The following is a 56,262-nucleotide window of genomic DNA, read 5'->3' as shown; positions in this document are numbered from 1 at the left end:
GCGAGCCCCGACAGGAAGGTGTGGAACAGCCGACGCACCGGCGTGCCGCCGTAATCCAGGGACTGGCCGTGCAGGCCCTCGATGGTCGCGATGTGGTCGGCCAGGAGCGCGCGGGGCAGCATGATGTTGGTGGCACAGACCGCTTCCGCCTCGGTCACCACCGGCTGCGCCATGTCGAAGACGACCAGCTGCCACGGCTTCACCGCGGCGGCCCGGCGCCCATTCTCCACCTTGCTCTGCCCGACCGTGTAGAATTGCAGCAGGATGTGGTCGACGCCCTGGCGCGCGATCATGCGGGCGTTGCGCTCCAGGCGCTGGGCCGGCGCCGAGACGCTGCCGAGCAGCACTGAGCCGAAATTGTAGGTCGTCAGCCCGATGCCCGCCGACAGGTCGGCGTCGCGGGCGACCGTCACCGCGTAGATCGACGCCAGATGCGCCTCCCAGGTGCCCGCCCGCCGGTCCGGATCGGCGGGCAGGCGGAACCGGTCGCACGGGATCGCGGAGGCCGAAGCCTCCGAAGCGGGATCTTCCGAAGCGGGATCTTGCGAAGCGGGATCTTGCGAATTCGGCGTCTCGGACATCGCATCTCGTTCGACGGTCGGCGGCGCGCCGGTGGACGACGGACCTGCGCGGGCCGGACCCGACCCACCGCGCGACGTCTCCGCCACGCGACTTGCCCGAGTCGGGTCCATGGCGGGGCCACGTCTCCAGAGCGGAGCATGATACAGGCAATCGACCCTAGAACCGCAGGCTCGTTCGTCTCCAGATCGACGGGATTCACATCTTCGTCAGGATCGGACCGGCAGCCCGGACAGGCTCGGCGAGGCCGAGGCCGGTGCCGGGCCGAGCGGCCCGGGAGACGCCGTCCACAAGCTTTTCTCGCACCCCGTCTTCGCCCACCAGGAGTCGTCGAGTCCGTTCTGCTGCCATTTACGATAATGCCGAAGTCCGGCCGCGTTTCGGGAGCAATTCACGCCCGTGAAACGCTTCACAGCCGAAGTGTCGTCATCGTCGGACCCACAGGCCATGGGGGAGGGAGACGCGTGCTGAACCTGTTTCTCGTCCTGGCGATCCCCGCCTGGTTCGCGATGCTCTACCCGGTGCTCCGGCGCCGGCTCGCGGTGGCGGTCCGCCCGCTCGATGCCCGGCTCGTGCTTCCGATGGTGCTGGTCTGCACCTTCGCCTTCATGCCCCTGGTCTTCACGGTGCCGCGCGAGGACGGCAACGCGGTGCTGGAGGAAGGCCTCAGCGCGTCGAACATCATCACGCTGGTGCTCACCGGCCTGACCGGCCTGTACCTGTTCATGAAGATCGCCCTGGACCGGCGCGTCGCGCTGCTGCCCTTCGCGATGCCCTACCTGCCGTTCACGCTGATGATCGGCGCGAACACCCTGAGCGCCGCCTGGTCGATCGTGCCGCCCTACACGCTCTACCGGAGCGCGGAGCTGTACGTCTTCTACCACGCCTCGATCGTGATCTTCGACCGGACCGACATCGAGCAGCGCTTCGCCGACCTCCTGGCGATCATCACCGTGGCCTGGCTCGTGGCCGTGCTGCCGATCATCCTGGAGAGCCTGGCCCAGGGCATCGTGTTCTCGGCCGCCAAGAACAACATGATGCCCTACGTCTGCGCGATGCTGGGCTTCCTGGTGATCTTCCGGCCGCCGGAGCGGCGCCGGCGGACCTACCTCGTGCTGGCCCTCGCGGGCTTCGTGATCGCCGGCTCGGCGGCCAGCACCGGCGCCCTGGTGGCGGTCGGCCCGGCCCTGCTGATGTCCTCGCGCAACGCCGTCCTGCGCCGCATCGGCATCGCCGGCGCCCTGGCGGCCACGGTGGGCTTCGTCCTGCTGATGCTCGACCTCGCGGCCTTCCCGGCCCTCCTCGACCTCCTCGCCACCATCCTGCAGAAGCCCGCCATCGAGCTCGCCAACGGCACCGGGCGCTCGACCTTCTGGCCGACCTTCATCGCGGCGACGCAGGACCGCCTCGCCGGATCGGGCTTCTCGGCCGGCGACCGCTTCATCCAGCTCCTGATCCCGACCACGACCCTGGCCGAGACCCTGGGACGCGAGGACGTGTTCATCACGAGCTCGCACAACATGTTCCTCAGCGCCTGGGCCGGCACCGGCCTGATCGGCCTCGGCTTCGCCCTGGTGGTCCTGCTCACGACCCTGTCCTGGGGCATGAGGCTCGATCTCGGCGGGCGCCGCTTCGTCGCCTCCTGCGTGCTGATGCTCGTGCTCAACGGCATGACGACGCCGGGCATCTTCCAGGATTGGAACGTCAACGTGCTGGCTCTGGCCGGCCTCCTGGCCTTCATCCGGGTCCAGCTCCCGCCGGACGGGCGCGTGCCGGCCTATCCCCGCGCGCCCGCGCCGGCGCCGGCGCCGAGCGCGCCCTTCCCGGATGCCGGCGTCCCGAGCGCGTGGCGCATTTCGTGAAACGGAACCGGCAACAGGCTGGATTCGGCGCGCGACGTGCCGGAATCGGCCGGAGTGACCGACCGGAGCGGGACTCGACGGGCCGCACCGTCCCGATCCGGGACGGCGGACACCGCGCCCGCCCCGCGTCGATTGCGTAACGGAAAGCGTCCATGGCTGTCATCGAACGCGCCCCACCAGCGATCCTGCAGCACCTCGGTGCCGGCACGGAGACCGCGCGCGAGCCCCTGCCCTGGTTCCTCGACATGGGCGAGGTCGGCCGCATCCTGCGCCGCCGCTGGCTGAGCGTGATCCTGCCGATCCTCGTCCTCCTGGGCCTGGCGGCGGGCTTCCTCGCCCTGCCGGCCCAGTACGCCGCGACGGTCCAGCTCCTCATCGACCCGCGCGGCCTCGCCGTGCTCAAGGACGAGGCCAACCCGCAGGGCCAGGCCAACGAATCCACGCTCCTCCTCGTCGACAGCCAGCTCCGGGTGCTCCAGTCGGACGACGTCCTGCGCAAGGTCGTGGCCTCGCAGCGCCTCGCCGCCGATCCGGACTTCGTCGAGCCCGGCGCCCTCGACCGCTTCCGCGCCTGGGTGGGGCACCTCCTCGGGCGCGCCGCCGAGCCCGAGGCCGACCCGGCCCTGACGGCCCTGCGGGCGCTGCGGGACCGGATGTCGGCCCGGCGCCTCGAGCGCAGCTTCGCCGTCGACGTCTCGGTCTCGTCGAACGACCGCGAGAAGTCGGCCCGCATCGCCCAGAGCGTCGCCGAGACCTACCTCGCCACCGAGATCGGCAACCGCTCCGAGGCGATCCGGCGGGCGCGCGAGGGGCTGAACAGCCGCCTCGGCGAATTGCGCGACGGCGTCCAGCAGGCCGAGACCGCGGCCCAGGCCTTCCGCACCAAGAACAACCTCGTGGGGACGCGCACCCAGCTCGTGAGCGAGCAGCAGCTCGGCCAGCTCAGCGACCAGCTCGGCGCCGCCCGCGCCAAGGCCGCCGAGCAGCAGGCCAAGCTGCGCCAGATCGAGGGCGCCACCAGCGGCGACCCGGCCAAGCTCGACTCGATCCAGGAGGTGCTGCAGTCGCAGACCATCGGGCAGCTGCGCGGCCAGCTCGCCCAGGCCGAGCGCCAGCGCGCCGATGCGGCCACCAGCCTCGGCGAGCGCCATCCCGCGATGAACGCCTCCGACGTGCAGGTGCGCAGCGCCCGCAACCAGCTCGAGGCCGAGGTGAAGCGCATCGGCGCGGCCATCCGCAACGAGTACCGCGCCAGCATGGCCAACGTGACCGAGCTCTCGCAGGCCCTCGAGAAGCGCAAGGCCGAGGCCCTGAAGGTCGGCGACAGCTTCGTGAAGCTGCGCGAGCTGGAGCGCCAGGTCGATGCCCGGCGCGGCGTCTACGAGGCCTTCCTGGTGCGCACCCGCGAATTGCAGGAGCAGCAGCAGCTCGACACCTCGACCTCGCGCATCATCTCGCCGGCCCTGCCGCCCACCCGGCGCCAGGGTCCGCCCGCCGCCATCGTGCTCGCGGCCGCCCTCGTCGCCGGCCTCGGGCTCGGCGTCGGCGGCAGCCTGATGGCCGAGCAGTTCAGCGGGCGCATCCGCTCCCGCACGCGCCTGGAGACGCGGACCCAGCGCCTCGTCCTCGGGCTCCTGCCGACCCTGCCGCGCGGCACCCGCAACGGGACCGACCGCCTGGGCAGCGGGCCCTACGAGGTCGCGATCACGCGGCTGCGCAACCGCCTGCGCCGCGACCTGCCGGCCAAGCGCCCGCACGTCATCGTGGTCACCTCCGCCGACGACGTCGCCGGCCGCTCGATGCTCGCCCTCGACTACGCCGCCTCGGCCGCCCAGGAGAACGAGCGCGTCCTCCTCGTCGACGCCTCCGCCGACGGCACCGTGACCCGGGAGGTCGGCCTGCCGCCCCGGCGCGGCGGCCAGGTGCCCGGCCGGGGCGACCTCTCGGACGTGCTGGTGCGCCACCGCTCGGGCCTCGCCCTGATCCCGCAGGACGGCCAGACCGCGCGCAGCGACCTGCGCGGCTACGTCGACAGCATCCTGGGCACGCAGGACGCCTACGACCTCGTGGTGATCCATGTCGGCCTGATCGGCGCCGACGCCATCGCCGAGCGCCTGGCGGCCGACCCTCGCGTCACCGCGGTGCTCGTCACCGTCCGGCACGGGCAGAGCCGCTACGCCACCCTCGACCGGGCGCTCGCGGCCATCGGCCCGCGCCCCTTCGTCGGCCTCGTGCTCACCGGGGCGGAGGCGCTCGACTGAGCCGCCCGGAGCGCCCCCGTCAGGCGGGGGTGTTCGCGCCGAGGTGGCGGTCGAAATAGCCGATCGTGCGCATCAGGCCCTCGCGGAGCGAGACCGTCGGCGCCCAGTCGAGGACCGCCCTGGCCTGGGTGATGTCGGGCCGGCGCTGGCGCGGATCGTCGGGCGGCAGCGGGCGGGCGACGATGCGCGAGCGCGAGCCCGTCAGCTCGATCACGAGGTCGGCGAGCTCGCGGATCGAGAACTCGCCCGGATTGCCGAGGTTGATCGGGCCCGTGACCTCGGGGCCGGTCTCCATCAGGCGCAGGACGCCGTCGATGAGGTCGTCGACGTAGCAGAAGGCCCGGCTCTGCGAGCCGTCGCCGTAGAGGGTGATGTCCTCGTTGCGCAGGGCCTGCACCACGAGGTTCGACACCACCCGCCCGTCGTTGGGGTGCATGCGCGGGCCGTAGGTGTTGAAGATGCGCGCCACCTTGATCGCGATGCCGTGCTGCCGGTGGTAGTCGAAGAACAGCGTCTCGGCGCAGCGCTTGCCCTCGTCGTAGCAGGAGCGATACCCGATCGGATTGACCCGGCCCCAGTATTCCTCCGGCTGCGGATGCACCTCCGGGTCGCCGTAGACCTCGCTGGTCGAGGCCTGGAAGATCTTGATCTTCAGCCGCTTGGCGAGGCCGAGCATGTTGATCGCCCCGATGACGCTGGTCTTGGCCGTCTGCACCGGATCGAACTGGTAGTGCACCGGCGAGGCCGGACAGGCGAGGTTGTAGATCTCGTCGACCTCGACGTAGAGCGGGAAGGTCACGTCGTGGCGCATGAACTCGAAGCGCGGATTGTCGAGCAGCGGGGCGATGTTGCGGCGGGATCCGGTGAAGAGATTGTCGACGCAGAGGACATCGTGCCCCTGCTCCAGCAAGCGCTCGCAGAGGTGCGAGCCCAGGAAGCCGGCTCCGCCGGTGACCAGGATCGTCTTCGTCGCGCCGTATCGCATGCCCTGGTCCGAACCTACTCGCGTCGCACGGCGTCGTCGTGGGGGTGGGCGTCGGGGAGCGTGCTCCGGACCGGGGCCTGGCCGACGCCGGTGTAGTGGAAGCCCCGTCGGCGCACGTCCTCGGCCTTGTAGACGTTGCGCAGGTCCACCAGCACGGGCGCGGCCATCGTCGCGCGCAGCCGGGCGAAGTCGAGGGCGCGGAAGGCGTTCCATTCCGTGACGATCACCACCGCGTCGGCCCCGGCGGCGCATTCGTAGGCGTCCCCCGCATAGGCCACGTTCGACAGGAGCGCGCGGGCGGCCTCCATGCCCTCCGGGTCGTAGGCGCGGATGACGGCCCCGCCGTCCTGGAGGCCGGTGATGACGGAGAGCGAGGGCGCGTCGCGCATGTCGTCGGTGTTGGGCTTGAAGGTCAGGCCGAGGATCGCGATGGTCTTGCCCCGCACCGAGCCGCCGCAGGCCTGGATCACCTTGCGCGCCATGGCGCGCTTGCGCTGGTCGTTGACCGAGACCACCGTCTCGACGAGGCGGATCGGGGTGCCGGCATCCTGCGCCGTCTTGACCAGGGCGACGGTGTCCTTCGGGAAGCACGAGCCGCCGTAGCCCGGGCCGGCATGCAGGAACTTCGACCCGATGCGGTTGTCGAGGCCGATGCCGCGGGCGACCTCCTGCACGTTCGCGCCGACCCGCTCGCAGAGGTCGGCGATCTCGTTGATGAAGGTGATCTTGGTGGCGAGGAAGGCGTTGGCGGCGTACTTCGTCAGTTCCGCGGTGCGCCGGTCCGTGAAGAGGATCGGCGCCTGGTTGAGGTAAAGCGGCCGGTAGACCTCGCCCATCACGGCGGCGCCGCGGGCGTTGTCGGCCCCGATGACGATGCGGTCGGGCCGCTTGAAGTCCTCGATGGCGGCGCCCTCGCGCAGGAATTCCGGGTTCGACACCACCGCCACGTCGGCCTCGGGCCGGGTTTCGCGGATGATGCGCTCGACCTCGTCGCCGGTTCCCACCGGGACGGTGGACTTCGTCACCACCACGGTGAAACCGGTGAGCGCGCCCGCGATCTCTCGGGCGGCGGCATGGACGTAGGACAGGTCGGCGAAGCCGTCCCCGCGCCGGGACGGCGTGCCGACGGCGATGAACACCGCGTCGGCATCGGCGACCGCGCCGGCGAGATCGGTGGAGAAGCTGAGGCGGCCGTGGCGGACGTTCTCGGCCACCAGGGCTTCCAGGCCCGGCTCGTAGATCGGCATGCGCCCGGCCTTCAGCAGGTCGATCTTGCCCGCATCGTTGTCGACGCAGATCACCTGGTGCCCGAAATCCGCCAGGCAGGTGCCCGAGACGAGGCCGACATAGCCGGAGCCAACCATCACGATATGCATGACATGCCCTTCCCTGCCGGGGCGCGTGCCCGGCAACCGACATCTGCGCGATCCGTGGCGCCTAGCAGCCCGGGATGCGTTGATCCATCAAAGAATCCGTCGGTCGGGGAGGGAAGCAGCGGACCGCTGCCGCGGGGCGGCGGCGGCCAGATCATCTTGGTAATACTTAGCCAAGCATCCAAAACCCGGTCACGCTCTTCCCCGGTCGCGGGCCCCTCGGATACCAGCCCTCCGCCGGCCCGCCTCAACATACGCTAACGGACCCGCCCACGGGACCGATTCACGAGGCGAAATGCCCGTCCCGGCGAAGCGGCCCAGCGGGCGGGCGAGCGGGTCAGGGCCGCTTGTCGGAGGGTGGCGGCAGGCGCGCGTCGCGGTCCAGGGGAGCGTAGTCCCGGGTGCGGATCGCGATGCCGGCGGCGTCCAGCACCGTGTCGAAGCGCGCCGGGCCGTTCGCGGGGGCGCCGGAGGGCAGGCGCAGGCCGTCCGGGCCACGGTTGCCGGTGAGGACCTGCTCGTCGGCGCGGGCGCCGTCGCCGAACCGGACGGGCTCGCTCCCGAGGAAGGCGTTCCCCGCGATGGTGTTGCGCGCGGCCGCCGGATCGTCCCGCAGGATCGTGGCGAGGCCGGGATAGCGGGCGCGCCAGGGCTTGGAGCCGACCGGCATCGCCGCGTAGGCGGCGCGCAGCTCCGATTGCGGATCGGTGATCGCGTCGCTGGCCCAGGTCCGGCCGCGGGCATCGACGTGGATCGCCGGGCTCGATTCCACGAACAGGTTGTCGGCGACGCGGTTGTCCCGGCCGCCGCCGAGGAAGACCGGCTGGTCGACCCGCACGAACAGGTTGTCGCGCACCGTGACGCCGCTCGCCATGTCGTCGAGGTAGACGCCCTTGATCTCGAAGCCCGGCGCGGCGCGGATGTCGTGCAGGTAATTGTGTTCGATCACCGTGCCCCGGGCGGTCCAGTCGCGGCCGGAATAGATGGCGCCGCTATCGGTCGAGCCGGACAGGACCCGGGCGATCTCGTTCCGGGCGACCCGATGGTCGTTGCCCCGCAGCAGGATGGCGTACTCGTCGGTGTCGTGGATGTAGTTGCCCTCCACGACCTGCCCGACGCCCTCGACCGTGATCGCCGGACTCTGGGTCCGGGCCAGTTGGGCGTAGTCGCGGATCCGGCAATCCCGGACGAAGAGCCCGGCGGGGCTCAAGGTCGCCCTGTCACCGCCCGACAAGAGGACGGCGCCGATGCCGGTCTCGGCGACGGTGCTGGCCGCCAGTCCGCTGGCGGTCGCGCGCGCGATCGACAGGGCCCGGCTGGGGGTCCGGCCCAGGCGTGCGCCGGTCATCACCACATCGGTCGCATCGGCGACCCGGACGAGGTCGCCCTGCGCCTGTTCGAGGGCCAGACCCTCGAAGCGCAGATGGGACGCGCCCTCGACCGCCAGCAGGGTGTCGGTGACCGCCACCTCGATCGCACCGGCGGGATCGCGCGGCCAGACCAGGAGGACGCCCCAGCCGGCGTCGCGCCACCACTCGCCGGGCGCATCGAGTTCGCCCAGCGCGTGGACGATCCGGTAGCGGGCGCCCTTGGCGATGCCCTCGTAGGGCTGTGCGCCCAGGGTCAGGCGCCTGGCCGCGGAATCCAGGCCGACGACCGGGAAAGCCTCGAACAGCCAGTCCCAGTGCCAGTACCCCTCCGCCCAGAGGTCGGGTTCGCCGCGCCAGCCCTCGATGCGCCCGTCGGCCGCGGTGAAGTCCGCACCGGCCCCGCTGGCGGCCGCCACCTTGGCCCAGCCGGCATTCGGCCAGCGCGCCGGCCAGAGCGCCCCGGCGCTATCGAACACGGCGAGGTTCACCCGGGCATCGCGATGCGCGAGGGTCCGGGGTTCCTGGATGCGGGGATCGATCCCGGCCGCGGCGGGCAGCCGATAGGCGCGAATCTGCGCGCGCGCGGCGGCCGGCAGGCGGGCGCGCAGGTCGGAGGGGATGCCGTCGGGCGCGGGCGAGAGGGGGACGGAGCCGACGAGGCGGGTGGTGCCGTCGGGACTTCCGCGCACCACCAGGGGGGCGGCGGCCGTGCCGCCATCCTCGGGTCCGAAGCGGACCGGCTCGGAGAGGCGGTGCAGTCCGGGGGCGAGGGCGATCGCGATCGCCAGGCGCGGGTCCGACCGGCGCCAGGTCCGGCGCAGGGCCAGGGCCGCCGGTAGGGTGGCGACGACGACATGGCTGACGGGGGGCTTCGAAGCGGGCTTCGAGGAAAGGGTGGTCGCCTTCGGATCGACGGTGATGACGATCGGCTCGGCGGCCGGAGCAGCGGCCCGTAGCGGCAGGCAGAGCGCCGCGAGGCCGGCCAGAAGACGCACGGGCCTCCCCGGCCGTCGGTTGCGTGCCCTCAAGCGCTGGACCTCGATCGGCGTTGCGGCGCCCGTCCCTGCGACGGCCGCCGAACGCGGATGATCTTAGGCGGTCGGGTAGGAGAACACACCCACCGACTTGTGGAACTGGCCGGTCTCGCGCACCCGGTGGCGGCGCGCCTTGTCGAGGAGGCGGCTGTCGAGGCGGTCGCCGCCGATATCGGCGAATTGCCGGTCGGTCAGGTTCGCGATCTCGCGGACCGAGGCGTGCTCCTTCCAAGAGGAGCGGATGTGGTTGATGATTGCGTGTACCATGGGAGTCGGGTCCGAAAACGGTTCGTGCCACGAGGCCAATCGCCCCGTCGCCATGGACCCGATGTAGGCTTTGCCGCAGCGCAGCACGAGAGGCGATGCGGCCGGTCTGCTATGCAGGATGGACATGAAACAGGCAGGGTTTGCTTAACGCCTGCGCATTTCGACCCTAAATCCCTCTTGACGCAGCGGTTTTTACGGCTCCGCCTCGCCTTCGGACGCGGCCTCTGCCCAATGCCCCGGCAGTCCGCGCGTCCCGCATGTGCGGTGCAGCACGGATGTCCCGGAACCGGACGCCGCGCGGGCGTCCGAAACCCCGCCGGACGAGCCCGGACCGCCTATTCGGCGGCGGCCTCGTAGGGCCGGGTGGCGAGGCCGTCAGCCAGGAATCCGCCCGACTGGCGCTCCCACAGGCGGGCATAGAGGCCCCCGCCGGCGATCAGTTCGGCATGGGTGCCCTCCTCGATGACCCGGCCGGAATCGAGGACGATCAGGCGGTCGAGGGCCGCGATGGTCGAGAGGCGGTGCGCGATGGCCAGCACCGTCTTGCCCTCCATCAGGGTATCGAGGCTCTCCTGGATCGCCGCCTCCACCTGCGAATCGAGGGCGGAGGTCGCCTCGTCCAGGATGAGGATCGGGGCGTCCTTCAGGATGACCCGCGCGATGGCGATGCGCTGGCGCTGGCCGCCGGAGAGCTTCACCCCGCGCTCGCCCACCTGAGCGTCGTAGCCGGTGCGGCCCTTGTGGTCGACGAGGTCGCGGATGAAGCCGTCGGCCTGGGCGAGGCGGGCGGCCCGCTCGACCTCGGCCAGGGTGGCGTCGGGGCGGCCATACGCGATGTTGTCGCGGATCGAGCGGTGCAGCAGCGAGGTGTCCTGGGTCACCATGGCGATGGCGCTGCGCAGCGACCCCTGCGTCACCCCGGCGATGTCCTGGCCGTCCACGAGGATGCGGCCGCTCTCCAGGTCGTGCAGGCGCAGGAGCAGCGCGGTGATCGTGGTCTTGCCGGCGCCGCTGACGCCGACGAGCCCGACCTTCTCGCCCGGCCGGATGTGCAGGTTCAGGCCCGCGATGATCGAGGCGTCGTCGCGGCCGTAATGGAAGCCGACGTTCTCGAAGCGGATGTCGCCGCCCGTGATCGTCAGGGTCCCGGCATCGGGCCGGTCGGTGATGGCGTGCGGACGGGCGATCGTCTGCATGCTCTCCTGGATGACGCCGACATTCTCGAAGATGCCCCGCACGGTCTGCATCACCCAGCCCGACATCGCCATCAGGCGCAGGACCAGGGCGAGGCCGGCCGAGGCCTCGCCGGTGGTCATGCCGCCGCGCTGCCACAGGATCACGCAGACGCTGGCGGTGGAGAGGATCAGCAGGCTGTTGAGGAGGCCGAGCAGGGTGGTGGTGCTGCTCACTAGCCGGAACTGGTGCAGATAGGCCTTGGTGTGCACGTCGACGGCGTCGCGCACCGCCGCGCGCTCCTCGCGGTCGCGGGCGAAGAGCTTCACCGTGAGGATGTTGGTGTAGCTGTCGACGATGCGTCCGATCAGGGCCGAGCGGGTGTCGGCGGTGAGGAGCGAGCGGGACCGGGCGCGCGGCACGAACCAGCGCGTCAGGGCGGCGTAGGCCGCGATCCAGACCACCACCGGCAGGGCGAGCCAGAGCGAGATCGATCCGAACAGGCCGACCGCCGTCACCGCGTAGATCGCGACGTAGAGCAGGGTGTCGATGAACACGACCGCGAGTTCGCGCACCGCCGGGCCGACCTGCACCACCCGGTTGGCGAGGCGCCCGGCGAAGTCCGCCTGGAAGTACGAGAGCGAGTGGCCGAGGGTGTAGAGGTGCGTGCGCCAGCGGATCTGGTTCGTCGCCTGCGGCACGATCAACTGGTTCGACAGGATCTCGTGCAGCCAGATCGTGATCGGGCGCACCACCAGCAGGAGGCCGGCCGCCAGCATCAGGCCGGTGCCGTGCTCCTGCCACAGGGTCGCGCGGTCGGCCTTGTTGAGGAGGTCGATGAACCAGCCCATGAGCAGGTAGAGCGAGGCCTCCACCGACCCGGCCAGCACCGCGACCACGAACAGGATCGCCAGGGCGCCGCGGATCGGCCGGAGGTAGAAGCTCGCGAAGCCGAGCACGGATTTGGGCGGCATGCGGCCGTCGTCGAACGGCGCGAAGGTGTCGATCCGGCGCTCGAGCCAATCGAGAAACATGAGACCATCCGGTTGCTGCAGCGCCCTCTTAGCTATGCCGCCTTGACCGCCTGCCAACCGGGGAGCGATGCCGCACGGACCCGCCAGCCCCGTTGGGACGCCGCCGATGCTCCGCCTCGCCCTCTACCAGCCCGACATTCCGCAGAACACCGGCACCCTCCTGCGCCTGGCCGCCTGCCTCGGGGCGGCCGTCGAGATCATCGAGCCCGCGGGCTTCGACGTCTCGGACCGGCACCTGCGCCGCGCGGGCCTCGACTACCTCGACCGGGTCGCCGTCACCCGCCACCGCTCGTGGGACGCCTTCGCGGCCTGGCGGCAGGCGGAGAACATCCGCCTCGTCCTCGCCACCACGCGGGGCGCCCTGCCCTACACCGACTTCGCCTATCGCGACGGCGACTGCCTGCTGATGGGCCGGGAATCCGCCGGCGTGCCCGACATCGTCCACGCCGCGGCGGAGGCCCGGGTGGTGGTGCCGATCCGCCCCGACCTGCGCTCGCTCAACGTCGCGGTCTGCGCCGCCATGATCCTGGGCGAGGCCCTGCGCCAGACGGAGGGTTTTCCGCGGGCGGATTGAACGCCGTGCAATATCGCACTTGAACACTGTTCAAACCGTGCGACAACCGGGGGGTGGACAGCAGCCACTCACCCGGAGCCCGACGATGCTCAGATTGTTTCGGACCCTCGCCCGCGGCGCCGCCGCCCGCGCCGAGGAGGACCTCTTCGACCGCAACGCCCTCCTGATCCTCGACCAGCAGATCCGTGAGACCCGCGCCGCCCTGGAGCGCAGCCGTCAGGCGCTGGCCGCTTCGGTGGCCGGCGACCGGGCCGAGGAACGCCGCCTCGCGGAGGTCGAGGCCCGCGCCGCCGACCTCGAGACCCGCGCCGTGGCGGCGCTCCAGTCCGGCCGCGACGACCTCGCGGCGGAGGCGGCCGAGGCGATCGCCGAACTGGAGGCCGAGCGCGACGCGATCCGCACCGCCCGGACCCGCTTCGCCGCCGAACTGGCCCGCATCCGCGCGAAGGTCGCCGACGCCACCCGCCGCCAGGCGGAGCTCGAACGGGGCCGCCGCCTCGCCGCCGCGGCCGAGACCGCCCGGCGCCTGCGGATCAGCCCGGACCCGCAGGACCGGGCCACGCTGAAGGAGGCCGAGGCGACGCTGGCCCGCCTGCGCAGCCGCCAGGCCGAGGCCGACGACACCGAGGAGGCCCTGCGCGAGGCCGAGCCCGGCGCCGACATCGCCGAGCGGATGGAGCGCGCCGGCTTCGGCCCGAGCGCCCGCCCCGCTCCCTCCGCCATCCTCGACCGCCTGCGCGCGCGGGCCGACGCGTCCCGTCAGCCGGCCGCCTGACCGCCGCGCAGCGGCTGCGCAAGCGGCCCCTCCCCCTCTGCGGGGGAGAGGGACTGCGCAGCGCGCTTCATCGCCGATCCCGCCTTCCGAAATCACCCCGCCCCGAGGAGAATCCCCATGACCAACGAGACCACGCAGCATTCCGGCGCCTGGGTCGCCTTCACCTACGCCTCGTTCCTCGGCTCCGCCGTGATGGTGGCCGCGGGGATCCTGTTCATGCCGATGGACATCTGGATCAAGGGCTACCTCGCCATGGGCACGATCATGCTGGTGCAGTCCTGCATCACCGCCACCAAGACCATCCGCGACGTCCACGAGGGCCGGCGCATGGTCAACCGGATCGAGGACGCCAAGACCGAGCGGCTGCTGATGTCCGTCAAGGATTGAGCGCCGCGACCCGACCGCGGCCCGGTGAATTGACGGCCGGGCGGCGGGATGGGACATCCCCGGCATGACCATGCCCGAATCCTCCGTCCCCCCGCTGCCCGAGGCCGAGCGCGACGCCGTCAAGGCCGAGGCGACGGCGTGGTTCACCACCCTGCGCGACCGGATCGTCGCCGCCCTCGAGACCCTGGAGGCGGAGGCGACCGGGCCGTTCCACCCGGACGCGCCGGCCGAGCCCGGCACCTTCGTGAAGACGCCCTGGCAGCGCACCGACCACAGCGGCGCGCCCGGCGGCGGCGGCACCATGGCGATGATCAAGGGCCGGGTCTTCGAGAAGGCCGGCGTCCACGTCTCGGCCGTGCACGGTGAGTTCGCCCCGGAATTCCGCGCCCAGATGCCGGGCGCCGCCGAGGATCCGCGCTTCTTCGCCACCGGGATCTCGCTGATCGCGCATCCCTGGAACCCCAACGTGCCGACCGTGCACATGAACACCCGCTTCGTGGTGACCACGAAGACCTGGTTCGGCGGCGGCGCCGACCTGACCCCCGTGCTCGACCGGCGCCGGACCCAGGACGACCCCGATTCTCTGGCCTTCCACGCGGCCATGCGGGAAGCCTGCGACGCCCATGCCCCGGCCGCCGACTACGCCCGCTACAAGGCCTGGTGCGAGGAGTACTTCCACCTCAAGCACCGCAACGAGCCGCGCGGCATCGGCGGGATCTTCTACGATTATCACTGGACCGGTGACCCGAAGGCGGACCTCGCCTTCACCCGCGACGTCGGCGGGGCCTTCCTGAAGGCCTACCCGGCCATCGTGCGCGCCAACCTGGCGACGCCCTGGACCGAAGAGGACCGGCTGGAGCAGCAGGTCCGGCGCGGGCGCTACGTCGAGTTCAACCTGCTCTACGACCGCGGCACAATCTTCGGCCTGAAGACCGGCGGCAACGTCGCCTCGATCCTGTCGTCGCTGCCCCCGACGGTGCGCTGGCCGTGAGCGCCCCGGCCGCCCCTCCGGCGGACATCACCGAGGCCAACCGCGCGGTGGCGCGGATGTTGGCGGGCGCCTTCGGCGGCGCGCCCTCCGTCGCCCGGCACGCCGACGAGACCGGCCGCAGCCACGTCGACATCCTGACCTGCCGCGACGCGCCGCGTCCCGGACTCACCGCCTGCGCGACGGTGACGCTGGCCAACCACCTGCTCTACCGGGACGGCGCGGAATTCCCCGGGCGCTGCGAGATCCTGGGCGTGGGCACCGATCCCGACGTGGCGCGGATGCTGGCGGCCTGCGCCTTCCAGGTCATCGACGGGCGCTGGTTCCTGGCTCCCGGCATCGTCTTCCCCGGCCTGCTCACCGGCCTCTCGGCGAGCCTGGCCCACGTCCTGTTCGTGCCGCCGACCCTGTTCGAGGCCCGCCTGCAGGCGCTCCCCGCGGCCGATACGGCGCTGGCCTTCCTCCAGGCGGTGCCGATCTCGGAAGCCGAGTACGCCTTCGCGCAGGAATCCGGGGGCGATGCCCTCGAGGACCTGTTCGCCGCGCGTGGCGCCGACCTCTTCGACCTCCAGCGGGCCTCGGTGCTCTGATGGCCGAGACCGACGGCAAGACCGCCACCGAGACCGATCTGCCGACCCGCTTCGCCCCCCAGCAGGACGCGGCCCTCAAGGCGATCTCGGACTGGCGCAAATCCGGCGGCCCCCAGGTCTTCCGCCTGTTCGGCTATGCCGGCACCGGCAAGACCACCCTCGCGCGGCGCATCGCCGACGACGTCGACGGCACGGTGGTGTTCGGCGCCTTCACGGGCAAGGCGGCGTCGGTGATGCGCCAGAAGGGCTGCCACGACGCGGCGACGATCCACAGCCTGATCTACCGCACCAAGGAGACCGAGGATGGCGGCCCGGCCTTCACCCTGAACCGGACCGGGCCGGTCTCGAAGGCCGAGCTCATCGTCATCGACGAGTGCTCGATGGTGGATTCGGACCTCGGCAACGACCTCCTGTCCTTCGACCGGCCGGTGCTGGTGCTCGGCGACCCGGCGCAGCTGCCGCCGGTGCGCGGCGGCGGCTTCTTCACCGAGGCCGAACCCGACGTGATGCTCACCGACGTCCACCGGCAGGCCGCCGACGACCCCATCGTCCGGATGGCGATGACGGTGCGCGAGGGCGGGCGCCTGTCGATCGGCGAGTACGGCGAGAGCCGCATCGTCTCGCGCCGCTCCATCGACCCGGCCGTGGTGCTCCAGGCCGACCAGGTGCTGGTCGGCATGAACAAGACCCGGCGGCTCTACAACAACCGCCTGCGCGAGCTCGCCGGCCACACCGACCCGATGCCGGCGGTGGGCGAGAAGCTCGTCTGCCTGCGCAACGACCGCACCAAGGGCCTCCTGAACGGCTCGACCTGGACCGTGCACGCCCAGCGTTCCTCGCCGCGCGCCGACACGGTGCGCCTCGACGTGGTGCCCGAGGACGACCCGGCCCTGCGCCGCCGGCCGGTGGACATCAAGGTGCTCAAGGCCGTGATGTCGGGCTCCGAGGAGGAGATCCCGGCCTTCCTCAAGCGCGAGACCGACGAATTCACCTACGGCTACGCCCTGACGGTCCACAAGGCGCAGGGCTCGCAATGGGACGACGTCGTGCTGTTCGACGAATCCTTCGCCTTCCGGGAGCACCGGGCGCGCTGGCTCTATACCGGCCTGACCCGGGCGGCGAAGCGGATCACCGTCGTCGTGTAGGGCGGCTCGCTGGGCGCAGGGCGCGACTTTGTGCAGGGCGCCCCTCGGTGCAGGACGCCCCTCGGTGCAGGGCCCCCCTTGCGCGACTCGGCCCCCTCGGGGACAACGGGCGCGAGCGAGGGGGAATCCGCATGGCCTTGACCGGACGCTGCCGCTGCGGCGCCATCCACTACGCGGCCGAGGGTGAGCCGAGCCACAGCGCCCTGTGCCACTGCACCGATTGCCGGCGGTCCTCGGGCGCGCCGGTCGTCGGCTTCGCGCTGTTCCCGAACGATCGGATCACGATCACCGGCACGCCCACGGCCTACGAATCCTCGCCCGGCGTCGTCCGCGAGTTCTGCGGGACCTGCGGCACCAACCTGTTCTACCGCAACGAGGCGGTCTTTCCCGGCCAGGTCGACTTTCACACGGCGACCCTGGACGATCCCGACGCCCTGCCCCCGTCGATCCGCATCCAGGTCGCGGACGCCCCCGCATGGTTCGGCCGGTTCGACGCGCTGCCGGCCTTTCCGCGCTATCCCGAATAGGCCGGGATCCCGGCGACGCTTGGAGTGGACCCGGCGAGCGACTACGTGAGCGGGGTTCAGAACCGAACCGGAGCCTGCCTTGTCCCATTCCGAAGCGAGCGGTCCGCCGCAGATGCACGCCACGACGATCCTAATGGTCCGCAAGGGCGGCCGGGTGGTGATCGGCGGCGACGGGCAGGTCAGCCTCGGCCAGACCATCGTCAAGGGCAATGCCCGCAAGGTCCGGCGCCTCGCCAAGGGCTCGGTGATCGGCGGCTTCGCGGGCGCCACGGCCGATGCCTTCACGCTGTTCGAGCGGCTGGAGGCCAAGCTCGAGCAATATCCGGGGCAGCTGACCCGGGCCTGCGTCGAGCTGACCAAGGACTGGCGCACCGACCGCTACCTGCGCCGCCTGGAGGCGATGATGCTGGTGGCCGACAAGGAGGTCAGCCTGCTGCTCTCGGGCGCGGGCGACGTGCTGGAGCCGGAGTGCGGCGTGATGGCGATCGGCTCGGGCGGGAACTACGCCCTGTCCGCTGCCCGCGCGCTGGAAGACAGTACCCACGACGCGGAAGAGATCGTTCGCCGCGCCATGCGGATCGCGGCCGAAATCTGCGTCTACACGAATGACAGCCTCGTCATCGAAGCGCTGGAGACGTCCGAAATCTGACGAAGTGCCGGTCCGTTAACCGAAGTTTTCGAGACACTGCTTACCAGCTTGTATCAAAGCTCCGAGCAGGGTCTCGAACATGACGATCAAGGCGAAGATACTGATGTTCGTCCTGGCCTGCGGGGCGATCACCCTGCTGGTCGCCGGCATCGGGATCGGCACCCTCTCGGCCTTCAACGACGCGATGGTCGAATCCCGGCACGCGGCCCGCCAGGCCCTCGACGCGGCCAACGTCAACCGTCTCGTCAGCAACGTCGTGCTCGAATCCCGCGGCGTCTACGCCGCCAAGGACACCGCCGACGCACAGAAATACGCCGACCGGATGCGCCTGAACCTGACGGCGATGAACGACCTCCTCGCCGCCCTGGGCCGGCGCGTGCAGGAGGCCGAGGGCGCGCAGTTCGCGCGCGTCGCCGAGGGCGCCGCCACCTTCACCACCCTGCGCCAGGAGATCGCCCGGGCCGGGACCGCGATCGCCCCGAAGGCGGCGGCGGATCTCGGCTTCAACGAGGCCAACCGCGCCAACCGGCAGGCCTTTCAGGATTCCATCGACGCCCTGGTGGCCAGCGGTCAGGCCCAGGTCGCGGCGATCGATGCCGCCACCGACGCCCTCTACGCCAGCCGCCTGACCCTGCTGATCGGCCTCGCCGTCGGCGGCACCCTCGCGAGCCTGGTGCTCGGCGTCGTCATCGGCCACCGCCAGATCGCCGCGCCCCTCGGCCGCGTCACCGCCGCGATCCGGCGCCTGTCCGAGGGCCAGCTCGACCTTCCGGCGGTCAAGCCGGGCCGGGACGAGATCGGCGGGATCTGGGCCAGCATGCAGGTCTTCGCCCGCTCGATGCAGGAGACCGCGGCCCTGCGGGCGACGCAGGACGAGGCCGCCGGCCTCGCCTCCAGCCGCCGCCGCAGCGAGCGCACCGAACTCGCCGACCGCTTCCAGGGCAGCGTCGGGGGCCTGGTCGGAGACCTCTCGGATGCCGCCGCCGCGATGGAGGAGACCGCGCGGACGATGTCGAGCCAGGCCGAGCGCACCAACCGGCAATCGGCCGCGGTGATGCGCGCCGCCCAGGAGACGGCGCAGAACGTCCAGGCGGTGGCCGCCGCCACCGAGGAGCTCGCCGCCACCGCCAACGAGATCGGCCAGCAGGTCGGCCAGACCTCGGCGGCCGCGGCGACCGCCGTCGAGAGCAGCCACCGGACGAATGCCCGCGTCGAGGCCCTCGCCGAGGGCGCGGCCCGCATCGGCGACGTCGTCGCCCTGATCTCGAACATCGCTGGCCAGACCAACCTCCTGGCGCTGAACGCCACCATCGAGGCGGCCCGGGCCGGCGAGGCGGGGCGCGGCTTCGCGGTCGTCGCCACCGAGGTGAAGACCCTCGCGGCCCAGACCGCCAAGGCCACGGACGAGATCACGGCGCAGATCGGCATGATCCAGGCCGCCACGCGGGAGACGGTGGAGGCGATCCGCGAGATCGGCACCACCATCGGCAGCGTGCACAGCATCGCCCTCGGCGTCGCGGCCGCGGTCGAGGAGCAGCAGGTCGCCACCCAGGAGATCGCCCGCAGCGTCAGCGACGCCGCCCGCGGCACCCACGACGTCACCGAGACCATGGCCGAGGTCCAGGGCGCGGCGGTGGAGGTCGGCGCCGGGGCCGCGCAGGTCCTGGCCTCCGCGGCCGAGCTCGCCCGCCGTTCCAGCGCCCTCGACGGCGAGGTCACGCGCTTCGTCGGCTCGATCCGGGCCGCCTGAGACGCGGGAACGACTGGAAAGGGCGGCGCGACGCGCTTAAGTCGGGGGCGTGCGTCAGCCAGCCCCCTCTCCCGCCCGACGCGGCATCGCCCCGGCTTTCCCCGGGGCGACCCACCGCGAGGTTCCGTCGTGATCACCGCCGACCACCTTCGCCGCGCCGTGGCCGAGGGCATCATCACCGAGATCCAGGCCGCTTCCCTCGACCGCCTGTCGCGGGCGGACCCGCCGCGGGGAGCCGGGATCGACGAGCCGCGCGACGACGAGCGCCTGCGCTTCGTCTCGGGCTTCGCCGACATCTTCGTCACCCTCGGCCTGTTCCTGTTCCTCGGCGCCTGCGCGCATTTCGGCCTGTCGGCGCTGGGGCCGGCGCCCGGCTACGCCCTGATCGCGGCCCTGGCCTGGGGCCTCGCCGAGTTCTTCACCCGCCGGCGCCGGATGGCGCTGCCGAGCATCGTCCTGCTGGTGGTCTTCGCCCTGGCGGTGCAGTCGGCGGCCGCCTTCGCGCTCGCCGGCCCGGGCCGGGCCGGCGCGAGCTGGCCGACCCTCCTCGACCTGACGGCCGATCCCCGGCTCGGGCCGCTTCCGCTGATCGGCGGCGCCCTGGCGACCCTCCTCCTCGTGACCCTGCACTACCGGCGCTTCGCGGTGCCGATCACGGTGGCGGCCGGGGCGGCGGCCCTCTGCGCCCTCGTCTTCGGGCTGCTGCTCGCCGCGGCACCGGACCTGACGCGCGCCGCCCGCGACGGCCTGTTCATCGCCGCCGGGCTCGGCGTGTTCGCGCTCGCCATGCGCTTCGATCTGGCCGATCCGGCCCGCGTCAGCCGGCGCACCGACATCGCCTTCTGGCTGCACCTGCTGGCCGCCCCGCTCATCGTCCACCCGATCCTGGGGAGCCTGACCGCGGGCGGCGGACAGGCGGCGACCCTCGGGGTGCTGGCCATCGTCCTCGGCCTCGCGGGCATCGCCCTGGCGGTGGACCGGCGCGCCCTCCTCGTCTCCGGCCTCGTCTATGCCGGCCTCGCCCTCGGCGCCCTGGTGCGCGAGGCGGGATTCGCCGGCAGCACCGTTCCCCTGAGCCTCCTTACCCTCGGGGCCTTCATCCTGGCGCTCAGCGCCGGCTGGCACCCCTTGCGCGCGCTGCTCCTGCGCGCCCTCCCCCGCCCCCTGGCAGCCCGGCTGCCGCACCCGATCGGAGCGTGATGACCACCTTCTCCCCCCGCGAGATCGTCTCGGAACTCGACCGCTTCATCGTCGGGCAGGCCGACGCCAAGCGCGCCGTCGCCATCGCGCTGCGCAACCGCTGGCGCCGCCAGCAGCTCACCGGCCCCCTGCGCGAGGAGGTCGCCCCGAAGAACATCCTGATGATCGGGCCGACCGGCTGCGGAAAGACCGAGATCGCCCGCCGCCTGGCGCGCCTCGCCGGCGCCCCCTTCCTCAAGATCGAGGCCACCAAGTTCACCGAGGTCGGCTATGTCGGCCGCGACGTGGAGCAGATCGTGCGCGACCTCGTGGAGGTCGGCATCGGCCTCAAGCGCGAGGAGAAGCGCCGTTCGGTGAAGGCCAAGGCGGAGGCGGCCGCCGAGGCCCGCATCCTCGACGCCCTCGTCGGCCCGACGGCGAGCCAGGCCACCCGCGACAGTTTCCGCAAGAAGCTGCGGGCGAGCGAGATCGACGACAAGGAGGTCGAGATCGAGCTCGCGGGCGGCGCCCCGGGCGGCCTGCCGATGTTCGAGATCCCCGGCATGCCCGGCGCCTCGATGGGCGCGGTCAACCTCGGCGACATGCTCGGCAAGGCGCTGGGCGGTCAGAAGGGCAAGCCGCGCCGGATGACCGTGCGCGACGCCTACGCGCCGCTGCTCGCCGAGGAATCCGACAAGCTCGTCGACGCCGAATCCCTGACGCAGGAGGCGATCCGCGAGGTCGAGGACAACGGGATCGTCTTCCTCGACGAGATCGACAAGATCTGCGCCCGCGAGGGCCGCTCCTCGGCCGACGTCTCCCGCGAGGGCGTCCAGCGCGATCTCCTGCCCCTGATCGAGGGCACCACCGTGGCGACGAAGCACGGGCCGGTGAAGACCGACCACATCCTGTTCATCGCCTCGGGCGCCTTCCACGTCTCGAAGCCCTCCGACCTCCTGCCGGAGCTGCAGGGCCGCCTGCCGATCCGCGTCGAGCTGCAGCCGCTGACCGTCGAGGATTTCCGCCAGATCCTCACCTCGACGGAGGCGAGCCTGCTGAAGCAGACGGTGGCGCTGATGAAGACCGAGGGGGTCACCCTCGAATTCAGCGCGGACGCGGTGGACGCCCTGGCCCGCGTCGCCGTCGACGTGAACAACTCGGTGGAGAACATCGGCGCGCGCCGGCTCCAGACCGTGCTGGAGCGCGTCATCGACGAGATCTCCTTCACGGCCACCGACCGCTCCGGCGAGACCGTGGCGATCGACGCCGCCTACGTGCGCGCCCGGGTCGAGAGCCTCGCGGCGAACGCGGATCTGAGCCGCTTCATCCTCTGACGGCACGGCGCCCGGATCGACGGCGTCCGACCTCCGATCCGGGCAGGCGCATCCTACCCTTCCCAGACCTGACCCGGCCGCATGGCGAGGAAGCGCTCCGGCGAGATGCCCCGCTCGGCGCAGGCCTGCGCCAGGGCCTCGACCGGCTGCTCGATCCCCTCGTCGGTGAGCTGGAAGGTGCCCCAGTGGTGGCCGAGCATCTGGTCGGCACCGAGCAGGAGCCCGGCCTCGACGGCCTCGGCCGGGTTCATGTGCTGGTCCTTCATGAACCAGCGCGGCTCGTAGGCCCCGATCGGCAGGGTGGCGAGGCGCGGCGGCCCGAACCGGGTGCGGGCCTCCCGGAACGTCGCCCCGTCGCGCAGGCCGGTGTCGCCCGAATGGTAGTGCACGCCCACCGGGGTGGTGAGCACGAAGGAGCACCACAGAGCCATGCGGCGGTCGTTGAGGCCGCGGGCCGACCAATGGTGGGCGGGGGTGAGGTGGATGGTCAGGCCGCCGCCGAGATCCACCGACTGGCCCCAGTCGCGGGTCTCCACGTGCAGGGTGTCGTCGTAGGCGCGCAGGATCGCCTCGTTGCCGAGGGGGGCGAGGATCAGCGGCTGGTGCGCCTGCCAGAGCCGCGCCACCGCCGGCCCGTCGAGGTGGTCGTAATGGTTGTGGGTGATCAGCACCGCGTCGATCGGGGGCAGGTCCGCGAAGGCGATTCCCGGCGGGTTCACGCGCTTGGGGCCGGCGAATTTCACCGGGCTCGCCCGGTGGGCATAGACGGGATCGACCAGGATGTTGCGGCCGGCGACCTGGAACAGGTAGCTCGCATGGCCGATCAGGGTGACGCGCAGGCCCGAGACGCGCTCCGGGGGCCTGTCGGGGGCGTAGGGACTCGGGTGCGCGGCCGGCCAGGCCTGGCGAAGGGGGCTGTCGACCCCGCGCCGGGAGCGCCAGCGGGCCAGGTCGCCGAGGGTCTTGTCCGCCGGCTGGTCCGGGCCGTGGAAGCGGGCGCCGTCGAAGTGGTCGCTGCGCGGCCCGCGGTAATAGGGGTTTCGCCCACGCTTATGGGCGGCATAGCCGACCCCGCCGAGCGTCATCACCGTGGCGGCGCTCAACGCCTTGATCAAACTGTGCCGTTTCATGGACCCGAGATGGCGGCTGCGGCGCGCCGATCAAGCGGCGCGGCCACGCATCGCAGCTGGCAGGACCTTTCGCAGCCCGGCGCGGCCGAGCCGGGAGGTCACGAGCGCCAGCGCAGCTCCTGCCGCGCCAGCGGGTTGGCGAAGGGCCGCCCCTCGCGGGCGGCCTGGAGCGCCTCGCGCTTGAGGCGGAAGTACCATTGCGACGGCAGGTCGCCCTGGCCGAACAGCACCATGGTCGGCTTGCGGTCGAGGCCGGCCTGGGCGTGCTGCAGCACCTGCTGGTCCTGGGTGAGGAACTGGCGCATCAGCGGCCGCGCCAGGGGCTTCAGGAGATTCAGCGCCGGCATGTTCCAGTACAGGGCGTTGGTGAGCAGGGTCCGGTTCTGGGTCAGGGGCGTCGCGAAGGTGTAGTTCGCGACCCGCTTCGCCCCGGCCTCGATCCGCTCCAGCCGCACGCCCGGCAGGCGGAACTCGATCTCCACCGCGGGCACGCCGCCGAGCAGCCGGTAGACGGGTGAACTCGTCGTGGTGGCGTGGCTCGTCATGGTGAAGCCGTGCGGTGTCGGCGTGAAGGTCTTCACCTTCTCGCGCAGCTCCTTGGAGGGGCGGAACCACCAGGAATCGTGAACGAAGGCGACGTGGCCGGGATCGACGAGGCTGAGCGTCGTCAGGTCGAAGGAGGCCTCGACCACGAGCTCGACCACGAGGGAACCGGCCGCCTGGAATCCGAGCTCCGGCAGGGCCGCGGGCGGCGAGCCGGTTTCCGGCCCGAGATAGGGATTGACCCAGGCGAAGCCCGCGCTCTCGCGGATGGGAAAGCGCTGCACCGCGATGCGCGAGAAGTCGGCGTTGTCGGACGCCGAGAGAGTCGGCACGTCGCGGCAGCGCCCGTCGGTGCCGAAGCGCCAGCCGTGAAACGGACAGGTCAGTTCATCGCCCGCGAAGCGGCCCTTCGACAGGGCCATGCCGCGATGCGGGCAGCGGTCGCGAAGCGCGAAGGGGGCGCCGGACGCCTCGCGGCCGAGGACGATCTGCTCGCCGTTCAGCTCGACGGCCCGCAGGGCCCCCGGCTTCAGGGACTCGGCGCGGCCGACGCAGTACCAGGCGTCGGGCAACGGCTGGCGCATGGCATCCGGGTCGAGCGCCGCCTCGTCGGGCGCCGGCATCCGCAGGGCTGTGGACATGGGGAGGGGCGGGTCCGTGGCCTTTGGGCAGGGCGCGCGCTCGCGTCGCGGCACCCCGCGAGGGGAAGGCCCGAAGCTTTAGACCTCCGGCGGGGCCGAGGCCAGCCGGGCGCCCGCGGCAGCCCGACGCCGACGCGGGCAGCGGCGGATGGGCGCGGGCGCGGGCCTTTTCAAACCGGATGGGGCTGACTAACTTCGGCTCACCCGCAACGAACGAAAGGAGGTGATCCAGTGTCTCATTGTCATCAGCCGCTCACCACGGCCTCCCGGACCTGGACCGTCGCCTCCGGCGCAGCCTTCTAGCGCTCGAAGCGAACGCGACAGTTTCGGCCGGACGATACAGCGGTTCGGCAATGGAAGGGCCGCCCCTCACGGGGCGGCCCTTCGATGTTTCGGTATCCCTTGGCTCCGAGGGCCTGGACGTCCCAGGACCGCACCGGAGCCTCCGCGGCGTCAGACGCTGCGCTTCTGGAAGATGGGCTGCGCCAGCGCCTCGGCGCGGGCGGCCCAGAGATCGCGCTCGCTCCGCATCTCGGTCAGTTGCGCGGCATCGGCCGCCATCTTCGCCTGGAGGTCGCGGACCTCCCGCTCGAACGCGCCCTGGGCGGCGGTGAGGCGGTCGCGCTCCATGCGCACCTCCTCGAACTCGCGCATCTCCGCCTCGACATGGGCACGCAGGTTGCGCAACTCGCGGGCGATGACGCCCTGGAGCGCATCGTAGCGGTCGCTCTCGACCTTGAGCTTGGCCTTCAGCATGATGTTCTCGGCCATCAGGTCCGAGACGTCGGCCTCGGCGGCATCCGCCGCGACGGGCGCCGGCGTCACGACGCGCGGGGTCCAGGCTTTTCCCTGGTCCGTCGAGCGGGCCTCCTCGGCCTGTGCCGGTGCGGCGGCGGGCTGGGTCTCGGCCGGATTGGTCGCCGCCTTCATCGCCGCCAGCCAATCCCGCAGCGGACCGGGCTGCGGCCGGGATGCCGGCTCGTACGGGGCTTGGTGGCGGGCTGCTTCCGACATCGGCTGATCCTCGACTCTTGCGACGTATCCGATCAAAACATGCTTAACGAACCGTAAAGAGCCACGACTTCAGGCTGTGGCCGGCGAGGCGCCCGCGGATCGTTCCGTCCCCTCGCGCCATCGGATGTCCGTGATAGAGGCGGGCGCCGGCCCGTCGCCGCGCGCCGTGCAAGACCGTTCGAGGATCGAAGTGCCGAGGATCGATGTGACGAGGATGGATGTGACCATGACGCGCGACCTGCCCGACTCGCTGGAATCGCCCGACCTCGCCGGCCTCCCGGGCATCCGGCACGCCTTCTTCACGCGGCGCGGCGGAGTCTCAGAAGGAATCTACGCCGCCCTCAACGGCGGCCTCGGCTCGAGCGACGCCCCCGATCACGTGGCGCGGAACCGGGGCCGGATGAGCCGGCACCTCGGCGTGGCCGAGGACGCGCTCGTCAGCCTGTACCAGGTCCACTCCCCGGACGTGGTGGTGGTGGAGGCGCCGATCGCCCTCGCCGACCGTCCGAAGGCCGACGGGATGGTGACGCGGATTCCGGGCCTCGCCCTCGGGATCGCCACGGCCGATTGCGGGCCGATCCTGTTCGCCGATCCGCACAACCGCGTCGTCGGCGCGGCCCATGCCGGATGGAAGGGTGCCCTCGGCGGGGTGATCGAGCGGACCGTGGCGGCCATGGAGGGCCTCGGTGCCGAGCGCGGCCGCATCTTCGCGGTGCTGGGCCCGACGATCGCGCAGCCTTCCTACGAGGTCGGCCCCGACTTCATCGCGCGCTTCCGGGCGGAGGCCCCGGGCTTCGAGCGCTTCCTCGGGGCGGGAGCTCGCGCGGACCATGCGCAGTTCGACCTGCCGGGCTTCATCCGGGCGCGACTCGTGGAGGCCGGGGTGGGGCAGGCCGGCGACCTCGGGCGCTGCACCTACGCCGACCCGGACCTCTTCTATAGCTACCGCCGGACCACCCATCGGGCCGAGCCCGATTACGGCCGCCTGATTTCCGCGATCGCCCTCGCCGCCTGAGCCGCCCTCCGACCTGCGACACTTTGTCAATCTTCGACCGCGAAAAAAGCGTGGCCGTGGGTGAACCTTGGCCATTCACGCGCGTTCGGTTTTCACGGAGTGGGTGAGAATAAGACGAGCATCGCCACAAAGGGGCCGCCTTCGCTGCGGCTGGCGTGATCGCAACGCAACAGCTTCTCGCTCGCTGCTGGCTTAAAGACGGGGAACTGCAGCGGACGCCACCAGCAAAAGGGGCGCCGGTGCGTAACGGTTAGAGGACCAGATCATGAAATCCTTCCTTCGCAGCGCCACCGCGCTCGCCGGCATCGCTCTCGCCGGCTCCGCCTTCGCCGCCGACCTTCCGCGCCGCCAGGCTCCGCCGCCGGTGTTCGTGCCGGTGCCGGTGTTCACCTGGACCGGCTTCTACGCTGGTTTCAACGCCGGCTACGGCTTCGACGCCTCCAGCAACAGCCAGCCGACCGTCATCGGCGTGAACGGCGCCAGCACCCTGGTCCTGCCGGGCACCACCGCTGCCATCGCGTTCAGCAACGGCCAGAGCAACGACGGCTTCGTCGGCGGTGGTCAGGTCGGCTACAACTACCAGTTCACCCCGGGTTCGGGCGTGGTCATCGGTGTCGAGGCCGACGCCCAGTACGTCGACTTCGGTCGTGAGCGGAACCGCTTCTCCGCCACCGGCCCGCTGGCCGCCCAGCAGGTCTTCAACCCGGCCGGCGTCTCGGGCCTCGACTACTTCGGCACCGTGCGCGGCCGCCTCGGCTACGCCTTCGACCGCACCCTCGTGTACGGCACCGGCGGCTTCGCCTACGGTTCGGGCGGCGGTCGCGACTTCGGTCTGACCAACAGCAGCCGCGACGACTTCCAGACCGGCTGGGCTGCCGGCGGCGGTATCGAGTACGCGCTCCCCACCGACTCGTTCCTGAACTTCTTCAAGTCCTCGGCCGTCACGCTGAAGGTCGAAGGCCTGTACGTGAACCTCGACCGCGGCAACCGCAACAACGGCGTCTTCGCGGTCAACAATGCCGGCCAGGAAGTCAGCGTCACCAGCCCGGGTGTCGTGCTCGTCAGCGGCGGCCGCCAGGTCCGCGACACCGAGTTCGCCGTCGTCCGCGCCGGCCTGAACTACAAGTTCGGCTCCTACTAGGATCCGACGCATCCGGCGCTCCCATCGCGGAGCGCCGATCTTTCGAGGGAGCCCGGCCACAAGGCCGGGCTCTTTCGCGTTGGCGAACGCGTCCGTGCGGAAATGCACGGCGTTACGGAACATTCGGATCGGCGCATGCATCCGGGACGGCAAACTTTGCGTTGAGCCCCTGACAAAGGCCGGCGGCACCCCCATCTGTGACCCGCCCGTGCGGGTGGTCACCCGCCGGCTTGCCCCAGGAGGACAACTCCATGAACAGCGAAGAACGCGACGTCATCGGCGGCATTTTCCAGCGCCTGGAGCAGGCCTCGAGCCAGCCCCGCGACGCGGAAGCCGAGCGCTTCATTGCCGACAAGATCCGGGCGCAGCCCTACGCCCCCTACGCGATGGCGCAGCTGATCTACGTGCAGGAAGAGGCGATCAAGAGCCTGAACGAGCAGCTCGAGCAGCTGCGTCGGGCGGGCCAGCAGCAGCCCCAGGGCGGCGGCGGTTTCCTGTCCAGCATCTTCGGCGGCGGCTCCTCCGCCCGCCAGCCCGAGCCGCCGCGCCAGGGCGGCGCCTGGGGCAACCAGGGCGGGCAGCCCGGCTACGGTCAGCCGCAGCCTGGTTACGGCCAGCAGCCGGGCTATGGCGGCCCGCAGCAGGGCGGCCCCTGGGCCGGACAGCAGGCGGCGCCGGCCCGTGGCGGCGGCTTCATGGCCACTGCCCTGCCCATGGCGGCGGGTGCCGCCGGCGGCATGCTCCTCGGCAGCGCCCTCTCCAACGCCTTCGCGGGCGGCCATTCGCAGCTCGGAAGCGCCGCGGCGGCCGGTCTCGGCGGCACGCCGAACGTCACCGAGAACAATTTCTTCGGTGGCAGCGGCAACGAGGATCTCGGCTCGGCCCTGGGTGGCGGCAACGACCTCCAGGACGCCTCGTTCGCCGATGATTCCGGTGGCGACTTCGGCGGGGATCTCGGCGGCGGCGGCGACGACGACTGGGTCTGATCCACGACGGGGGAGCCGGTGCCCGCGCGGCGGTGCCGGCTCCCTTCCGATCAGCTCCGGGACGTCAGAGGACCTCGACCCGGGTGCCCACCGGTATGCGCTCGTAGAGGTCGATGACGTCCTCGTTCATCATGCGGATGCAGCCGGACGAGACGTTCTGGCCGATCGTATGCGGCTCGTTGGTGCCGTGGATGCGGTAGAGCGACGAGCCGAGATAGAGCGCCCGCGCCCCGAGCGGGTTGCCGGGTCCGCCGGCCATGTGGCGCGGCAGGTCGGGGCGGCGGCGGATCATCTCCTCCGGCGGCGTCCAGTCCGGCCATTCCCGCTTCTGGCTGATGGTCTTCAGGCCCGACCACGCGAAGCCCGGCCGGCCGACGCCGATGCCGTAGCGGATCGCCTGGTGCCCGGGCTGCACGAGGTAGAGGAACTTCCCGGGCGTATCGACCACGATGGTCCCCGGCCGTTGCGGGCCGTCGAAGGACACGACCTGGCGGGCGTAGCGCGGGTCGGGGGCGCGGGCGATGCTCTCGACCGCCGGCTCCATGCCCTGGGCCGACGGGAGAGCGGCGACGCGGACGGGTGGCCGCAGGAAAGCCGCGGCGATCGGCAGCGTCTCGCGACGTTCGACGCGCTCCTCGGGGACCCGGTCACCGGAATGGAGCTGGCGCGGAGCCTGGGCGACGCCGTAGAGACCGGGATCGCGCGCCGCCCGCTCGTCGGCGGGGCGGGAGACGTAGCGGACCGGAGCGGGTGCGGCCGGGCGCGCATCCTGGCCTCCCCCGAGCATGTACTCGATGAATCCCCCGCCATAGGCGCCGGGCCGCGCGGGTCCCTGCTGCGCCTGTGCCCCCTGCCCCGCCAATCCCGCCGTGAGGCAGGCGATGGCCACGCACCAATCGAACCGCATGCTCGTCAACGCTCCAAGCCCGGTCGGACCCGCTCCCGGGTGCGACGTGCCGACAGGATCGGAGACCGGGGCGAGGACCCGGTGAAGGAACATGGTGAATCGTTCAGCCCGGTGCGGCTTCGAACAGCTCGTCGGATTCAGCGTGAACGGGCGGTAAAGGTTGCCGGGGCGTTGCGACGTTCAAGAAATCGCAATCAGTTCGCGCCATCGTCATCCGGCTTCACTCTATCCGGCTGATCGCGACCGATGACTCTCAAACGTTACCGCATCGAGGACAGCCTCGGGCTCGCCGCCCCCGCCGCGGCGGCGGAGGGCGCCGTCTCGTCGGAGGCGGCGAACCTGAACAACAAGCGCCTCGAAGAGATCCTGGCGGCGATCCAGGATCTCAGGAAGGTGACGCAGACGAGCACCGTCGAGACCATCGATGCCTGCCGGCGCGAGCTGAACGAAGCCTTCGCGATGCGCTCCGAGCTCGACATCATGAAGGACGCGATCACCCGCACCAAGCAGGAGATCGCGACGCTCTACCGGTCGGAGAACACCGGCAAGGGCATGCGCCGCGTCGCCGGCGAGCTCGATGCCGTCGTCGATTCGACCGAGCGCGCCACCAGCACCATCCTGGGCGCGATCGAGGAGATCGAGACCAACGCGAGCATGCTGCGCGCCATGACCACCACCATGGCCGGGCGCGAGAACATCGACGCGATCCTCGACCGCGTCGTCGTCGCCTTCGAGGCCTGCAACTTCCAGGACCTCACCGGCCAGCGCATCAACAAGATCGTCGGCGTGCTGAAGTTCATCGAGGAACACCTCGACCGGATGATCGAGGCCTGGGGCGGCCTCGACACCTTCAGCGAGCTGCTGGGCGCGGGTCCCGCCAAGGTCGACATCGACGACGAGAGCTCGCTCCTCAACGGGCCGAAGCTCGCCGACGACATCGGGCACGTCGACCAGGGCGACATCGACGCGCTGTTCGACTGACCGGATGGGCGCCGATCCCCTCCGGCGCCCCTTCCCTCTCCATTCCGCGAGGCTTAAGTCAGCGGCATGAGCCGCGCGCCCGCGAAAGACCACGCCTCGAAAGATCTGCCGCCGGACGGCTTCGACGAGCAGGACGGCTTCCGCGAGGACGACCTTCGGGACGACGCCTCCGACGACGGGCAGGACCACGCCCAGGCCGACGACGCCCCCGAGATCGACTTCGATTTCGAGGAGGGCGCGGTCAAGGCCGGCACCGAGGTGATCCGGCGGTTCTGGACGACCCTGCCGACCTCGCCGGGCGTCTACCGGATGTTCGACGACAAGGGCGACGTGCTCTACGTCGGCAAGGCCAAGAACCTCAAGGCGCGGGTCGGCTCCTACGCCCGGGGCCAGGCCCATTCCAACCGCATCGCCCGCATGATCTCGCAGACGGCGGCGATGGAGTTCGTCACCACCGCCACCGAGACCGAGGCGCTGCTCCTCGAGGCCAACCTCATCAAGCAGCTGAAGCCGCGCTTCAACGTGCTGATGCGGGACGACAAGTCGTTTCCCTACATCCTCGTCACGGCGGATTCGGAAGCGCCGCAGATCATCAAGCATCGCGGCGCCCGGCGCCGGAAGGGCAGCTATTACGGCCCCTTCGCCAGCGTCTGGGCGGTCAACCGCACGGTCAACGCCCTGCAGCGCGCCTTCCTGCTGCGGACCTGCACGGACAGCTACTACGAGAACCGCACCCGGCCCTGCCTGCTCTACCAGATCAAGCGCTGCTCGGGTCCGTGCACCGGCGAGATCGACCTCGCCGACTACCGGGCGCTCGCCGATAACGCCAAGAGCTTCCTCGCGGGCAAGTCGAACGCGGTCAAGGACCGTATGCGCGAGGAGATGCAGGACGCCTCGGAGAAGATGGAGTTCGAGCGCGCGGCCCGGTTCCGCGACCGCATTGCGGCCCTGTCGGCGATCCAGGGCACCCAGGGCGTCAACACGCAGGGCGTCGAGGAGGCGGACGTCTTCGCCCTCGACGAGCAGGCGGGCCAGTTCTGCATCGAGGTGTTCTTCTTCCGGAACTTCCAGAATTGGGGCAACCGCGCCTACTTCCCCAAGGCCGACCGCACCATGACGCCGGACGAGGTCCTGGCCTCGTTCATCGGGCAGTTCTACGACGACAAGCCGGCGCCGCGCAGCGTCCTGGTCTCGCATGCCATCGAGGATGCGGAACTCCTGGCCGCCGCCCTGTCGAGCCGCACCGACTACCGGGTCGAGATCCACCAGCCGCAGCGCGGCGAGCGCAAGAACCTCGTCGAGTACGCCCAGCGCAACGCCAAGGAGGCTCTCGGCCGGCGCCTCGCCGACACCGCCTCGCAGGGCAAGCTCCTGGCCGCCCTCGGCCAGTCGTTCGGGCTCGCCGGCGCCCCCCGGCGGATCGAGGTCTACGACAACTCGCACATCATGGGCACGAACGCCGTCGGCGGCATGATCGTGGCCGGGCCGACGGGCTTCGCCAAGCAGCACTACCGCACCTTCAACATCAAGTCGGAGGAGCTGACCCCGGGCGACGATTACGGGATGATGCGCGAGGTGCTGCAGCGCCGCTTCAAGCGCCTCGTGAAGGAGAATCCCCGCACCGCCCGGGAGGCGGCGATCGCCGCGAGCGAGGGCGGCGCACAGGAGCCCGTGGCCGGGGCGGCCCCGGAGAGCGACACCCTGCCGGCCTGGCCCGACCTCGTGCTGATCGACGGCGGCAAGGGGCAGCTCGACGCCGCCCGGACCGCCCTGGAGGAGATCGGCGTCACCGACGTCGCCCTGGTGGGCATCGCCAAGGGCCGCGACCGCGACGCCGGGCGCGAGACGTTCTTCGTGCCCGGAAGGCCGCCCTTCAAGCTGCCGCCGCGCGACCCGACCCTCTACTTCGTGCAGCGCCTGCGCGACGAGGCGCACCGCTTCGCCATCGGCAGCCACCGGGCCAAGCGCAAGCGCGAGATGGTGAGGAACCCGCTCGACGAGATCGCCGGGATCGGCCCGAGCCGCAAGCGCGCGCTGCTCCACCATTTCGGCACCGTGAAGGCGATCCAGCGGGCGGCCTTCGAGGATCTGGCGAAGACCCCGGGGGTCAACGCCGCCACGGCCCGGGCCGTGTACGACTTCTTCCACACCCATGCGTGAGGAGATCGGCGTACCCGCGCGGTTGACCCCCACCGCCGCACATGGTTTCACGCCTGCGATGAATCCCGTCCTCACCCGCCGTCGGTCGCCAGCCTGGACGCTCGCGAACTGCCTCACCTACGGGCGGCTCGTGGCGGTGCCCGTGGTCGTCGCGCTGCTGTACTGGCCCGACGAGACGAGCGCGCGCTTCGGCGCCCTGGCGGTCTACATCCTGGCCGCGATCACCGACTACCTCGACGGCTACGTGGCGCGGACCTACGACCAGAGTTCCGCCCTCGGGCGGATGCTCGACCCCATCGCCGACAAGCTGCTGGTGGCCGCCTGCCTCCTGATGCTGGCCGCCGACCACACCATCGTCGGCTGGACCCTCTGGGCCGCGATCGTGATCCTGTGCCGGGAGATCCTGGTCTCGGGCCTGCGCGAGTATCTCGCCGAGCTCAAGGTCGGCGTGCCGGTGAGCAAGGTCGCCAAGTGGAAGACCACCGTTCAGCTGATCGCCATCGGCTTCCTGGTGGCCGGGCCGGCCGGGGAATCGATCCTGCCGGGCACGATCCAGGCCGGGACCGTCCTCCTCTGGATCGCCGCCGCGCTGACGCTCTATACCGGCTGGGACTACCTGCGCTCCGGCATCAAGCACGTCATCGACGACCCGCGCTGAGGAACACATCGCGATGAAGCTCGTCTATTTCGCCTGGGTGCGCGAGCGCGTCGGCAAGCCCGAGGAGACCGTCGACCTCCCCGCCGGGATCGTCACGGTGTCGGACCTCGTGGCCTGGCTGCGTGGCCGGGGCGAGGAATACGCCTATGCCTTCGAGACCACCGGCATCGTCCGCGCGGCGATCGACCGGGTCCATGCCAAGCCGGACGCGCCGATCGCCGGCGCCTCCGAGATCGCGTTCTTTCCCCCCATGACAGGGGGCTGAGGCTCGGGCCTCGGCCCGCGCCGCCGATGACCGGCAGCCGAGGCGTCGGCCTCAGCGCTTGCCCAGCGCCGCCGTGAAGGCCGCGAGGTTGTGGCGCATCATCGCCACGTAGGTCGGCGCCGGTCCGTCGGCGCCCGACAGGGCGTCGGAGAAGACCTTGCCGCCGATGGCCGCGCCGCTCTCGCGGGCGATCTGCTGCATCAGGCGCGGGTCGCTGATGTTCTCCAGGAACACGGCCGGGATCTTCTCCTGGCGGATCTGCCGGATGATCCGGGCGACATCGCGCGGACTCGCCTCGCTGTCCGTCGACACCCCCTGCGGCGCGATGAAGGCGAGGCCGTAGGCGGCCGTGAAGTAGCCGAAGGCGTCGTGGGTGGTGATGACCCGGCGCTGCGCCTTCGGGATCGCGCCGATCGCCGTGCGCACCTCGGTCTCGAGGGCGTCGAGGGTGGCGAGGTAGGCCCTGGCGTTGTCCGCGTAGGTCGCGGCGTTGTCGGGGTCGATCCGCACCAGGGCATCGCGGATGTTGCCGACGTAGATCCGCGCATTGGCGATGCTCTGCCAGGCATGGGGATCGTCGTGGTACCCATGCGCGTGGCCGGACCCGCCATCGGACCCGCCATGGCCGTGATCGTCGTCCTCGGCCTCGATCGGCTTGACCCCGGCGGAGGCGACGACGACCGGCGCCTTCGTGCCCGAGGCCTTGATCAGACGGTCGATCCAGCCCTCCAGCCCGAGGCCGTTCACCACCACGAGGCGGGCATCGGCCAGGGTGCGGGCGTCGCTCGGCGCCGGCGCGTAGCCGTGGGCGTCGGCATTGGGCTGGACCAGGGACGTCACCGCGACCCGGTCGCCGCCGACCTGGGCGACGAGGTCGGCCAGGATCGAGAAGCTCGCCACCGCCCGGAGCTTGCCCTCGGCCGCCGCGGCCGGGCCGAGGAGGAGCCCGAGGACGAGCGCGAGGGCGACGGGCAGGCGCGAAAGCCGGAGCGGCATCGGGGACGATCCTTTCGGTGAACCCGTCGGCTCTACTGTAACATTATCACATTTCCAAGTCCGGGCGGTCGGCCGGTCCCCGTGTCTTTCCCTTGATCTCGCCGGGATGCGGACGCAAACACCCCCGGCAGTCACGGCCCGGGCGCCGTCGGGCGGGCACGGACACGGAAAGAGCGGACCAGATGGCGCGACGGGCGCTTCCCAAGAGCGACATCCTCCCCCTCCTCGGCCGGGTCTGGCGGGAATGGCTGCGGCCGCACCGGGCCACCCTCGCGGTGGTGCTGGTTCTGATCGCCGTCGTGGGGGCGGCGACCGGCCTGTACCCGACCCTGATCAAGCTCGCCTTCGACGCCTTCGACCGCAAGGACATGGCCGCCCTCGCCTACGGCCCGGTGATCGTCATCGCCATCACGTCGATCCGCGGCTTCGCGCTGTTCGGGCAGAACGTCCTGACCAACCGCGTGGTCACCCGCGTGGAGGCCGACATGCAGGCCGCCCTCTACGGGCACCTCATCGAGTCCGACCTCGCCCAGCTCGGGCGCGAGAGCCCGGCGGCCTTCACGCAGCGCTTCACCACGGATTTCGCCTTCATCAAGGAGGCCCTGACCCGCATCTCCACCGTCCTCCTGCGCGACATCGCCATGCTGATCGCCCTGGTGGCGGCCCTGGTCTGGATGGATCCGATCCTCACCCTGGTCGCCGGGGTGGTGGTGCCCTTCGTCGCCGGCCCGATCGGCCGGGTCGGCCGGAAGCTGCGCCGGGTCTCGACGGCGACGCAGGAGCGCATGGGCCTGACCGCCAGCCTGATCACCGAGAGCCTGCAGGGCGCACGCATCGCCAAGACCTACGCGCTGGAAGGCTACCTCAAGGGGCGCGCGCAGGGCGCCTTCGACGAGGTGCGCCGCCTCAAGATGAAGGCCGCCAATGCCCGCGGGCGCCTCGACCCGCTCCTCGAGATCGGCGGCGGCCTCGCGGTCGCCGCGGTGCTGGCCCTGGTCGGCCAGCGCGTGACCTCGGGCGACCGCACGGTGGGCGACTTCACGGGCTACGTCACCGCGCTGCTCCTGGCCTCCCAGCCGATCCGCACGCTGGGCACCCTCAACGCGATCCTGCAGGAGGCCGGGGCCGCGCTCCAGCGCTACTTCGCCCTGATGGACGAGGCGCCGCAGATCCGCGACGCGCCGGGCGCGCGCCCGCTCCGGGTGGCGGGGGGCGAGATCCGCTTCACCGGCGTGCGCTTCCGCTACCGCGCCGACGCGCCCGCCCTGGAGGGCATCGACCTCACCGTCCCGGCCGGCGCGACGGTGGCCCTGGTCGGCCGCTCGGGCTCGGGCAAGTCCTCCCTCCTCAACCTCGTGCCGCGCCTCTACGACGTGACCGAGGGCGCCGTGCTCATCGACGGGCAGGACATCCGCGCCGTCTCCCTCGCCTCCCTGCGCGCGGCGGTGGCGGTGGTCTCGCAGGACGTGGTCCTGTTCGACGACACCATCGCGGCCAATATCGGCTTCGGACGGCCGGGGGCGACCCGCGCCGAGATCGAGGCGGCGGCCGAGGCGGCGGCGGCGCACGGCTTCATCAGCCGCCTGCCGGAGGGCTACGACTTCCCCGTCGGCCCCTCGGGCGGGCGGCTCTCGGGAGGCGAGCGCCAGCGCATCTCCCTGGCCCGCGCCTTCCTCAAGGACGCGCCGATCCTCCTCCTCGACGAGGCGACGAGCGCCCTCGATTCCGAGTCCGAGCGCCTCGTCCAGGACGCGCTCCTGCGCCTGATGCAGGGCCGCACCACCCTGGTCATCGCGCACCGCCTCTCCACCGTGCGCGACGCCGACTGCATCGTCGTCATGGAGAGCGGGCGCATCATCGAGACCGGGCGCCACGAGACGCTGGTGGCGGCGGGCGAGGCCTATGCCCGGCTCCACCGGATGCAGCTCTCCGGCGACGCCGAGGACGCGGCGGTGCCGGCCTGACGGGACCGATCGGCGCCCCGCGGCGTTGAGCCGGCCAGAGCGGGATCGAGGACCTCGATGCGGACAGAGCCTTTCGGAACCACCGCGGGCGGCGCGGCCGTGACGCGCCATACCCTCGCGCGGGGCGACGTCACGGTGCAGATCCTCGATTACGGCGGCCTCATCAACCGGATCGAGGTGCCGGACCGGACCGGCCGTAGCGCCAACGTGGTCCTCGGCGCCGCCGACCTCGCCGGCTACGCCGCGAGCGACGCGCATTTCGGAGCGCTCATCGGGCGCTACGCCAACCGGATCGCCGGCGGCCGCTTCGGCCTCGACGGCCAGGTCTACCGGCTGCCCCGCAACGAGGGCCGCAACACCATGCATGGCGGCCCGGAGGGCTTCGACCGCCGGATCTGGCGGGTCGAGGCCGCCGATGCGGCGAGCCTGACCCTGGCCTACCGCTCCCCCGACGGCGAGCAGGGCTTTCCGGGCAACCTCGACGTCGCCGTGACCTATCGGCTGGAGGCGGACGGCACCCTCGCCATCGCCTACGCCGCCGTCACCGACCGGCCGACGATCCTGAACCTGACCAATCACAGCTACTTCAACCTCGCCGGCGAGGGCACGGGCTCCGCCCTCGGGCACGTGGTCACCATCGCGGCGGACGCGATCCTGGAGACGGATGCCGAGCAGATCCCCACGGGCGCGCTCCTGCCCGTGGCCGGCACGCCCTTCGACTTCCGGACACCGGCGGCCCTCGGCGCGCGCATCCGGACCGCGCATCCGCAACTCGCCCTGGCCCACGGCTACGACCACACCTTCGTGCTCGGAGGCGAAGGGACGCTGCGCGAGGTCGCGCGGGCCGTCGATCCGGCGAGCGGGCGCTGCCTCACGGTGGTGACGACCCAGCCGAGCCTGCAGCTCTACACCGCCAACATGCTCGACGGGACGGTGACGGGCTCGGGCGGCGGGCTGTACCGGGCCGGCGACGCGGTCTGCTTCGAGGCGCAGGGCTTCCCGGACGCCCCGAACCACCCGGCCTTTCCCAGCACCGTCCTGCGGCCGGACGCGCCCTTCCGGGCGACGACGGCCTATCGGTTCGGCACCGTTCCGTAGATCCGGGTCCCGGCGCGGTCGCGGGCCTCAGCCGTGATGGGAGTCGGGCTCGATCAGGATCTCGCGCTTGCCGGCATGGTTGGCCGGGCCGACGATGCCCTCGATCTCCATCTTCTCCATCAGGGAGGCGGCGCGGTTGTAGCCGATCTGCAGGCGGCGCTGGATGTAGCTCGTCGAGGCCTTCTTGTCCCGCAGCACCACCTGAACCGCCTGGTCGTAGAGATCGCCGCCGGCCTCGCCGAAGCTGCCCTGGTCGAAGACCGCGCCGTCCATCTCGATCTCGTCGGCGCCGCCCTTGGCGCCCGACGCGCCGTCCTCCTCGGCCGTGACGGCTTCGAGGTAGGAGGGCCGGCCCTGGCGCTTGAGGTGGGCGACCACGCTCTCGACCTCCGCATCCGAGCAGAACGGCCCGTGCACGCGCGTCGTGCGCCCGCCGCCGGCCATGAACAGCATGTCGCCCTGGCCCAGCAGCTGCTCTGCGCCCATCTCGCCCAGGATCGTGCGGCTGTCGATCTTCGACGTGACCTGGAAGCTGATCCGGGTCGGGAAGTTGGCCTTGATCGTGCCCGTGATCACGTCGACCGAGGGGCGCTGGGTGGCCATGATCAGGTGGATGCCGGCCGCGCGCGCCATCTGGGCCAGACGCTGGATCGCGCCTTCGATGTCCTTGCCCGCCACCATCATCAGGTCGGCCATCTCGTCGACCACGATCACGATGTAGGGCAGCGCCGAGAGGTCCATCTCCTCCGTCTCGTAGACGGCCTCGCCGGTCTGGCGGTCGAAGCCCGTCTGCACGGTCCGGGTCAGGATCTCGCCGCGCCCGCGGGCCTCGGCGAGGCGCGCGTTGAAGCCGTCGATGTTGCGCACACCGACCTTCGACATCTTCTTGTAGCGCTCCTCCATCTCGCGCACGGCCCATTTGAGGGCGATGACCGCCTTCTTCGGGTCGGTGACGACGGGGGAGAGCAGGTGCGGGATGCCGTCGTAGACGGAGAGCTCCAGCATCTTCGGATCGACCATGATCAGGCGGCACTCCTCCGGCTTCATCCGGTAGAGGAGCGACAGGATCATGGTGTTGATGGCCACCGACTTGCCCGAGCCGGTGGTGCCGGCCACCAGCAGGTGGGGCATCTTGGCCAGATCCGCGATGATCGGCTCGCCGCCGATGTTCTTGCCGAGGCACAGGGCCAGGCTCTGCTTCGTCTCGGCGAAGTCGGCCGAGGCGAGGAGTTCGCGCAGGTAGACGGTCTCACGCCGGGCATTCGGCAGCTCGATGCCGATGGCGTTGCGGCCCGGGACCACGGCGACGCGGGCGGAGACGGCCGACATCGAGCGGGCGATGTCGTCGGCGAGCGAGATCACGCGGCTCGACTTGGTGCCCGGCGCCGGCTCGAGCTCGTAGAGGGTGACGACCGGGCCGGGGCGCACCGCGAGGATGTCGCCGCGCACGCCGAAATCGCTGAGGGTGGCCTCCAGCAGGGTGGCGTTCTGCTCCAGGGCTTCCGAGGAGATCTGGCTCGAGGCGGGCAGGCGCGGCGCATCGGCGAGAAGCTCCAGGGCGGGATGCCGGTAGTTCTCGGCGTTCTGAGGCTGGGGCGGTGCCGCACGGCGCGCGGCGGCGGGAACGGGCGGCGGCGGGGCGGGGGCCACGCGGGACCGCGCCGGGGCCACGGCCTCGGCGGGCGGTGCCGCCTCGAAATCGTCGGCCGCGTCGGCCTCCTCGTCGTCGTGATGCACCGGCGCCGGCGGACGCCGCGACGCGGCCGGGGCCTGCGGCGGCGCATCGAACACGGGCTCGCGCCGACCGTCGGACGGCGCCACCCGGGCGTCGGGGGCATGGGTCGCCCAGGGCGCATCCTCGGGGGCCGCGAAGGCGCGCTGCGCGGCCAGCGCCGGCGAGGCGCCCGCATAGGCGAGAGCGGTGGCGGCGGCCGCCCGCTCGGCGCGCCAGTCGGCGATGCGTGCCGCCAGGGCCGCGCGCCCGCCCATCAGGGCCTGCGCCATCGCCCCGAGGGAGACGATGCCGAGGCTCGGCTCGTCGTCCTCGTAGCGGCCGTCCTGGCTGGCATCCGGACGGCCGCGCGCCGGCTGGCGCGCCGGGGCCGGGGGCGCGTCGTAGGCGTCGAGATCCTCCTCGTCGATCTCGCCGACCCGGCACGCCCCGGTGAGGCACAGGATGGCGATGCCGGCGAAGAGGAAGCCCGCGAAGGCGAGGAGCGGCGTCGCGACGATGCCGAGCATCGTGCGGGCGGCGTGCATCAGGGCATCGCCCGCGACACCGCCGAGGCCGGTGGGCAGCGGCCAGCGCGCCGTGGAGGGCAGCGCGCTCGCCACGGCGCTCGCGGCGAAGAAGCCGATGATCCACAGGGTCAGGCGCAGGCCGCCGCGGGGCAGCGCCCGCGTGCGCATCAACTGGATGCCCCACAGCGCCGGGGGCAGCACGAAGGCGAGCGAGCCCAGTCCGAGCAGTTGCATCGCCAGGTCGGAGACGACGGCACCGCCGGTGCCGAGCACGTTGTGGGCGGCGTGGTCGGTGGCGTGGTTCAGGCTCGGATCGTCGATCGACCACGTCGCCAGCGCGACCGTCAGCGCGGTGGCACCGGCAAACAGCACGAGACCGCCCAACTCTGTCATCCGCTTGGCCAGGAACGGGCGAAAGCTGTCGACGAAAGTATCGTAGGGCGATGCGGAACGGCGAAGCGAGCGCATGCGGTACCAGACACGATGGGGAACTGTCCGGTCACGCTAGCGTCGGCGGAGTTAACGGCTGGCTAAGGTTGAGACTTCCCTTCCAGCCCGAGCCCCGGCCCCCGGCCGCCGTGGCACGGGCGCCGCACCGGTTCGCCTCGTCGCCTTCGCTCCCCACAGCCCGGCTCCCATGACGGGGCGTGAGGACGCGCTCGGCACTCCGCTTCGCGAAACCGCCCGTCGCGACGCGAAAGGCCCCGGTCGCGGGGACCGGGGCCTTCCGTTTCGACGCCCGAGGGCGCCGCAGGTTTCAGGCGTCTCAGGCCTCAGTAGTTGTAGGCGCGCTCGCCGTGATCGGCGATGTCGAGGCCCTCGCGCTCCTCGTCCTGGGTGACGCGCAGGCCGATGGTGAGATCGACGAGCTTGTACAGGATGGCGGAGCCGACACCCGACCAGACGATGGTGAAGCCGACGGCCTTGAGCTGGCTCATCAGGGCGGCGCTGGTCTCGTAGGCGCCGACCGCGAGTTCACCGGGCTTCGAGGTGTAGTCGGGCAGGCCGACGCCGCCGAAATCGACGTTCACCAGGATGCCGGTCGCGATGGCACCCAGGATACCGCCGATGCAGTGGACGCCGAAGACGTCGAGGGAATCGTCGTAGCCCAGGGCGTTCTTCACCGTGGAGCACATGATGAAGCAGACCGCGCCTGCGACGAGGCCGAGGACGATCGAGCCCATCGGACCGGCGAAGCCGGCGGCCGGCGTGACGGCGACGAGGCCGGCGATCGCACCCGAGAGCATGCCGAGGAGCGACGGCTTGCCCTTCAGCATCCACTCGACGAGCAGCCAGGAGAGGGCGGCGGCGGCAGTGGCGACGAAGGTGTTGAGCATCGCCATCGCGGCGGTGCCGTTGGACTCGAGGTTCGAGCCGGCGTTGAAGCCGAACCAGCCCACCCACAGGAGCGAGGCGCCGATCGAGGTCATGGTCAGGGAGTGCGGGGCGAGCAGGTCACGGCCGTAGCCGATGCGCTTGCCGAGCATGAGGCAGCCGACGAAGCCCGCGATGCCGGCATTGATGTGCACCACGGTGCCGCCGGCGAAGTCGAGGGCGCCCCACTTGAAGAGCAGGCCCGCATCGGCGTTCACCGCGTCGAGGGCCGCCTGGGCGGTCGCCTTCGAGGCGTCGTCGGTGGCGGCGGCCAGCGCCTTGGCGGCGTTGCCGACCGCATCCGGGCCGCCCCAGTACCAGACCATGTGCGCCATCGGGAAGTAGATCAGCGTGGTCCAGAGGATCATGAACACGACCAGCGCCGAGAACTTCATCCGCTCGGCGAAGGCTCCGACGATGAGGGCCGGGGTGATCATCGCGAACGTCATCTGGAAGCAGATGTAGACGTATTCGGGGATCACGACGCCGTTCGAGAAGGTGGCGACGGTGGAGTTCGGGTCGATGCCCTTCAGGAAGGCCTTGGACAGGCCGCCGACGAAGTCGTTGAGGCCGCCGCCATTGGTGAAGGCGAGGCTGTAGCCGAAGATGACGAACAGCAGGCAGGAGATGCAGGCGATGGCGAAGACCTGCGTCAGGACCGAGAGCATGTTCTTGGTGCGCACGAGGCCGCCGTAGAACAGGGCGAGGCCGGGCACGACCATCAGCAGCACCAGGGCGCTGGAGATGAGCATCCAGGCGGTGTCGCCCTTGTTCGGAACGGGCGCGGCCGCCGCGGCGGCCGGCACGGCCTCCGCCGTAGGCGTCTGCGCAAGGGATGGCTCGATGAACAGGAGCGCCAGCGCGGCGCCCCCCAGCCCGAGCGCCAGGGCATTGCGAAGTTTCATGGAAACGAGACTCCCGATCGCGGTGCGATGCTGATGTGAAGTGGGACTGTCAGGACTGGCCGGACGGAATCGTCCGGTCGAAGGCTGCCTCAGAGGGCGTCGACGTCGGTCTCGCCGGTGCGGATGCGGACGGCCTTCTCGAGGGGGACGACGAAGATCTTGCCGTCGCCGATCTGGCCGGTGCGGGCGGCGGCCGCGATCGCGTCGATGACGCTGGCGGTGAGGTCGGAGGCCACGGCCACCTCGATCTTGAGCTTGGGCAGGAAGCTCACGGCATATTCGGCGCCGCGGTAGATCTCGGTGTGGCCCTTCTGGCGGCCGTAGCCCTTCACCTCGGTGACGGTGAGGCCGTGTACGCCGATGCCGGTCAGAGCGTCGCGCACCTCCTCCAGCTTGAACGGCTTGATGATGGCCATCACGATTTTCATGGGCGACGCCCCCTTAGCTACGAGTGGAATTCGGCAGACGGAAAACTTGGCAGAGGTAACCTGCGCGCGTGGAGGCCACCGGCCGGCGCACGCAAGCGTCGCGACACGATCGGACCGGCCGGTCCGCACGGGATCGTTTCCGACCCGTACGTCCGCCCCCATATTCAAGGACTATGCCAGAGGAACTTTTTCGCCGGTGACGCTTCTGCCCAAGAAGTGTTCGGGCACTGATTCAAGACGCGGCTTTTTTCCGGCCAAGTTTGCGCGCGAAATAGGCAAAACGCCGATGAAACAGGCAAATGCGGTTCGGCGTGAGCGTTTCGCTGGTGATGCGCGCCCGTTCAGGCCTCGGCGCGTCGCGGGCGGATCATGCCCTCCTGCGCCACCGACGCGACCAGGGTGCCGTCGCGGGTGAAGATCTGTCCGCGGGCGAAGCCACGCGCGCCGTCGGCGCTCGGGCTGTCCTGGGCGTAGAGCAGCCAATCGTCGGCCCGGAACGGCCGGTGGAACCACAGGGCGTGGTCGAGGCTCGCGGACTGGATCTCCGGGTCGAACACCGTCTGCCCGTGCGGGATCAGGGTGGCGTCGAGCAGCGTCATGTCCGAGGCGTAGGCGAGGACGGCGCGGTGGATCGCCGGATCGTCGGGCAGGCGGTCCACGGCCCGCATCCAGACGTGGAAGCGCGGCTCGCGCGGCGCCCGGCGCAGGTAGCGCTCGATCTCGACGGGCCGGAGTTCGATGGGACGGCGGCGGCCGAAATAGGAGAGGATCGGCGCCGGGATCGCGAGGCCGTGCCGGGCGGCATCGGCGGTGGCGGCGGGCGCTTCCGGCACGTCTTCCGGCGGCGGCACGTCGGGCATGGCGGCCTGGTGCACGGCGCCCTCCTCCGCATCGTGGAAGGAGACCGACATCGCAAAGATCGCGCGGCCGTGCTGGTGCGCCACGACCCGGCGGGTGGTGAAGCTGCGCCCGTCGCGGATGCGCTCCACCGCGTAGTCGATCGGCGCCTTCGGGTCGCCGCCGAGGAGGAAGTAGGCGTGCAGGGAGTGCGGGGGCCGGGTGTCCGGCACCGTGCGGGTCGCGGCGACCAGGGCCTGCGCCACCACCTGTCCCCCGAAGACCCGGAACCATCCGGTCTGCAGGCTCTCGCCCCGGTAGAGATCCGGCTCCAGACTCTTCAGGTCGAGGATGTCGAGGAGTTCGGTGACGATGCCGGTCATGCCGCTTCCCTGCTCGCCCGGCGATTCCCGGGCCGCGTGGCCGCCGTGGCGCCACGGGCGATCCTTCACATGTGAACCATCTCCCTGGCAAGGATCGCGACGGCATGGCGCCGGGCTTCCGCCGCGACCGCGCCCAGCGACGATGATGCGGTCCCGATCCGCGACGCCGCGCGTTGCTCCGGAGACCGGGGAATGGCACTCCCTTCCCGGCAGCGAGGAGGGCGGGGATCGGCATGGACGCAACGGAGACGCGCGGGAACCAGCGCAGCGTGGTCATCGCCGGTGCCGGCATTCCCGGCCTGACCCTCGCCCTGGCGCTGGCGCAGGCGAACGGCCCGGCCCTCACCGTCACCCTGTGCGATCCCGGCCTCGGCGCCGGTGCGTCGCGCCATGCCGGGCGGGCCTACGCGGTGGCGGCGGGCGGGCGGCGGATGTTCGAGCGCCTCGGCGTCTGGGAGGCCGCGTCCGCGGCCGCCCAGCCGATTCACGACATGGTCGTGAGCGACAGCCGCCTGGCCGACCCGGTGCGCCCGGTCTTCCTGACCTTCGCGCAGGAGGCGGAGGCCGGCGCGCCCTTCGCCCACATGGTCGAGGCGGAGCCCCTGGTGGCCGCGCTGCTCGCGGCGGCCGAAGCGGCCGGCGTGGTGTTCGATCCCACCGGCATCGTCGAAGCCCTGCCCGCCGGCGGCATCACCCGCCTCGCCCTCGGCGACGGACGCACGCGGCAGGCCGCCCTGCTGGTGGCGGCGGACGGGGCGCGCTCGCGCCTGCGCGAGGCCGCCAAGATCGGCTGGGTCGGCTGGTCCTATCCACAGATGGGGCTCGTCGCCACGATTGGGCACGAGCGCGACCATGCGGGTCGGGCCTACGAACACTTCCTGCCTGGCGGTCCCTTCGCGATCCTGCCCCTGGTGGATGGCGGCGCCCTCGGGCACCGCTCGTCCATCGTCTGGACGGAGCGGGCCGCCGACGTGCCGGCCCTGACCGGCGGCGGACCGGAGGAGACCCTGGCCGAGATCGAGCGCCGCTTCGGGCTCAATCTCGGGCGCCTGTCCCTGGAGCGGGGGCCGAGCGCCCATCCCCTCGCCTTCGGCATGGCCCGCAGCTTCCGGGGCGAACGCCTCGCGCTCCTGGGCGACGCCGCGCATGTCATCCACCCGATCGCCGGGCAGGGACTGAATCTCGGCCTCGCGGGCGCGGCGGTGCTGGCGGAGGCGGTCACCGACGCCCTCCGCCTCGGCCTCGACCCCGGCAGCCCGGACGTGCTGAAGCGCTACGAGCGCGCCCGCCGGTTCGACACCGTGGCCATGGGGGCGGTGACGGACGGGCTCAACCGCCTGTTCTCCAACGACGTGATGCCCCTGCGCCTCGCGCGCGATTTCGGCCTGGGCCTCGTCGACCGGCTGCCGGGCCTGAAGCGCCTCTTCATCGGCGAGGCGGCGGCGGCGCGTGGCCCGCAGCCCCGCCTGATGCGCGGCGAAGCCCTCTGAAACGCCCAACGGCGGCCCTTCCCGTCGAGGAAGGACCGCCGCCATCGAAGTCCATGTCCCGAAGGACGTGAATTCCATGTCCCGAAGGACGTGCCTGCCGGAGGCGTTTACTTCCCCTTGGCGGCCTTGCTGGCCTTCTCGCGCTCGATGCCCTCGAGGATCAGGCGGTGCGCCTCCTCCTTGCCGCCCCAGCGCTTGATCTTCACCCACTTGCCGGGCTCGAGATCCTTGTAGTGCTCGAAGAAGTGCTGGATCTGGTGGATCGTGATGTCGGGCAGGTCGGTGTAGTTCTCGATCCGGTCGTAGCGCATGGTCAGGTGGCGCGACGGCACGGCGATGATCTTCTCGTCCTCGCCGGAATTGTCCTCCATCACGAGGACGCCGATCGGGCGGGCGCTGATGATCGCGCCGGGGGCGATGGCGCGGGTATTGGCCACGAGCACGTCGCAGGGGTCGCCGTCACCCGAAAGGGTGTGCGGGATGAAGCCGTAATTGCCCGGATAATGCATCGCCGTATAGAGAAACCGGTCGACCACCAGGGCGCCGGCCTCCTTGTCCATCTCGTACTTGATCGGGTCGCCACCGATCGGCACCTCGATGATGACGTTCACGTCGTCAGGCGGATTCTTGCCAATCGAGACCGCGTCGATGATCATGTGTCTGCTCCCGCAAGCAGGGGCATTCCGGCCCCGTTGCCGGGTGTCTTAAGGCCCTTCCGCCGCGAAGGAAATCGTACCTTGCGGCGGGCGGCGACGTTTGCACGAAATTGTCGGGTCCGCCTCAGGGGCGGTCGGAGGAACCGAAGCGCCGGCGCCAAGCCGCGGCGAGGCGCGCGAAGGTCCGCTCGATCCAGCGGGCCGCGTGTTCCAGGGGGACCTTCAGGGCGGGCACGTCCTGGCTCAGGAGGGCGAGGCCGACCGGCAGCATCCACAGGCCGAGGACGGGCAGGATCGAGAAGACGCCGCCGAGGATGAAGAGGATCGCCGCCAGGAGGCGGATCCAGAATCGCGAGGGCTCGCGCAGCCACTCCAACGCCCTGCGCATGCGGTCCGGCAGCTTCGCGCTGAGGTCCGTGACCCGCCTGTCCCAATCCGCCGCCGTCACGCCCATCCGTGGTCCCGTCCGCAATGCCCCGAGGCCCGGCCTGCCGGACCGGACCGCGGAGCGGCTCGGACTCAAGCGAGGTCAGGTGAAGCGGAAACCAACCTTGGGCAGAACCGTTCCGGCGATCCGGTCGACGGCATGGCCGATCTCGGCGCCGCCGAGGCCCGCATAGAAGGTTCGCGCCCGCTCGTTCCCCTCCAGCGTCCAGACCCCGACCCGGGACAGCCCGTGGTCGGCGAGATCGTTGGAGACGGCCCGGAACAGGCGCCGACCGAGGCCGAGACCCTGATAGGCCGGGCGGATGTAGAGCTCGTCGATCTCGCCGGGCGCCTGGAGGATGCGGCCCCGCGCCGGTCCGTAGACCGCGTAGCCGACGATGCTGCTCTCCTGCTCGACCACCACGAGGGGGCGGGTGCGCTGGGTCGCGCCGAGCCACCATTGCGAGCTGCGCTGCGAGATCATCCGCTCCAGCGCGACCCCGGGGATGATTCCCCGATAGGCCTCACGCCAGGTCTCGTCGAACAGGTCCGACAAGGGGTCGGCGTCGGCCGGACGGGCGCGGCGGATGCTGGTGGTGCTCGTACGCATGACGGATCCCCGCGCTCGATGAAGACGATGGACGGTTCGCTATCGGTGTCGATCACCGCATCGGAGGTGACGATCCGGGCGAAGACAAGGCGACCTTCGGCAACGCAAGGCCGATGCCGGTTGCTCCCCGCACGCCAAAGCGTGTTTGCCGCGGCCGCCGCGCGCTGGTAGATCAGCACCCTCCCGATCCCCGCCCCACCGGTTCCGCCGCACCCGTGTTCAACCGCTTCCTCTCGTACGAGACCCGCTACGCCCGGCGCATGGCGCGGATCGCGCGCTTCGAGCGCCCGATCGCCGGCCCGGTCTCGCGGGCCAAGGCCTGGGCGAACATGCTGCTGGTGGATCACGGCGTGTTCCGCCTCGCCTACCTGAACCGGCACCGGATCGGCGCGGGCAAGCTCTGGCGCTCGGCCCAGCCGACGCCCCATCAGCTGGCCTGGTTCAAGCGCCAGGGGGTCCGAACCGTGATCTCCCTCCGGGGCGGGCGCGAGCACGGCTCGTGGCCCCTCCAGCGCGAGGCCTGCGAGCGCCAGGGCCTGACGCTCGTGGAATTCGTCCTGCGCTCGCGGGAGGCGCCCTCGCGCGAGACCATCCTGGCGGCCAAGGCGTTCTTCGACGGGGTCGAGTACCCGGCGATGATGCACTGCAAATCGGGCGCCGACCGCGCCGGGCTCGCGGCGGCGCTCTACCTCATCCTGCACGAGGGCCTGCCCGTCGCGGAGGCCATGGGCCAGCTCTCGGCCCGCTACGGCCATTTCCGGTTCGCCAAGACCGGGATCCTCGATGCGTTCTTCGCCCTCTACCGCCGGGACGGCGAGGCTCGGGGCATCGACTTCCTGACCTGGGTCGAGACCGAGTACGACCCCGAGGCGCTCAAGCGCTCGTTCCGCCCCGGCTTCTGGTCCGACCTCGTGGTGGACCGGATCATCAAGCGCGAATAGCCGGGCACGAAAAAACCCGCCGCGGCCGAGCCGGGCGGGTTTGTCCGAGACGACGTCCTGGGCGGGAGCGCCCGCCGGGATCGCCTCAGGCGGCGAGGCGGACCTTCGACGGGGCATTCTCGTTGCTGACGATGAAGCGGCCGGAATTGGAAAGCGGACCGTTCTTCGGGGTCAGGACGTTGGCGGCCACGAAGACCAGCGACACGTTCAGGGCGGCGGCGGCGACAACGAGGAGAGCGATCATCGGAGGTGTTCCAGGGCGGTTGCGTTGAGCCCTATATGGCACCGCACCATTTTCACTGGTATACCAAATTCTACACACCACTCATGCGGCGGATGCAAACCTCGACGCCCTGAGCGACCGATCCGGTGCCGAGCCCGACCTGACCGCATCTCTCGAATCGCAATCATGCACGGCTTGTTGGACAGGTGACTGCACATGATCGCCCCGAGCAGCCCAGCCTTCGCAGCGCACCAATCAGTTCATCGATAGACTTTCGATGTCGGTCGCGAAGGACGATACGTAACTGGGACTTTCACCGGTGAGGATGATCAGGGTCAGGATCAATCCGACCGCGCCGAGATACACCACGGCGAAGAGATCCCGGTCGTCTCGACCTGCCAGGACGATGCCGGCGAACGGAACCGTCTGAAGCGTGAGCACCGCCGCGATGTTCATGGACAACCTCGAAATCAGCCGGGCCGTTGAGTCGATCGATCGGCGCCGGTCCCGCTCGTCGGGTGGTTCGATTCCTGAGGCCGGCCCATCATGAGAGAGATCGACGGGCCAGCCGACAAGTTCCGATGGCGTGGGTCGCAGGTGCGGTTGCGGCCTCAGGCCGCCTGGACCGGCCGCGCCGCCACCGGAGCCGCCACGCTGTCATCGGTGAGGAAGCGCAGGCGCAGGGGCTTGAGCACGAACATCGCCAGGATCGCCGCCACGACGTTGAGCCCGATGATGATCGAGAACACCGCCGACCAGCCGTACTTGGCCGAGATGACGCTGGCGATCGGCACCAGGAACGAGGCCGTTCCCTTGGCGGTGTAGAGCAGGCCGGCATTGGTTGTGGCGAACTTCGAGCCGAAGGTGTCGCCGCAGGTCGCCGGGAACAGGGAGTAGATCTCGCCGAAGACGCCGAAATACACCGCCGTGGCGAAGACGAAGACCAGCGGATTGGTGCCGTAGGTCAGCAGGGTGATGATCGCCAGGGCGGCGATGGAGAAGGCGATGAACATCGTGTTCTCGCGCCCGATGTTGTCCGAGATGTAACCGAAGAACGGGCGCCCGAAGCCGTCGAAGATGCGGTCGAGGGAGATCGCGAAGGTGAGCGCCGCCATCTGCAGACCGAACAGGCTGACGGGGACGTCCGCGACCTTGAAGTCGTGGGCGATCGGCGCGATCTGCGCCGCCGCCATCAGGCCGCCCGAGGCCACCATGACGAAGATCACGTACATCAGCCAGAAGACGGGGGTGCGCACCACCTCGCGCGGCGTGCGGTCGACCTTGGCCTGGGGCAGACGAAGGGTCTTGCGCTGGACCGGCACCGCCAGGGACGGCTTGCGCAGGAAGAACGACAGCAGGACCACGATGGCACCCTGGCCGAGGCCGAAATACAGGAAGGCGTCCTGGTAGCCGCTGGTGGCGATCATCTTGGCGATCGGCACCACCGTGACGGCCGCACCGGCACCGAAGCCGGCCGCGGTGGCGCCGGCGGCGAGGCCGCGCCGGTGGGGGAACCACTTCAGGGCGTTGCCGACGCAGGTTCCGTAGACCGATCCGGCGCCGATGCCGCCGATGACGGCCGCCGCGTAGAGAAGAAAGAGGGAGTCGGCATGGGCGTTCAGGAACCACGCCAGGGCGATCATGATGCCGCCGAAGCAGACCACGATACGCGGGCCGTAGCGGTCGACGAACCAGGCCTCGACCGGGACCAGCCAGGTTTCGGTGGCGACGAAGATAGTGAACGCGAACTGGATCGCCGCACGACCCCAGTGAAACTTGGCATCGATCGGGTCGACGAAGAGCGTCCACCCGTACTGGAGATTGGCGATCATCGCCATGCACAGCACGCCGAAGGCGAGTTGCCACCATTTGGCGGACGGTGAGTCCTGACGTTCCATCCCGAATTCCTTCTTGATCGGATTGTTCGCACCGATGCCGCCAGCATGCACCAAAATTCGTTGTATGCAATATACCAGGGAATGAAATGTGGTTTGGGACGTGTGAGCCGGTGTCGGCGGGAGACCCGAGCCGACGCCGTGAATAATCGTGCAGGTTGTCGAGATGCGGCCCTACGCCCACGGCGCACCGACCCGCGCCCGGCGGATTCGGGCGGAGGCGGCATCGCAGGCGTCGGATCCGGCGCTCGGCGGCGCGGACGCTACTGGCGATGCCGTCGCCGCCGGGACGCGCCCGGCGGTGGGGCCCGCCCTACTCTGCCGCGATGCGGCTCGCCTCCCGGTAGGGATGGGCCGGGTAGGTGCCGATGATCCGCAATTCCCGCGAGAAGTAGCCGAGTTCGGCGAGCGCCCGGGCGAGGCCGGGCTCCTCCGGATGGCCGTCCACCTCGGCATAGAACTGGGTCGCGACGAACTGGCCGTCGACCATGTAGCTCTCGAGTTTCGACATGTTGACGCCGTTCGTGGCGAAGCCGCCCAGCGCCTTGTAGAGGGCAGCCGGGATGTTGCGGACCCGAAAGACGAAGCTGGTCACCAACGGACCGGTCTCGGGCGAGACCGGCTCGGGCTCGGGCGAGAACACCACGAAGCGGGTGGTGTTGTGGCTCTCGTCCTCGACGTCGCGCTCCAGGATGTCGAGGCCGTAGACCTCCGCGGCCAGGGCGGGGGCCAGGGCACCCCGGGTGGGATCGCCCGCCTCCGCCACCTCGCGGGCCGCGCCGGCGGTGTCGCCGGCGACGATCGGGCGGACGCCGAGGCGTCGGATGATCTTGCGGCACTGCCCGAGGGCGTGGACGTGACTGTGCACCGTCCGGATCTGTTCGACCGGGGTGCCGGGCAGGACCATCAGCTGGAAATGGATCGGCAGGAAGTGCTCGGCCACGATGTGCAGGCCCGAGGTCGGGATCAGGTGGTGGATGTCCGCCACCCGGCCCGCGATCGAGTTCTCGATCGGGATCATCGCTCGCGTGGCGCGGCCTTCCTTCACGGCCGCGAAGGCGTCCTCGAAGGTCGGGCACGGCAGCGGCGTCCAGTCCGGGTAGGCCTGGGCGCAGATGATGTGGGAGTTCGCGCCGGGCTCGCCCTGGTAGGAGACGATGTGCTGGGGCATGGCGGGCTGGTCTTTCCGAGGCGCTTCAGTTCAGGCGGCGGGCCGACAGGATGGCGCGGGCGCGCTCCAGGTCGGCGGGGGTGTCGACGCCCAGCGGCAGGTCGTCGACGACGATGGCGTCGATGCGCATCCCGGCCTCGAGCGCCCGGAGCTGCTCCAGCTTCTCGCGGGTCTCGAGTTCACCGGGAGGCAGGGCCATGAAGCGGGCCAGCGCCTTCCGGCGATAGGCGTAGAGGCCGATGTGATGGTAGAGCGGCCCCTCGCCCCAGGGCGCCTCGGCGCGGGTGAAGTAGAGCGCGCGCAGGCGGCGGGTGCCCACCGCGTGGCCGACCAGCTTGACCACGTTGGGGTCGCGCCGCTCCGACTCCTCGGTGATGACGGCGCAGAGGGTGGCGATGTCGACCGTGCGGTCGGCCAGGGGCAGGATCGCGGCGCCGATGATGCCCGGGTCGATGGTCGGCAGGTCGCCCTGGACGTTGACCACGACGTCGTGGTTGCCCTGCGGATCGATGATCTCCAGGGCCTCCGCCAGGCGATCCGAGCCGGAGGGATGATCGGCCCGCGTCAGCACCGCGAGGCCGCCGACGGCCTCGATCGTCTCGATGATGGCCGGCGTGTCCGTGGCCACCACGACCGGCCCGATGCCGGCCTCCACGGCCCGGCGCCAGACGTGCACGATCATCGGCTCCCCGGCGAGATCGGCCATCGGCTTGTTCGGCAGGCGGGTCGCGGCCATGCGCGCGGGAATGAGGACGATGGGATCGGACATCGGTCTGGGCCCTGCTCCGGCTGGGGCAGGTGCTTAACAGCGGCGCCACGGGTTGTCATGCGCGCCAGGGCGCGGCCTTGCCGGCTCGGGTCCCAGGCACTTGTCCGCCAGGCGGGAACCGGATCGGTCCGCTCGCGTCTGAAGAAGTGAGGGATGGCGGCGACACCCGCCGCTCTGCGACTACGCGAAGCGCGACGGGACCATTGTCAAGGTCGGGCTTCAGCGGCTAAGCACCCTCGACCGTTTCCAAAGTCCGGCACAGGTACGCGCTGGACTTCGCCCTGAATTCTCCCCCCTCAGGCCGGCCGCACCGGAGTTGTCGAGAATGGACTCTTTCGAGCTGAACAAGGTTGCGGGTGCCGCGCTCGGCGCGCTGCTGTTCGCCGTGGGGTCGGGCTTCGTCGCCGAGCTGATCTATCATCCCAAGCCCGCGGGCGATGCGGGCTATGCCCTGCCCGAGCCGCAGCCGAAGGCAGCCGGTGGCGCCGCCCCCGAGGCGAAGGCCGAGCCTCTGCCGATCCGTCTGGCCAGCGCCACCGTCGACAAGGGCCAGTCCGCGGCCAAGAAGTGCGCCTCCTGCCACAGCTTCGAGAAGGGCGGCCCGAACAAGGTCGGCCCGCATCTCTGGGGCGTCGTCGACCGCCAGCGCGCCCACGAGCCCGGCTTCGAGTACTCGGCCGCGCTGAAGGAGAAGGGCGGGACCTGGACCTACGACGAGCTCGACCACTTCCTGGCGAACCCGAAGGGCTACGTCCCCGGCACCAAGATGGCCTTCGCGGGCATCACCTCGCCGACCGAGCGGGCCGACGTCATCCTCTACCTGCGCAGCCTCGCCGACACCCCGCACCCGCTGCCGGCGGCGGAGAAGAAGGCCGAAGGCGACAAGCCGGCCGAGGCCCAGCCGGCCGCCGCCAAGGCCGGGGATGCCAAGCCCGCCGACGCCAAGCCCGCCGACGCCAAGCCGGCAGATGCCAAGCCCGCTGATGCCAAGCCCGAGCCCGACGCGAAGCCGGCGGCCGAAAAGCGTCGCGAGGAAACGCAGAAGCCGGCCAACGCATCGAAGCCGGCCGAGGACCAGAAGCCCGAGGTCGCCAACCCGGCCACGGCCGCCAAGCCCACCGTCGCGGGTGAAGAGGCGAACAAGCCGGCGTCGGTGAAGCCCACCGACGACACCCCGGTCCAGGCGGCTCCCGCCGCGCCGCCCGCCCCGGCCGCGACCAAGCCAGCCGAGAAGCCGGCCCAACAGTGAGCCAGACTTCCGGCGGGGACACAGTCCTTTCATGAACGAAGAAGGCCGGGCATCGCCCGGCCTTCTTCGTTTGTCGGGACCGAGGGCAGGCCTACGCGTTGAGGTTCCTGCGCGCACGCGCCCGCTTGGCGTTCGCGGCTGGTCCGTCCTAGAACACCCGCCTGCCGTCGCCGGTGCGGCGGCGGAACCGCGACCCCGGAATCCGGAGACCGCCTGCCCGTGATGCGAATTGCCCTGATCGGACGCCTCGTCGCCGCCCTCGCCTTCCTGGCCTGTGGCCTGCCCGCCCGGGCCGCCCCCGATCCGGAACCCGCCGCGCCGAAAGGCGCCTGGATGCCCGCGATCACGCTGATGGGCGCGCCGAAATACGGCCCCGACTTCAAGCATTTCGACTATGCCGACCCGAACGCGCCGAAGGGTGGCCTCGTGCGCCTCGGCGCCCAGGGCGGCTTCGACAACTTCAACTACGTGGTGTCTGGCCTGAAGGGCGATCTCGAGGGCGGGATCGTCCAGATCTACGATACCCTCATGACGGAATCGGCCGACGAGCCCTTCACCTCCTACGGCCTCCTCGCCGACGGCGTGCGCCTCGCCGACGACCTCTCGGCGGTGTCCTACCGCCTGCGCGAGGGCGCCCGCTGGCACGACGGCCGGCCGGTGACGCCCGAGGACGTGGTCTGGTCCTTCGATGTCCTGAAGGCGAACAGCCCATTCTACTCGGCCTATTACCAGACCGTGACCAAGGCCGCCGTCACGGGTCCGCGGGACGTGACCTTCACCTTCTCCGAGGCCGGCAACCGCGAACTTCCGCAGGTCCTCGGCCAGTTGCGCGTACTGCCCAAGCACTGGTGGACCGGCACGGACGCGCAGGGGCGTCCGCGCGACGTGACCCAGACCACCCTGGAGATCCCCCTCGGCTCGGGTCCCTACCGCCTGGCGAAGTTCGAGGCCGGGCGCAGCGCCACCTACGAGCGGGTGGCGGATTACTGGGGCAAGGATCTGCCGGCGAACGTCGGCCGCAACAACTTCGGCACGATGCGCAACGAGTATTTCCGCGATGCGACGGTGCTGATCGAGGCGCTGAAGGGCGACCTGTTCGACTTCCGGGCCGAGAACGTGGCGCGCAACTGGGCGACGGCCTACGACAATTTTCCCGCCGTGAAGGAGGGCCGCCTGATCAAGGAGGAGTTCCCCGATCGCGGCAACGGCAACATGCAGGCCTTCGTCCTCAACACCCGCCGGGCGAAGTTCGCCGATCCGCGCGTGCGCCGGGCCTTCAACCTGGCGATGAACTTCGAGGAGATGAACCGGTCGCTGTTCTTCGGCCTCTACAAGCGCATCGATTCCTATTATTTCGGCTCGGAGCTGGCCTCGTCCGGGCTGCCGCAGGGCGACGAGCTGGCGATCCTCGAAGCCGTGAAGGACAAGGTCCCTCCTTCCGTCTTCACCACGCCCTACACCAACCCCGTCAACGGCACGCCGGACGCGGTGCGCGCCAACCTGCGCGAGGCCGTCGGTCTCCTGAAGCAGGCCGGCTACGAGCTGCGCAACGGCCAGATGACCGACGTGAAGAGCGGCGAGCCCCTCACCGTCGAGTTCCTCGAATTCCAGAGCGTGTTCGAGCGGGTGGTGCTGCCCTACGCGGCGCAGTTGAAGCTCATCGGCATCAACAGCTCCCTGCGCGTCATCGACCAGGCCCAGTACCAGAACCGCCTGCGGGCCTTCGACTTCGACATCACCACGAGCTCGTGGCCGGAATCCCTCTCGCCGGGCAACGAGCAGCGCGAGTACTGGGGCTCGGCCTCGGCCGACAAGGCCGGCTCGCGCAACCTCATCGGCATCAAGGATCCGGCCATCGACGCCCTGATCGAGAAGGTGATCTTCGCCAAGGACCGCCCCGGCGTGCTGGCGGCGACGCACGCCCTCGACCGGGTGCTTCTGGCCCACGACTTCGTCGTGCCGCAATGGGGCTCGAACGTCTCGCGCACCCTGCGCTGGAACCGCTTCGGGCACCCGGAGACGCTGCCGAAATACGGCAGCTCGGGCTTCCCCACGACCTGGTGGTACGACGAGACCCTGGCCGCCAAGACCGGAGCGCCGCGTTGAGCGCCGGCCCGACCCGGCGCGCCGTCGTCGCCGGCGCCGGCGCTCTCGGTGCGACCCTGGTCCTGGCCGCCCCCGCCCGGGCGGCGGCCCGCAGCAGCCACGGCCTGTCGAGCTTCGGGGACCTGAAGTACCCGCCCGACTTCCCGAACTTCGACTACGTCAATCCGGATGCGCCGCGGGGCGGTCGCTTCTCGGCGCAGCTCGCCTCCACCCTGGGCAACCAGGCTTCCGACACCTTCAACACCCTGAACATCTACGTCCTGCGCGGCGACGGCGCCGCCGGCATGAACCTGACCTTCGACTCGCTGATGGTGCGCGCCCTCGACGAGCCGGACGCGCTCTACGGCCTCCTCGCCCGCTCGGTCGAGATCTCCGAGGATGGGCTGTCCTACCGCTTCGGCCTGCGGCCGCAGGCCCGCTTCCACGACGGCTCGCGCCTCACCGCCCACGACGTGGCGGCGTCGATGCGCCTCCTCAAGGAAAAGGGCCACACCGAGATCTCGCAGGTGATGCGCGACCTGACCGAGGCGGTGGCCGAGGACGACGCCACGGTGACCCTGCGCTTCGCGCCCGGCCGCAGCCGCGACCTGCCCCTCTTCGTGGCGAGCCTGCCGGTGTTCTCGGCCGCCTACTACGCCAAGCACGAATTCGAGGCCTCCTCCCTGGAGCCGCCCCTCGGCTCCGGTCCCTACCAGGTCGGGCGCCTGGAGGCGGGCCGCTTCATCGAGCTGGAGCGGGTGAAGGATTACTGGGGCGCCGAGCTGCCGGTGAATGTCGGCCAGAACAACTTCGACGCCATCCGGTACGAGTATTTCCGTGATCGCCAGGTGGCGTTCGAGGCCTTCAAGGGCGGCGCCTTCACCTTCCGCGAGGAGTTCACCGCGCGGGTCTGGGCCACGGGCTACGACTTCCCCGCCGTGCAGGAGGGCCGCGTCCGCAAGGAGGTGGTGCCCGATGCCCGTCCCTCCGGCACCCAGGGCTGGTGGATGAACACCCGGCGCGAGGCCTTCCGCGATCCCCGGTTGCGCGAGGCGATCGGCCTGTGCTTCGACTTCGACTGGTCGAACGCCAACCTGATGTACGGCGCCTATATCCGCACGGCCTCCTACTTCGAGAATTCGGACCTGAAGGCCATGGGCCGTCCCGCGCCGGAGGAGCTCGCCCTCCTCGACCCCATGCGCGGCGACCTGCCGGCGGAGGTCTTCGGCGAGGCCTGGAGCCCG

The 56,262-nt window shown here is 70.8% G+C and carries 50 protein-coding genes (2 of these 50 cut by a window edge); 27 read left to right on the top strand and 23 right to left on the bottom strand.

All coding sequences use genetic code 11. The features are described from left to right. A protein-coding gene (locus tag AC0IWM_RS05830) for a helix-turn-helix domain-containing protein (protein ID WP_471753481.1) crosses the window boundary here: on the bottom strand, nt 1–581 show its 5' portion. The gene continues 496 nt to the left of window position 1, outside the view; 581 of the gene's 1,077 nt are visible here — the first part of the coding sequence; the start codon lies at nt 579–581; its stop codon lies beyond the left edge, outside the window. Between the two features lie 462 nt (nt 582–1,043). Between AC0IWM_RS05830 and AC0IWM_RS05825 the strand changes: the two genes are divergently transcribed. After that, nucleotides 1,044–2,441 carry an O-antigen ligase family protein gene (locus AC0IWM_RS05825; RefSeq protein ID WP_471753480.1) on the top strand — a complete coding sequence of 466 codons (1,398 nt, stop codon included), beginning with the start codon at nt 1,044–1,046 and terminating at the stop codon, nt 2,439–2,441. 152 nt (nt 2,442–2,593) lie between these two features. Continuing rightward, the gene (locus tag AC0IWM_RS05820; protein WP_471753479.1) at nt 2,594–4,702 is read left to right on the top strand and encodes a GumC family protein; all 2,109 of its coding nucleotides are present in this window, start codon (nt 2,594–2,596) and stop codon (nt 4,700–4,702) included. Between the two features lie 19 nt (nt 4,703–4,721). On the opposite strand, the gene AC0IWM_RS05815 is transcribed toward AC0IWM_RS05820, so the two are convergent. From AC0IWM_RS05815 to AC0IWM_RS05795, 5 genes are all read right to left on the bottom strand, one after another. Beyond that, nucleotides 4,722–5,687 carry a UDP-glucuronic acid decarboxylase family protein gene (locus AC0IWM_RS05815; RefSeq protein WP_471753478.1) on the bottom strand — a complete coding sequence of 322 codons (966 nt, stop codon included), beginning with the start codon at nt 5,685–5,687 and terminating at the stop codon, nt 4,722–4,724. A gap of 14 nt (nt 5,688–5,701) precedes the next feature. After that, nucleotides 5,702–7,063 carry a UDP-glucose dehydrogenase family protein gene (locus AC0IWM_RS05810; protein ID WP_471753477.1) on the bottom strand — a complete coding sequence of 454 codons (1,362 nt, stop codon included), beginning with the start codon at nt 7,061–7,063 and terminating at the stop codon, nt 5,702–5,704. Between the two features lie 334 nt (nt 7,064–7,397). Continuing rightward, complete coding sequence (locus tag AC0IWM_RS05805) at nt 7,398–9,425, bottom strand: right-handed parallel beta-helix repeat-containing protein (RefSeq protein ID WP_471753476.1); 2,028 nt, start codon at nt 9,423–9,425, stop codon at nt 7,398–7,400. 96 nt (nt 9,426–9,521) lie between these two features. After that, complete coding sequence (locus tag AC0IWM_RS05800; RefSeq protein WP_056467096.1) at nt 9,522–9,731, bottom strand: hypothetical protein; 210 nt, start codon at nt 9,729–9,731, stop codon at nt 9,522–9,524. A gap of 335 nt (nt 9,732–10,066) precedes the next feature. Next, on the bottom strand, nt 10,067–11,938 hold the full coding sequence (locus tag AC0IWM_RS05795; RefSeq protein ID WP_471753475.1) for an ABC transporter ATP-binding protein: 1,872 nt from the start codon (nt 11,936–11,938) through the stop codon (nt 10,067–10,069). A 106-nt stretch (nt 11,939–12,044) separates the two neighbouring features. Here AC0IWM_RS05795 and AC0IWM_RS05790 point away from each other — a divergent pair, with 106 nt between their 5' ends. The 11 genes from AC0IWM_RS05790 (at nt 12,045) to hslU (ending at nt 21,836) form a co-directional block, all read left to right on the top strand. Beyond that, a complete protein-coding gene (locus AC0IWM_RS05790) occupies nt 12,045–12,512 on the top strand; it encodes a tRNA (cytidine(34)-2'-O)-methyltransferase (protein WP_056467090.1) in 468 nt (155 codons plus the stop codon). A gap of 85 nt (nt 12,513–12,597) precedes the next feature. After that, a complete protein-coding gene (locus AC0IWM_RS05785) occupies nt 12,598–13,287 on the top strand; it encodes a PspA/IM30 family protein (RefSeq protein ID WP_471753474.1) in 690 nt (229 codons plus the stop codon). 117 nt (nt 13,288–13,404) lie between these two features. Beyond that, nucleotides 13,405–13,674 (top strand): YiaA/YiaB family inner membrane protein, encoded by a 270-nt coding sequence (locus AC0IWM_RS05780; RefSeq protein ID WP_447678932.1) that lies wholly within the window; start codon nt 13,405–13,407, stop codon nt 13,672–13,674. Nucleotides 13,675–13,738: 64 nt separating this feature from the next. Then, nucleotides 13,739–14,665, top strand: coding sequence for an oxygen-dependent coproporphyrinogen oxidase (gene hemF, locus AC0IWM_RS05775; protein ID WP_471753473.1), 927 nt, complete (start codon nt 13,739–13,741; stop codon nt 14,663–14,665). Continuing rightward, nucleotides 14,662–15,252: a suppressor of fused domain protein gene (locus AC0IWM_RS05770; protein ID WP_471753472.1), complete on the top strand. Its 591-nt coding sequence runs from the start codon at nt 14,662–14,664 to the stop codon at nt 15,250–15,252. The genes hemF and AC0IWM_RS05770 overlap by 4 nt, the downstream gene beginning before the upstream one ends. After that, complete coding sequence (locus AC0IWM_RS05765; protein WP_471753471.1) at nt 15,252–16,397, top strand: ATP-dependent DNA helicase; 1,146 nt, start codon at nt 15,252–15,254, stop codon at nt 16,395–16,397. Before AC0IWM_RS05770 ends, AC0IWM_RS05765 begins: the two co-directional genes overlap by 1 nt. A gap of 131 nt (nt 16,398–16,528) precedes the next feature. Beyond that, the gene (locus AC0IWM_RS05760) at nt 16,529–16,924 is read left to right on the top strand and encodes a GFA family protein (RefSeq protein WP_471753470.1); all 396 of its coding nucleotides are present in this window, start codon (nt 16,529–16,531) and stop codon (nt 16,922–16,924) included. Between the two features lie 112 nt (nt 16,925–17,036). Next, complete coding sequence (gene hslV, locus AC0IWM_RS05755; RefSeq protein WP_471753524.1) at nt 17,037–17,573, top strand: ATP-dependent protease subunit HslV; 537 nt, start codon at nt 17,037–17,039, stop codon at nt 17,571–17,573. 79 nt (nt 17,574–17,652) lie between these two features. After that, nucleotides 17,653–19,323 carry a methyl-accepting chemotaxis protein gene (locus AC0IWM_RS05750; protein WP_471753469.1) on the top strand — a complete coding sequence of 557 codons (1,671 nt, stop codon included), beginning with the start codon at nt 17,653–17,655 and terminating at the stop codon, nt 19,321–19,323. A gap of 129 nt (nt 19,324–19,452) precedes the next feature. Next, nucleotides 19,453–20,523, top strand: a complete 1,071-nt coding sequence (locus tag AC0IWM_RS05745) for a hypothetical protein (RefSeq protein ID WP_471753468.1) — start codon at nt 19,453–19,455, stop codon at nt 20,521–20,523. Further along, on the top strand, nt 20,523–21,836 hold the full coding sequence (gene hslU / locus AC0IWM_RS05740; RefSeq protein ID WP_471753467.1) for an ATP-dependent protease ATPase subunit HslU: 1,314 nt from the start codon (nt 20,523–20,525) through the stop codon (nt 21,834–21,836). The genes AC0IWM_RS05745 and hslU overlap by 1 nt, the downstream gene beginning before the upstream one ends. A gap of 53 nt (nt 21,837–21,889) precedes the next feature. Here the strand turns inward: hslU and AC0IWM_RS05735 are convergent, their stop codons facing one another. The 3 genes from AC0IWM_RS05735 to AC0IWM_RS05725 form a co-directional block, all read right to left on the bottom strand. Next, nucleotides 21,890–22,966 (bottom strand): MBL fold metallo-hydrolase, encoded by a 1,077-nt coding sequence (locus AC0IWM_RS05735; protein ID WP_471753466.1) that lies wholly within the window; start codon nt 22,964–22,966, stop codon nt 21,890–21,892. A gap of 98 nt (nt 22,967–23,064) precedes the next feature. Further along, nucleotides 23,065–24,150, bottom strand: a complete 1,086-nt coding sequence (locus tag AC0IWM_RS05730; RefSeq protein ID WP_471753465.1) for a Rieske 2Fe-2S domain-containing protein — start codon at nt 24,148–24,150, stop codon at nt 23,065–23,067. A 453-nt stretch (nt 24,151–24,603) separates the two neighbouring features. Then, nucleotides 24,604–25,164, bottom strand: coding sequence for a hypothetical protein (locus AC0IWM_RS05725; RefSeq protein ID WP_471753464.1), 561 nt, complete (start codon nt 25,162–25,164; stop codon nt 24,604–24,606). 226 nt (nt 25,165–25,390) lie between these two features. On the opposite strand from AC0IWM_RS05725, the gene pgeF reads away from it, so the two are divergent. The 3 genes from pgeF (at nt 25,391) to AC0IWM_RS05710 (ending at nt 28,306) form a co-directional block, all read left to right on the top strand. Beyond that, nucleotides 25,391–26,179 (top strand): peptidoglycan editing factor PgeF, encoded by a 789-nt coding sequence (pgeF, locus tag AC0IWM_RS05720; protein WP_471753463.1) that lies wholly within the window; start codon nt 25,391–25,393, stop codon nt 26,177–26,179. Between the two features lie 265 nt (nt 26,180–26,444). Next, entirely contained in the window at nt 26,445–27,320 is an 876-nt protein-coding gene (locus AC0IWM_RS05715) for an outer membrane protein (protein WP_471753462.1), read from the top strand. 251 nt (nt 27,321–27,571) lie between these two features. Then, on the top strand, nt 27,572–28,306 hold the full coding sequence (locus AC0IWM_RS05710) for a DUF2076 domain-containing protein (RefSeq protein ID WP_056467046.1): 735 nt from the start codon (nt 27,572–27,574) through the stop codon (nt 28,304–28,306). 64 nt (nt 28,307–28,370) lie between these two features. Here AC0IWM_RS05710 and AC0IWM_RS05705 read toward each other — a convergent pair whose 3' ends face one another. Next, the gene (locus AC0IWM_RS05705) at nt 28,371–29,213 is read right to left on the bottom strand and encodes a L,D-transpeptidase (protein ID WP_471753461.1); all 843 of its coding nucleotides are present in this window, start codon (nt 29,211–29,213) and stop codon (nt 28,371–28,373) included. A gap of 246 nt (nt 29,214–29,459) precedes the next feature. Here AC0IWM_RS05705 and AC0IWM_RS05700 point away from each other — a divergent pair, with 246 nt between their 5' ends. From AC0IWM_RS05700 to moaD, 4 genes are all read left to right on the top strand, one after another. Then, a complete protein-coding gene (locus AC0IWM_RS05700) occupies nt 29,460–30,194 on the top strand; it encodes a chemotaxis protein (RefSeq protein WP_471753460.1) in 735 nt (244 codons plus the stop codon). 66 nt (nt 30,195–30,260) lie between these two features. Further along, nucleotides 30,261–32,354 carry an excinuclease ABC subunit UvrC gene (uvrC, locus tag AC0IWM_RS05695; RefSeq protein ID WP_471753459.1) on the top strand — a complete coding sequence of 698 codons (2,094 nt, stop codon included), beginning with the start codon at nt 30,261–30,263 and terminating at the stop codon, nt 32,352–32,354. 58 nt (nt 32,355–32,412) lie between these two features. Further along, nucleotides 32,413–33,012, top strand: coding sequence for a CDP-diacylglycerol--glycerol-3-phosphate 3-phosphatidyltransferase (gene pgsA, locus AC0IWM_RS05690; protein WP_471753458.1), 600 nt, complete (start codon nt 32,413–32,415; stop codon nt 33,010–33,012). Between the two features lie 13 nt (nt 33,013–33,025). Then, nucleotides 33,026–33,277 carry a molybdopterin converting factor subunit 1 gene (gene moaD / locus AC0IWM_RS05685; protein ID WP_471753457.1) on the top strand — a complete coding sequence of 84 codons (252 nt, stop codon included), beginning with the start codon at nt 33,026–33,028 and terminating at the stop codon, nt 33,275–33,277. A gap of 51 nt (nt 33,278–33,328) precedes the next feature. Here moaD and AC0IWM_RS05680 read toward each other — a convergent pair whose 3' ends face one another. Then, complete coding sequence (locus AC0IWM_RS05680) at nt 33,329–34,273, bottom strand: metal ABC transporter substrate-binding protein (RefSeq protein ID WP_471753456.1); 945 nt, start codon at nt 34,271–34,273, stop codon at nt 33,329–33,331. Nucleotides 34,274–34,455: 182 nt separating this feature from the next. Here AC0IWM_RS05680 and AC0IWM_RS05675 point away from each other — a divergent pair, with 182 nt between their 5' ends. Together AC0IWM_RS05675 and AC0IWM_RS05670 are read left to right on the top strand one after the other, a co-directional pair. Then, nucleotides 34,456–36,237 carry an ABC transporter ATP-binding protein gene (locus AC0IWM_RS05675; protein ID WP_471753455.1) on the top strand — a complete coding sequence of 594 codons (1,782 nt, stop codon included), beginning with the start codon at nt 34,456–34,458 and terminating at the stop codon, nt 36,235–36,237. Nucleotides 36,238–36,294: 57 nt separating this feature from the next. Further along, nucleotides 36,295–37,335: an aldose epimerase family protein gene (locus AC0IWM_RS05670; protein WP_471753454.1), complete on the top strand. Its 1,041-nt coding sequence runs from the start codon at nt 36,295–36,297 to the stop codon at nt 37,333–37,335. A 27-nt stretch (nt 37,336–37,362) separates the two neighbouring features. On the opposite strand, the gene AC0IWM_RS05665 is transcribed toward AC0IWM_RS05670, so the two are convergent. The 4 genes from AC0IWM_RS05665 to tesB form a co-directional block, all read right to left on the bottom strand. Beyond that, nucleotides 37,363–40,044 (bottom strand): DNA translocase FtsK, encoded by a 2,682-nt coding sequence (locus tag AC0IWM_RS05665; protein ID WP_471753453.1) that lies wholly within the window; start codon nt 40,042–40,044, stop codon nt 37,363–37,365. A gap of 305 nt (nt 40,045–40,349) precedes the next feature. After that, entirely contained in the window at nt 40,350–41,855 is a 1,506-nt protein-coding gene (locus AC0IWM_RS05660; protein WP_471753452.1) for an ammonium transporter, read from the bottom strand. A gap of 89 nt (nt 41,856–41,944) precedes the next feature. After that, entirely contained in the window at nt 41,945–42,283 is a 339-nt protein-coding gene (locus tag AC0IWM_RS05655) for a P-II family nitrogen regulator (protein ID WP_056467014.1), read from the bottom strand. A gap of 341 nt (nt 42,284–42,624) precedes the next feature. Then, nucleotides 42,625–43,503, bottom strand: a complete 879-nt coding sequence (tesB, locus tag AC0IWM_RS05650) for an acyl-CoA thioesterase II (RefSeq protein ID WP_471753523.1) — start codon at nt 43,501–43,503, stop codon at nt 42,625–42,627. A gap of 233 nt (nt 43,504–43,736) precedes the next feature. Here tesB and AC0IWM_RS05645 point away from each other — a divergent pair, with 233 nt between their 5' ends. Continuing rightward, a complete protein-coding gene (locus AC0IWM_RS05645) occupies nt 43,737–44,993 on the top strand; it encodes an FAD-dependent monooxygenase (protein WP_471753451.1) in 1,257 nt (418 codons plus the stop codon). A gap of 107 nt (nt 44,994–45,100) precedes the next feature. Here AC0IWM_RS05645 and ppa read toward each other — a convergent pair whose 3' ends face one another. The 3 genes from ppa to AC0IWM_RS05630 all read right to left on the bottom strand — a co-directional run bounded on the left by ppa (nt 45,101) and on the right by AC0IWM_RS05630 (nt 46,685). Then, on the bottom strand, nt 45,101–45,649 hold the full coding sequence (gene ppa, locus AC0IWM_RS05640; RefSeq protein ID WP_056467008.1) for an inorganic diphosphatase: 549 nt from the start codon (nt 45,647–45,649) through the stop codon (nt 45,101–45,103). A 124-nt stretch (nt 45,650–45,773) separates the two neighbouring features. After that, nucleotides 45,774–46,103, bottom strand: coding sequence for a hypothetical protein (locus AC0IWM_RS05635; RefSeq protein ID WP_471753450.1), 330 nt, complete (start codon nt 46,101–46,103; stop codon nt 45,774–45,776). A gap of 75 nt (nt 46,104–46,178) precedes the next feature. Further along, nucleotides 46,179–46,685, bottom strand: coding sequence for a GNAT family N-acetyltransferase (locus AC0IWM_RS05630; RefSeq protein ID WP_471753449.1), 507 nt, complete (start codon nt 46,683–46,685; stop codon nt 46,179–46,181). A 215-nt stretch (nt 46,686–46,900) separates the two neighbouring features. On the opposite strand from AC0IWM_RS05630, the gene AC0IWM_RS05625 reads away from it, so the two are divergent. After that, a complete protein-coding gene (locus AC0IWM_RS05625) occupies nt 46,901–47,626 on the top strand; it encodes a fused DSP-PTPase phosphatase/NAD kinase-like protein (RefSeq protein ID WP_471753448.1) in 726 nt (241 codons plus the stop codon). 85 nt (nt 47,627–47,711) lie between these two features. Here AC0IWM_RS05625 and AC0IWM_RS05620 read toward each other — a convergent pair whose 3' ends face one another. From AC0IWM_RS05620 to AC0IWM_RS05600, 5 genes are all read right to left on the bottom strand, one after another. Then, nucleotides 47,712–47,870 carry a hypothetical protein gene (locus tag AC0IWM_RS05620; protein WP_471753447.1) on the bottom strand — a complete coding sequence of 53 codons (159 nt, stop codon included), beginning with the start codon at nt 47,868–47,870 and terminating at the stop codon, nt 47,712–47,714. A 234-nt stretch (nt 47,871–48,104) separates the two neighbouring features. Beyond that, nucleotides 48,105–48,305: a hypothetical protein gene (locus AC0IWM_RS05615; protein WP_471753446.1), complete on the bottom strand. Its 201-nt coding sequence runs from the start codon at nt 48,303–48,305 to the stop codon at nt 48,105–48,107. Between the two features lie 155 nt (nt 48,306–48,460). Continuing rightward, nucleotides 48,461–49,747 (bottom strand): oxalate/formate MFS antiporter, encoded by a 1,287-nt coding sequence (gene oxlT, locus AC0IWM_RS05610; protein ID WP_471753445.1) that lies wholly within the window; start codon nt 49,745–49,747, stop codon nt 48,461–48,463. 310 nt (nt 49,748–50,057) lie between these two features. Further along, nucleotides 50,058–50,915 (bottom strand): prephenate dehydratase, encoded by an 858-nt coding sequence (locus AC0IWM_RS05605; RefSeq protein ID WP_471753444.1) that lies wholly within the window; start codon nt 50,913–50,915, stop codon nt 50,058–50,060. 25 nt (nt 50,916–50,940) lie between these two features. After that, nucleotides 50,941–51,684: a 3-deoxy-manno-octulosonate cytidylyltransferase gene (locus AC0IWM_RS05600; protein WP_056466985.1), complete on the bottom strand. Its 744-nt coding sequence runs from the start codon at nt 51,682–51,684 to the stop codon at nt 50,941–50,943. A gap of 325 nt (nt 51,685–52,009) precedes the next feature. Here AC0IWM_RS05600 and AC0IWM_RS05595 point away from each other — a divergent pair, with 325 nt between their 5' ends. The 3 genes from AC0IWM_RS05595 to AC0IWM_RS05585 all read left to right on the top strand — a co-directional run. Then, entirely contained in the window at nt 52,010–52,933 is a 924-nt protein-coding gene (locus AC0IWM_RS05595) for a c-type cytochrome (protein WP_471753443.1), read from the top strand. A gap of 222 nt (nt 52,934–53,155) precedes the next feature. After that, entirely contained in the window at nt 53,156–55,039 is a 1,884-nt protein-coding gene (locus tag AC0IWM_RS05590) for an extracellular solute-binding protein (RefSeq protein ID WP_471753522.1), read from the top strand. Then, a protein-coding gene (locus tag AC0IWM_RS05585) for an extracellular solute-binding protein (RefSeq protein ID WP_471753442.1) crosses the window boundary here: on the top strand, nt 55,036–56,262 show its 5' portion. It continues 633 nt past the right edge of the window; the window shows 1,227 of its 1,860 coding nt (coding positions 1–1,227); it begins with the start codon at nt 55,036–55,038; its stop codon lies off the right edge, out of view. The genes AC0IWM_RS05590 and AC0IWM_RS05585 overlap by 4 nt, the downstream gene beginning before the upstream one ends.

The sequence above is a fragment of the Methylobacterium sp. AC433 genome, from assembly GCF_979253015.1.
This window is presented reverse-complemented; position numbering and strand designations above follow the sequence as displayed.

Excerpts from the sequence above, each read along its gene's own strand:
- tesB (WP_471753523.1), bottom strand. The coding sequence starts at position 43,503 with ATGACCGGCATCGTCACCGAACTCCTCGACATCCTCGACCTGAAGAGT.
- AC0IWM_RS05735 (WP_471753466.1), bottom strand. The coding sequence starts at position 22,966 with ATGAAACGGCACAGTTTGATCAAGGCGTTGAGCGCCGCCACGGTGATG.
- AC0IWM_RS05600 (WP_056466985.1), bottom strand. The coding sequence starts at position 51,684 with ATGTCCGATCCCATCGTCCTCATTCCCGCGCGCATGGCCGCGACCCGC.
- pgeF (WP_471753463.1), top strand. The coding sequence starts at position 25,391 with ATGACGCGCGACCTGCCCGACTCGCTGGAATCGCCCGACCTCGCCGGC.
- AC0IWM_RS05780 (WP_447678932.1), top strand. The coding sequence starts at position 13,405 with ATGACCAACGAGACCACGCAGCATTCCGGCGCCTGGGTCGCCTTCACC.
- pgsA (WP_471753458.1), top strand. The coding sequence starts at position 32,413 with ATGAATCCCGTCCTCACCCGCCGTCGGTCGCCAGCCTGGACGCTCGCG.
- moaD (WP_471753457.1), top strand. The coding sequence starts at position 33,026 with ATGAAGCTCGTCTATTTCGCCTGGGTGCGCGAGCGCGTCGGCAAGCCC.
- AC0IWM_RS05710 (WP_056467046.1), top strand. The coding sequence starts at position 27,572 with ATGAACAGCGAAGAACGCGACGTCATCGGCGGCATTTTCCAGCGCCTG.
- AC0IWM_RS05700 (WP_471753460.1), top strand. The coding sequence starts at position 29,460 with ATGACTCTCAAACGTTACCGCATCGAGGACAGCCTCGGGCTCGCCGCC.
- AC0IWM_RS05765 (WP_471753471.1), top strand. The coding sequence starts at position 15,252 with ATGGCCGAGACCGACGGCAAGACCGCCACCGAGACCGATCTGCCGACC.
- AC0IWM_RS05635 (WP_471753450.1), bottom strand. The coding sequence starts at position 46,103 with ATGGGCGTGACGGCGGCGGATTGGGACAGGCGGGTCACGGACCTCAGC.
- AC0IWM_RS05705 (WP_471753461.1), bottom strand. The coding sequence starts at position 29,213 with ATGCGGTTCGATTGGTGCGTGGCCATCGCCTGCCTCACGGCGGGATTG.
- AC0IWM_RS05660 (WP_471753452.1), bottom strand. The coding sequence starts at position 41,855 with ATGAAACTTCGCAATGCCCTGGCGCTCGGGCTGGGGGGCGCCGCGCTG.
- AC0IWM_RS05810 (WP_471753477.1), bottom strand. The coding sequence starts at position 7,063 with ATGCATATCGTGATGGTTGGCTCCGGCTATGTCGGCCTCGTCTCGGGC.
- AC0IWM_RS05715 (WP_471753462.1), top strand. The coding sequence starts at position 26,445 with ATGAAATCCTTCCTTCGCAGCGCCACCGCGCTCGCCGGCATCGCTCTC.
- hslV (WP_471753524.1), top strand. The coding sequence starts at position 17,037 with ATGCACGCCACGACGATCCTAATGGTCCGCAAGGGCGGCCGGGTGGTG.
- AC0IWM_RS05595 (WP_471753443.1), top strand. The coding sequence starts at position 52,010 with ATGGACTCTTTCGAGCTGAACAAGGTTGCGGGTGCCGCGCTCGGCGCG.
- hslU (WP_471753467.1), top strand. The coding sequence starts at position 20,523 with ATGACCACCTTCTCCCCCCGCGAGATCGTCTCGGAACTCGACCGCTTC.
- AC0IWM_RS05730 (WP_471753465.1), bottom strand. The coding sequence starts at position 24,150 with ATGTCCACAGCCCTGCGGATGCCGGCGCCCGACGAGGCGGCGCTCGAC.
- AC0IWM_RS05665 (WP_471753453.1), bottom strand. The coding sequence starts at position 40,044 with ATGCGCTCGCTTCGCCGTTCCGCATCGCCCTACGATACTTTCGTCGAC.
- oxlT (WP_471753445.1), bottom strand. The coding sequence starts at position 49,747 with ATGGAACGTCAGGACTCACCGTCCGCCAAATGGTGGCAACTCGCCTTC.
- AC0IWM_RS05785 (WP_471753474.1), top strand. The coding sequence starts at position 12,598 with ATGCTCAGATTGTTTCGGACCCTCGCCCGCGGCGCCGCCGCCCGCGCC.
- AC0IWM_RS05795 (WP_471753475.1), bottom strand. The coding sequence starts at position 11,938 with ATGTTTCTCGATTGGCTCGAGCGCCGGATCGACACCTTCGCGCCGTTC.
- AC0IWM_RS05675 (WP_471753455.1), top strand. The coding sequence starts at position 34,456 with ATGGCGCGACGGGCGCTTCCCAAGAGCGACATCCTCCCCCTCCTCGGC.
- AC0IWM_RS05800 (WP_056467096.1), bottom strand. The coding sequence starts at position 9,731 with ATGGTACACGCAATCATCAACCACATCCGCTCCTCTTGGAAGGAGCAC.
- uvrC (WP_471753459.1), top strand. The coding sequence starts at position 30,261 with ATGAGCCGCGCGCCCGCGAAAGACCACGCCTCGAAAGATCTGCCGCCG.
- AC0IWM_RS05645 (WP_471753451.1), top strand. The coding sequence starts at position 43,737 with ATGGACGCAACGGAGACGCGCGGGAACCAGCGCAGCGTGGTCATCGCC.
- AC0IWM_RS05620 (WP_471753447.1), bottom strand. The coding sequence starts at position 47,870 with ATGATCGCTCTCCTCGTTGTCGCCGCCGCCGCCCTGAACGTGTCGCTG.
- AC0IWM_RS05590 (WP_471753522.1), top strand. The coding sequence starts at position 53,156 with ATGCGAATTGCCCTGATCGGACGCCTCGTCGCCGCCCTCGCCTTCCTG.
- AC0IWM_RS05725 (WP_471753464.1), bottom strand. The coding sequence starts at position 25,164 with ATGTCGGAAGCAGCCCGCCACCAAGCCCCGTACGAGCCGGCATCCCGG.
- hemF (WP_471753473.1), top strand. The coding sequence starts at position 13,739 with ATGACCATGCCCGAATCCTCCGTCCCCCCGCTGCCCGAGGCCGAGCGC.
- AC0IWM_RS05760 (WP_471753470.1), top strand. The coding sequence starts at position 16,529 with ATGGCCTTGACCGGACGCTGCCGCTGCGGCGCCATCCACTACGCGGCC.
- AC0IWM_RS05605 (WP_471753444.1), bottom strand. The coding sequence starts at position 50,915 with ATGCCCCAGCACATCGTCTCCTACCAGGGCGAGCCCGGCGCGAACTCC.
- AC0IWM_RS05820 (WP_471753479.1), top strand. The coding sequence starts at position 2,594 with ATGGCTGTCATCGAACGCGCCCCACCAGCGATCCTGCAGCACCTCGGT.
- AC0IWM_RS05615 (WP_471753446.1), bottom strand. The coding sequence starts at position 48,305 with ATGAACATCGCGGCGGTGCTCACGCTTCAGACGGTTCCGTTCGCCGGC.
- AC0IWM_RS05815 (WP_471753478.1), bottom strand. The coding sequence starts at position 5,687 with ATGCGATACGGCGCGACGAAGACGATCCTGGTCACCGGCGGAGCCGGC.
- AC0IWM_RS05680 (WP_471753456.1), bottom strand. The coding sequence starts at position 34,273 with ATGCCGCTCCGGCTTTCGCGCCTGCCCGTCGCCCTCGCGCTCGTCCTC.
- AC0IWM_RS05670 (WP_471753454.1), top strand. The coding sequence starts at position 36,295 with ATGCGGACAGAGCCTTTCGGAACCACCGCGGGCGGCGCGGCCGTGACG.
- AC0IWM_RS05630 (WP_471753449.1), bottom strand. The coding sequence starts at position 46,685 with ATGCGTACGAGCACCACCAGCATCCGCCGCGCCCGTCCGGCCGACGCC.
- AC0IWM_RS05750 (WP_471753469.1), top strand. The coding sequence starts at position 17,653 with ATGACGATCAAGGCGAAGATACTGATGTTCGTCCTGGCCTGCGGGGCG.
- ppa (WP_056467008.1), bottom strand. The coding sequence starts at position 45,649 with ATGATCATCGACGCGGTCTCGATTGGCAAGAATCCGCCTGACGACGTG.
- AC0IWM_RS05655 (WP_056467014.1), bottom strand. The coding sequence starts at position 42,283 with ATGAAAATCGTGATGGCCATCATCAAGCCGTTCAAGCTGGAGGAGGTG.
- AC0IWM_RS05790 (WP_056467090.1), top strand. The coding sequence starts at position 12,045 with ATGCTCCGCCTCGCCCTCTACCAGCCCGACATTCCGCAGAACACCGGC.